The organism is Plantactinospora solaniradicis, assembly GCF_042658085.1.
GTDB lineage: Bacteria > Actinomycetota > Actinomycetes > Mycobacteriales > Micromonosporaceae > Plantactinospora > Plantactinospora solaniradicis.
In genome coordinates this window covers 1-55,702 of sequence record NZ_JBHSPR010000023.1, presented here as the reverse complement: position 1 = coordinate 55,702, position 55,702 = coordinate 1, and the positions used below count along the sequence as shown (strand labels likewise).

The window sequence follows — 55,702 nt, the reverse complement described above, 5'->3', positions numbered from 1 at the left end:
TGACCTCAACGTCGACTTCAGCGCCGACCGGAGCTATGGGTACGCGAAGTTCCCGTGGCAGGTCTTCGAGGCCAACGAGTTGCCGAACCTGCGCTCCAACTACAACCTCTACGGCGAGAAGGGCACCGGAACGCACGGCAACCGGCACATCGACTACGTCTACTTCTGGAAGCGGCTGCCGGAGTACCAGCTCATGTGGATGACCGGCTACGACGTCGTCGGCGGCACCAAGTCCGATCACAACGGTGTCGTCGCGATGTTCTCCATTCAGAACTGACGCGCCCGCCATCCGCTGGCTACGAGTCGTACTCCCGTTCCCGCTTGGCGCGGGTCAGCAGAACTCGTTGCCGGCGGGATCGAGCAACACGGCCCAGCATTGGCCGTCGGAGGTGCGGTGGTCGTCGTGGATCGTCGCGCCCAGCGTCACGAGCCGGTCGACCTCCGCGTCCCGCTCGCCGTCGCCGGGTTGGTCAGAGTCCGCGCCGCCGTCACCGGCCTGGTCGGCGATCTGACCACCGTGGCCAACACGCTGTGGCTGGGCCGGATGCCACGGGACGTTGTCTAATTGCCCATCCCTACAGGACCTTCAGGATTTCCTTCGCGAGAGGGCCGGACGAGGCGGGGTTCTGACCCGTGTAAAGGTTCCGATCGCTGACGAGGTAGGGTTCGAAAACAGGGCCACGGGAGTAGTCGGTAGGAAGATTGCGTACTTCGTCTTCCATGAGCCACTTTGCCTTATCCCGCAACTGCACGGCCTCTTCCTCGTCGTTTGTGAACCCGGTGGTCCGGTATCCGACGAACGGGGAGTTTCCGTTGACGTCCCGGGTGGCGAGAAGAGCGGCGGGTGCGTGGCATACGACGGCAAGGGGCTTACCGGACGCGAGTGCGTCTTTAAGGAGCTTTCCGGAGTCGCGGTCATATGCCAGGTCTTCCATGGGGCCGTGTCCACCGGGATAGTAGACGACGTCGTAATCATCGACGCTGACGTCCCTCAGGACGAGGGGACGGCGCAGTTCTTCGGCCTTTTCAATGACGGCTTCATGTTTGAGTGAAATGTCTTCGCCGCCCGTCATGCTTGGGCGCAGACTCATGGTGTCGACGGTGGGAATGACGCCGCCAGGAGTGGCGATGCTGACCTGGTGACCCGCCCCGGTAAACACGGTGTAGGGCGCCACGAATTCTTCAGCCCAATAACCGGTGGGGTGACGGCGACCGTCCTTCAGTGTCCAGTACTGCGCTCCGGACACCACGAACAAGACTTTCGCCACTATTTTGCCTCCTTTGAGCTGGCTCGGCGGGAGCGGCCAAGGACGCAGGCAGGACGCGTCGAAGACTCTGCTTGCACGCCAGCTTGTCGAAGTCAACGTTACCGACCAACCCGCACCGAGGCAGGGTGATCCGACGGATCTCATGATTGGTTGCTCTCAAGCTCTCGTTCGCCCGCTCCAAAAGGTGGCCGAGTGGATTGCTCTGGGATCACGACACGCGGGCTTGCCTCGGCACCTCGACGAGTTACGGCGACCAACGACCGGCCGAGGCGAATCGCCCGGACAATCACCGTCCCGAAAAGCGGGCGCGGACGTTCACCGAGCCTGCAGAGTTGGTAGGGCCAGCCCGCGTCCGCAAAAGTCCGGCTGGCTTCTCTACAGGAGATTCGGGACTGACCAGATCGCGATGGCAGTCGAGGCGGGTTCGCCGTCAGCGAATGGTGGCGATGAGGCGGCGTAAGGCTGCGTTGGCGGGCGGGCCCCAAGTGGGTTTGCCGCCGGGGCCGGCGTCGTTGCCGATGAAAATGCAGCCGAGGGCGCGCCACAACGCCCAGCCGCGAGCGCGTCGCAGGGTCGCGGTGTCCAGGGTTGGCCGGTAGGCCGCGTGGAAGCGGTCGATGGCGCCATCCGGTAGCAGGATCCACGCGGCGGCGAGGTCACATGCCGGGTCACCGGCGCAGAGGGCCCCGAAGTCGATCACGCCGCAGAAGGACCCGTCGGCGGTGAGGACGTTGGCCGGGTGCAGGTCAGCATGGATCCAGAGTGCCGGACCAGTCCACTCAGGCGCGGTGACCGCGTCGTGCCAGACGGCGTGGACGGCGTCCAGGTCACGGATCAGGCCTCGCTCGGCAGCGGAGGCGAGTCCCTTCGCGACCCCCTCGGCTCGGTCGGCCAACGGGCCACCGCGGTCCCGGCCGGCGGGCGCGCCGTCGGGGGCAGGTTGGTGAAGAGCCGTCAGGAAAGCGGCCAAGGACTCGGTCGCGTCCGCTGCTCGCGTGACCGGGGCGCGATCGGCGGGCGTCCCCGGAACCCAGGTCGTAATGAGCCATGGCCGGGGAAACCGTTCGGAAGGCTCGCCGAATCGCTGCGGGACGGGGACCGGCAGCGGAAGGTGCGGGGCCAGCGCGGGAACCCAGGTTCGCTCTTTGCGCAGTAGCGCGTCCGAGTCCCGGGTCGCCCAGGGCAGCCGGACGGCGAGTTCGTCGCCGAGTCGCCACAGTTGGTTGTCCCAGCCAAGCGCGCCCAGACGTACCGGAAGATCGGCGAGGTCCGGGTGCTGGTCACGAACCAGGTCCCGGACCAGCTCCGCGGTGACCTCGATCTCAGCGTGGGGCATGTGGACGAACTGTAGTGCAGCGTCCGTAGGCGGAGGCTCACCAGCACAAGCGCCCTCGCACAGCGTCACGGTCGGCATCAAGGAAGCGCGTTCAGCCGACCCGACGCCGACGAGATCGTCGCCCGACTCGTCTCCGGAGTCACGGACGCCATCGTCGACGTCTTGGGCGAACACGTCCGCGCCGGCCTCACGGAAGAACTCGTACGCGCCCCGGCCGGACGCACAGGAATGGTCGGAGCTGTTGTCACGTCACAGCGGGTCAACCACGTGGCGACGCCGGCTACGAGCAGCCAATAGGACTCGATCGGGGCACTCTACTGCCGCCGATCGGGCGCTGCCGAGCCTGAGCGGACAAAACCGGTTGGCGCGCTGTGGCCGATGAAGGAGTCCGCTGTGACCCTTACAGATGGTCGAGTAACCTGCTCCCAATGACAGACCCGACCAATGTCCACCCGGTTCGTGCCGTCCAGGTTGGTGACCGGAGCGCCGATATCGACGAGTTGCTGGCGCCACTGGTCGAGGTGCTCTGGCGCAACGGGTTCGAGACGTTCACCAGCTGCCAGGACGCCGGTGAGAGCAACGCCGACTGGGCCAACCTGTTGCCTCACATGGCCGCGTACACACAGGCCCGGAAGGGATGGGCCTTCATTGACTTCCCCATCCAGGACGGCCTCCGGTTCCTCACTACCATCGCGCAGGCCGGCCCACGTGACGCGTTCTATGTGCGGATGACCCACTGGGCTGCTCCGCAGGCCTGGGACGTCCAGGTCAAACCGATGGACCTGGCGATGTTCGACGAGACGATACCGTCGAGCTTCGCGCTACGGCTACTGCAGGTCTGCTTCCCTGCCTCGGACCTGCCTGAGATCCACCGACGGCTCGACCGCTTCGAAGCCGGTGATTTCGTTCCACCCGCACCCACCGACTGGACAACGGTTGGCCGACCTCGGCAGTGACTGCTCTCCGGAGGGAGGCACGCGCCTTTTCGGGAATCTGGGCCCGCTGCCAGCCGAGGAGACTGCCGAGCGCGGCGATATCGAAGAACCGGAGCGGTGCCCGCGCCAGACGAGTGACCATGCGCCTGTGGCGGCGACACCGCAACGCCCCCATGAAGCGGGCGCGGGAGATCCTCACGGACATGGGCTTCCGGGTGCCGGTGCGAATCTCCACGGCGGACATCTCTCCGACCTTGCTCGACCTGCCGAAGCTGTCGCCCGAACAGATCGAGCGTTTCGTCTGGGAGGCGGGCAATGGCTGACGTGCCGCAGTTGCAACTCTTCGAGATCGTCGAGCTGACACCCGGGTCGCTGAGCGGCACGGTGCGCTGCGTCGCCGGGACGGTACGGCTGGGGGACCGGGTCGAGCTGCTTCCCGCCGCGGGCCGGCCCGTCGCAGAGGGTCTGACGATCTCCGCCATCGAGTACGCCGGTGGCATCCCGATGGAATTCGTCGACCTGGGCCGGACCGCGCTGGTCACCGTCACCGGCCTGATCGACGAGGCAGCGCTCCGAGCCATGGTGGCCGGGAATGCCCCCGACCAAGTGGTGCCGGCGGATCTCCGGCTCATCGTGCCCTGACGCAGCACCTCAACCCTGGACAAGCTGGGTTACACCGTTCGTTTGAAAGACCGGAAATGGGCGCCGGGTTTGTCGTAGCCGGTAGTGGGGCCGCGCCAGCGTCTGCGGCGGTTGAAGCCGCGTCGATCGGCCGGCCTTGCATGCCGCACGCTGCGTCCTGAGATCAGCGCCTCGATCGAGCAGGCGCTGTACGACGCGGCAGCGGGCGGCCTGTTGCTCGGCTTGCCACGGGGAGTACCCCGTCCGGAACCGCCGAGAACCGTGCATCTGGTCGTGCGACCGAAGCCCTCGCTGGCCAATGAGTCCCGGCTGGCCGGTGCCAGTCGGTGCAGCCAGCGGACGACGACTATGCTTGTGCCCCGAGTCACCCCCTGATGCGTGAAGAAGCATTGATGGACGACAGGATCGCCCGGATACAGGCCAAACTTGCCGCCTTGCCCTCGACTGACGAGGCCGTTCTCGACCCCGTACTCAGCGAGCAGCAGATCTCGGGCTTCGAGGACCTGCACGGTATCCGACTGCCCGAGGAATTTAGACAGTTCGTTACCCTGATCGGCCATGGCGGATACGGCCCGACCTACGGGGTGCTCTCCATGGACAGGTGGATACCACCGCGCTTGGGAGTCCACGGAAAGCTCGCCGAGCCATTCCCCTTCGCGCCTGACTCGTACGTCTCGGCCTGGTCCGGCGGTGAGGGTGGGCCGACGCTTCCTTTCCCCGGTACGATCGCGGTTGTCTGGGGCGGATGCACCCAATACACCCTGCTTGTCGTCACCGGGCCCGGCCGCGGCCGTCTGGTCGAGGTCATCGCGGGCAGCGACGTCGTGCCTCACTTCCACGGCGATGCGGACTTCCTGGCCTGGTACGAGCGTTGGCTGGACTTCACCCTGGCCGGACATCGTGATCTGACCTGGTTCTCACACCAGATGGCCGGCGACGAGCCAGAACTCGTGGACACGCTTGTCAACGACGCATTCGAAACGCGACGCAACGCTGCCGCGTATACGTTCATCACCTATCCCGGGCCAAGCGCATCGCTCCTCGACGTCCTGGCGCAGGCGCTGTCGACGGAACCACACCCGATCGTACGGAAAACGATCTTGCGTGCTCTGCGAGCGCAGGGTGAGCAGGGCCGCGATCTCCTGCCCGCGGCGCTGGCAGATCAAGTACCCGACGTTCGATGCCTCGCGGCGAGCCTCATGACCACCAACACCCGGCAAGGCATACGGCTAAGCCCCAGGCTGCGACGTACTCTCGCCGACCACCTACGGGTGGAGAACGACCGGTCGGTGCGTGACACCATCCAACGGCTGTTTGACCGGTCGGATCGGTAGACGCAACGCGTCCCGCGAACGTTTCGGAGGAGTGGAGCAACACCGGCTCCGGCGAATCGGATGCTCCAGACCCGGTCAGGCCAGCCTCGGCTCGGCTTCCTCGCGCACAAGGCCGATGACAGCGCGTCGCGATTCCTTTCGAGCACGTCCGCGGTCAGTATTGGCATGGATGCGATAAGGGAGATGTACGCCCGTTGGGCCGTCGGGGACATGGGCGAGGATGACCAGTGGGGCGACGTCACGGCCGAGCCGCGCGGCCTGGACTACGCGGAGGTGTCGGCGGACGGCGTGCCGGCGATGTGGCTCGTCCCACACGGCGCCGACCTCGACCGGGCGATCGTCGCGCTGCACGGTGGCGGTTTCGTGGGCGGGTCGCTGTATACCCACCGCAAGATGTACGGGCACCTCGCGAAGGCAGCCGGCGTACGGGTGCTGCTCGCCACCTACCGGCTGGCTCCCGAGTTCCGCTACCCAGCGCAGATCGAGGACGCGGTCACGGCGTTCCGGTGGGCGGCAGCGCGCACCGCGGTGGTGGCGCTGGCCGGTGACTCCTCCGGCGGCGGCCTGGCCGTGCAGGTCGCCCTGCGCGAGCCTGGCGCGGCCGCGCTGCTGTTGCTGTCTCCGTGGATCGACATGGACCCGGCGCAGACCGTGACCTCGTACGAGGAGAACGCCGGCACCGACCTGTTCTTCACCCGGCCGATGGTGCAGGGTCTCATTCAGCAGTATCTGCCCGAGGGGACAAGCGGCTTGGCGCCGGATGTCAACGCCTTCCACGCCGACCTGTCGGCTCTGCCGCCGGTGTACGTGCAGTGCGGCAGCGACGAGAGCGGTCGGGGTGACAGCGAGCGCCTGGCGAAGCTGACCCACGCCCGGCTCGAGGTCTTCGACGGGCAGCTGCACACGTTCCAGATGGCCGCCGGGCGCTCACCGGTTGCCGACGAGGCGATCGGGAGGTTGGCCGCATGGGTGCGCCCGAAGTTGGGGCTCTGACCGAGGCGTTCGAGGCGGAACGCCGAGGGTTGCTCGCCCACGCGTACCGGATGCTCGGCGCCTATCACGAAGCCGAGGACGTCGTGCAGGACACATACGTGCGGGCGCTGCGCGGGTGGGAGACCTTCGAGTGGCGTTCGTCGCTGCGCACCTGGCTCTACCGGATCGCCACGAACGTCTGCCTGACGCTGATCGAGGGCCGTGGGCGGCGCGCGCTCTCCTCCGGTCTCGGACCGGACGACCTCGGTTTGGACCTCGAGCCGTTCCCGACGGACCCAGCCGACCTGGTGATCGCGCGCGAGAGCGTGCGGCTCGCCTTCGTGGCCGGGTTGCAGCACCTCACTCCCCAGCAGCGCGCTGTGCTGCTGTTGCGGGAGGTGCTGACGTTCTCCGCGGCCGAGACCGGGGAGACGCTGGGCATGTCGGTACCGGCCGTGAAGAGCACCCTGCAGCGGGCCAGGGCCCGGCTCGCCGAGGCGGCTCCGGCCCGCGACGACGTGCTGGACGTCGCCTCGCCCCGGGCCAGGGCGTTGCTCGCCGGATACATGGCCGCCTGGGAGGCGTCCGACGCCGACGCCTTTCGTGACGTGCTGCGCGCGGACGCGGCGATCGTGCCGGTCGGCTCCCCGACTTCGTACGCCGGTCGTGAGGCGTGCCTGGCCTTCGCGACCCCGGCGCTGGGCGCCCCGGGGGAATGGCGGATGGTCGCGACCGAAGCGAACGGTCAGCCAGCCGCAGTGGCGTGGTTCCGCGGCGAGCCCTTCGGCGTGGCGGTGCTGACTGTCGCCGAGGAAGGGATCGTCGCGATCACGCTCTTCGGGGATCCGAAGCTGGCGGAAACCTTCACACCGAAGCCTTGAGCTAGGAGACATCTGCGCGAATGAACTGCCTCCGGCAAGGCATGGCGCGATCGGCTGCTGACGAGGAAGCAGCATTTGGCGGCCGTTGGTCCGTCACCCCCGCGTAATTGCCGCCTCCTTGGTGCTCGTCGAGTGCGGGAGCCTACGTGGGTGGGGTCGGCTCGCCTGGTCGGGCCTGCTGGACGGCGTGGCGCAGTGCGCTGACGAAGGCCGTGGTCGCGGGCGGGTCCGGCGGGTCGCCATAGGTGGCCAGGTAGACGTGCCGCTGGAAGTCGCGAAGGACACTGGCCTCGATTCCGGGCGCGTGGTGGGTGCGCAGTGCCAGCCCCGGCATGGTGGTCACGCCCATGCCCGCGGCGACCAGTGCCTGCTGGACGATGATGTCGTCACTGATGTACGCGATGGGCGGGACGAAGCCCGCCTGGTCGCAGGCCTCGAGGAACTCGCGGCGGCAGTTCTCGCAGCCCGCGATCCAGGCGGAGTCGCGGTTGCCTGCCAGTGTCTGGCCGGGTTCGAGGCTGAGCAGGTACATCGGGTCGTCGAACAGATGCGTGGCGCGGATGTCGTCCGGGGTCGTGTCGTCGTAGCGGAAGACGACCGCGACGTCGACCTGCCCGGCCCGCAGCAGATCGAGCGCCACGCGCGGGTGGGCCTCGATCAGTTGCAGTTCGATGCCGGGGTGCTCGCGGCGCAGGGTGCCCGCGGCGTGCGGCACCAGCGCGGCGAGCGCCGACTGGAAGCCGGCGACCCGGACGCGGCCGGTGCGCAGGCCCACCATCGCGGACAGTTCCGCGGTGGCGGTATCGACCCGGCCGACGATCTCGGTGGCGCGGCGGGCCAGGTGCTCGCCCTCCGGGGTGAGCCGGATGCCCCGGCCGACCCGCTGGACGAGCCTGGCGCCGGTCTCGGCCTCCAGCCTGGCCAGATGATGGCTGACGGCGGGCTGGGAGTAGTTCAGGTGCTTGGCGGCCTTGGTGACCGAGCCATGCGCGGCGATCGCCGCGAGAACCCGTAACCGCAGGATATCCAGCATGCATAAAGGATACGCATGGGTTCGCCAAAGTATTGTCATTAGACGAATGAGTCGGCGCGCGGGACGCTGAGGGGGACAAACCCGCTCTGCGAAGGAGGACGCGGCCATGACCCGCTCACTGGCGACGCTCACCGATCTCGTCGCGGCCGTGCGCCTGGCGATCGACGTGCGGACCGGCTGGACGGACACCTCAGAACTGGTCGCCGATCAGCTCCGCGCGCACCTGCCCGGCCCCGAGATCCTGACGCCCGATCAGCGTCTCGGCCGGCCCGACCGGGTCGTGGGCCACCTGCTGCACGCCGAACCCGACGGGGCGTTCTCCATACTCGGCCTGGTCTGGCGACCCGGGCAGACCACCCGGATCCACGACCACATCACCTGGTGCGTCGTCGGCGTGCTGTCGGGCATCGAGCACGAGGAACTGTTCGACGGAGCGCTCAACCCCGTCAGCACGCGGGACAACCCTCCCGGCGAGGTCAGCGGCTTCGCGCCGCCCGGCGACATCCACCGCATCCGCAACGTCGGCGACGAGACCGCCATCAGCCTGCACATCTACGGCACCGACATCACCCGCGTCGGGTCCAGCGCCCGCCGCTACTACGATTGAGGGACTCGAACCATGAACCAGCACGCCATCGACGAGGTACTGAACCGCCCACTCAGCCAGGAACTGCTGGCCCGTGACCTGGCCAGGCTGGCCTTCATCGCGCTGGACGGCACCCCGCGGTCGATCCCGATCGGAATTGTCTGGAACGGCACGGAAATCGTCATGTGCACCGCGACGAACGCGCGGAAACTCCCGGCGTTGCGCCGCAATCCCGCGGTCGCGCTGACGATCGACACCGAGTCGCACCCGCCGAAGATCCTGCTCATCCGCGGCCAGGCGGAGCTGGATGTCGTCGAGGGCATCCCGGACGAGTACTTCCAGTGGAACGGCACTTACGAGATGACGCCCGAGCAACGGGCCGAGTGGGAGGCCGGCGTGCGGTCGCTCTACGACGGCATGGTCCGGGTCGTGGTGAAGCCGACCTGGGCCAAGCTGATCGACTTCGAGACCACTCTGCCCACCGCCATCGAGGAACTCATGCGGCAACAGAAGGAACGCCAGCACGCCTGAATGGTCAGACCGACCTGTTCAGGTCGAGGGGGAGATGTTGGCTACCTCATCGGCGGCGGTGAGCCCGCCGTGGTGCCCAGCTCGCTGCCGTGCCGCACCAAGCAGATGGGACGGCCGGGGCGCCCTCCGTGCGCCGAGGCCGGTCTGCCAGCCACGGGCTGCCGCGCAACCTGGTCGACGGCATGCTCGCTGCGACCGGCTGACTCGAGCAAAGGTCACGGGGAGATAACTCGGGGATACATAGCCGGTAAAGATCATTAGCATCAACGGCTGACCAGGCGACCTCGTCTGGAGTTAGGTGGAGGTTGGATGAACCTTCGGAGGAGGGTGGTCTCGCCTGTCGCGGCGGCGGGTGTTCTGGCCATCATCACGAGCCTCACCATGGGCGGCCTACCCTCGGTGGCACAGGCCGCTCCGGCGTCTGCGGCAGCTGGCGCCCCGATCACCCATGAGGAGAATCCAAGGGTTCCCGAAGGGGCGGCGTGGACGGAGTCGTACTTTCCGTCCTCCGACGGCAGTGGGGTCGAGCTGCACGCCGACGTGCTGCGCCCGGCACACCTGCCGGCGCGTGCGAAGACGCCGGTGATCCTGTCGGTGGGTCCGTATTTCTCACACGCGGGGGAGACTTCTCCCGGGGGGTGGGATCGGGTCGGGCCGTCGGGGCGCTTTCAGGACTTGATCGACGGCGCGCGGCTCATGGAGCGTGGATACACCTTCGTGATGGTCGACCTGCGCGGCTTCGGCGGCAGCACGGGGTGCCTGGACTTCCTCGGCCCGGGCGAGCAGGCCGATGTCAAGGCGGCCGTCGAGTGGGCGGCGCGCCAGCCGTGGTCGACTGGCAAGGTGGGCATGTACGGCAAGTCGTACGACGCCAACACCGGGCTGGCGGCCAACGTCCTCAAGCTCAAGTCTCTGCGGGCGATCGTCGCCCAGGAACCGACGTGGGACAGGTACAACTACCTGTTCAGCAACGGCGTGCCGCGTTCCAACGCGACCAGCAGCCCGCGGAGCTACTACTCGATCGCAACGATGCAGCCGCTGGGCGACGACAGCGACCGTTACAAGGCGAACGCGGAGTACGAGAAGAGCCACCCCGAGTGCGAAATCGACAACAGCACCAACACCCAGGATCCTGACCCGAAGTCGGCGTTCTGGCGTGCCCGTGACTTCGCCTCCCGCGCCGCCGGCTCCCGGACGCCGTTGTTCGTCACGTCGGGATTCATCGAGGACAACACCAAGCCCGAGGACATGCAGAAGTACCTGACCAACCACCACGGTCCGGAACGCGGTTGGCTCGGCCAGTGGGAACACGTCCGCGGCAACGAGACCGACGCCGACGGCCGGCTCAAGATGGGACGGGCGGGCTGGTTCGACGAGGTGATGCGCTTCTACGACCAGCACCTGCGGGGCATCAAACCGTCGGTGACCGACCCAGCGTTCTCTGTCGAGGACAGCCTCGGCAACTGGCGCGCCCAGCCGACCTGGCCGGTGATCAACGACTCCTACACGGTGCGGCTGTCGCCCGGGCGGTACGTCGACGACGGCGGCCAGGCGCAGCGGACCGCCGAGCCGATGACGGCGCCGCAGGCCGACGGCTGGGACATCGAGTACGCGCCGGACGCCGCCTCGCCGACGCCTGACCAGACGAGTGCGCTCAGCGCGGGCGCGCCTGGAAACAGCTACTGGACCTTCTCCACGCCCGCGTCGCAGCAGGTGCGGATCACGGGCACGCCGGAGGTCACGCTGAAGACCAGGGGACAGGGCAACGTCTGGGTACGGCTGTGGGACGTCGCTCCGGACGGCAGGTCGACGATGTTCAACGAGAACGTCGCAGCGCTGAACCACGACAGGCCGACCTCGTTCGCCCTGAAGGCGACGGACTGGACCTTCGAGCGAGGGCACCAGCTGGGAGTCCAGATCGGAACCATCACCTCACGGGGCTGGCGCGCTGTTCCCTCGGGTCAGACGATCACCGTCACCGACGCACGGCTCGCCTTGGAGGTGCAGGACCCGCGCTTTGACTCGCCCACCCAAGGTGACCGCTCGCCGTACCTGGACCGGTACCTGGCGGCGAACACCATCACGCTCGACACCGTTGGCGCTCCGACCTTCCCGCTGCGCGTTTCAAAGAAGGGATGACCAGCGCCGGCTGCCTGGCACCCGCCTGGCAGCCGGTTGCGTCCTCGGGCGCAGAGTGTACGACCAGGGTCGAGCCTGAGCACCGGAGGCCGCATCGGGCATCTTGCCCGGTGCGGCCTCCGTTGAGCCCGGCTCTTCGGCGCACCGGCCCCGGTCCTCGTCGCCGCCGATCCCGCGCCCGCCGGGCGGAGCCGTCGCTGTCCGAACTGGTCTTCTAACTGCTGGAGGCCGAGGGGTCCGAGTGCTGGCTGCTGAATGCCAAAGCATGTGAAGAACGTCCCGGACGCCCCGAAGAGCGGCAAGCTTGGACGCGGTGTGGTCGGCCAAGGTGGTGGAACGGTGGGCGGCAGCTGATCGAGGCGATGATCGGCGGTGAGTGGGACCCGAAGGTACTCGCGCAGATGAGCCGGGGCGTGATGCGCGGCAAGGTGGCGATGTCGCAGGAGACGCTGCGCGGACAGTTCGAGGACCATCGCGTGTTCCTCGCCCCGGCAATGCTGACCGTACCGGCTAGTTGACCGCGGCTGTCGTAGAGGTCACCACGCATCGAGCAGTTGATCGCGCCATCAGGACACTAGGAGATCTTGACGAACGCCGAGGAGATGTCGTCATCGACGAACCGCAGTGAGCTTCCGGAGCAGACGTACGCGAGCGTCCCCGAGCCGAGGTCGAGTTCGACGCCGTTGTTCAACCTGCCCCCCAGGTAGAGCTTGTTGGTGCCGCTCGCCTTCGGGCTGCTGTTGTACTCGATACCGTCCCGATGCCAGGTCTTGTAGCTGCCCTTGCCCCGGACGACGTTGGTCCACGTCCGGCCCCCGACGGTGGCCCGATACGGGTCGCTCTTGTTGTAGTCGACTGTCTGGGTGCCGTCCGCGCTGTAGGTCAGGATCATGCCCGCGCCGCCGGTGAAGACGGTCTCGTGCCCGTTGATGCGGTTGACCCTCTGGTCCATCGTGGCCCGCCAACGGCCGAGCACACAGGGGTCGACGAGCCCGGCCGACCCCGCTGGCGGCGAACCGGAGGGCGAGCCCGGACTGGTTGGGGAACCGGCCTCCGGGCTTCCGGACGGGCTGGTGGTCTGACCCACTCGTGCGTCGACAGGAGTTCCGGGCTCGTCGGTGAGCGACGCGGCAAGCCCGGCCGCCGCGGCCAGCAGGGTCACCGCGAGGCCGGACAGCAACGCCATTCGGCGAGGACGCCGAACCCGCGGCGTGGACCCGGTCGGAGTCGGCGCCGCCGCCCTGTCCGGTTCGCCGTCATTCGGTTGCGCCACCGGGACCCGCAGACATCCCTCGGCGACCACCAGTTCGGGCTGCTCCACCAGGGTCGGCGCGATGCCCAAGGCCCGGTGCAGCGCCGTCGTCACCATCGGCATCCGGCTGGACCCGCCGGCCAGGTACAGCGCGGCGATCTCCCGGTCCGCGAGACCGGCGTCGGCGAGGACCTGCCGGGTCGTCTCGACGGTGCGCGTGACGATCGGCGCGGCCAGTTCCTCGAGTTCCTCCCGACCCAGCGGCACCTCGGCGTCGAGCAGCGGCACGTGCAACAGGCTGGTGGTGGTGCGGCTGAGCATCTCCTTGCCAGACCGGACGTTGTCCCAGAGCTGCCGGCTGCCCCGCCGGTCGCCGGTGCTCTGCGGGTGGGCCAGCCGGGCCCAGCGCGCCGCGTCGGGTCGCCCGACGGTCTCGGCGAGCCGGTTCACGATGGCCCAGTCGATGTCCAGCCCGCCGCAGTCGGACCGTCCGCCGGTGGCGACCGTTTCGAATCCGTCCCCGGTGCGGCGCAGCACGGACGCGTCGAAGGTGCCGGCGCCGAAGTCGTAGACCACGATGCACTGGCCGACGGCAAGTCCCCCGCCAGCGACCTTGAGAAAGGAATTGGCCGCAGCGACGGGCTCGGCGACGAGACGCACCGACGGGAACACCTGGTTCGCCGCCGCCAGCAGTACGGCTCGGCGCCGGCTGCCCCAGACGGCCGGGTAGCTGAGCGTGGTGACGGTGACCGGCGCCCCGGCGATCCGGACGGCTTCCTCCGCCACCCGGCGCAGCGGTGCGGCGATGAGCTCCACGATCGGGACGTCCCGATCGTCGAGCAGCACGGTCTGGTCGTCGATGCACCGCTTGGGAGACGGTTCGAACGCGGCTGGTCGGGACAATGCGGTGTGCAGGGCGTCCCGGCCGACGAGGAGCCGGCCGGTCGGGTCCAGGCAGACGGCGGAGGGGAGTAGCGGCGACCCGTCGAAGAGGATCGGCCGGGGTTCCTGGTCCGCCACCGCCAGCATGGCGACCGTGTGCGCGGTGCCGAAATCGATGCCGAGCCGTACCCTGAAACCACCCACGGCCGAACCGTACGCCTCGATATCCACACCGGCCAACACGCCAAAGCCGCAGCCGTCGTATATCCGATGGTCGCCCCGTTGATCCCCGGTGCGGGTTGTCTCCTCCTCCTCCGGGACTGAGCGGCGCCTCAGGTTCTCTCAGCGCTGTCAAAGGCGGGCCCGGGAGACTGCGGCCATGGTGATGCTGTCGTGAACGCCGAGATCTTGGGCCGGCCCACAGGTGTCGCCGGCGAATTGACCAGAGCCCCGTGTTCGCGGAGCGCCGTCAGCTGAGAGCCTGGCCAAAACGGTTCAACTCAACGGGGAGGGTCGATGACGAAGCATGCTGTCCGGGCGGCCCGGATGTTCGACGGCGAGCGGATCGTGGACGACGGGGTGCTGGTCCTGCTCGACGACGGACGCATCACCGACGTGCACCGGGGTTGGGTCGAGGCGCCGGAGGGCTGGCCGGTGCGCGATGAGCCGGACGGCACCCTGCTGCCCGGCCTGGTCGACGCGCACGTGCACCTGTGTGCCGATGCCGGTCCCGACGCGCTCGGCCGGCTTGCCGAGCGTTCCGAGACGGACCTCGACGCGGTCGTCGAGGCGTCGCTGAGCGCGCACCTGGCGGCCGGCGTCACGACCGTCCGGGACCTGGGCGACCGGCGCGGCGCCGTGCTCCGATGGCGGGGCCGGGAGGTGCGCGACGACCTGCCAACGGTGGTGGGGTCGGGCGCGCCGGTCACCAGCGTCGGCGGGCACTGCTGGTCGATGGGGGGCGAGGCGAGCGGCGTCGACGGGATCCGTGAGGCCGTGCGGCTGCGGGCGGCGGCCGGCGCCGACCTGGTGAAGGTCATGGCCAGCGGCGGGGTGTTCACCCCCGGCACCGACACCACCCGGCCGCAGTTCACGGACCAGGAGCTGACCGCCGCGGTGACCCGGGCACACGATCTGGGCCTGCCGGTCACCGCGCACGCGCACGCGCTCAGCGCGGTCGAGCAGGCGCTGCGCGTCGGTGTCGACGGCATCGAGCACTGCACGTGCGTGACCGCGACCGGCGCCCACGTCCCCGACGAACTCGCCAATCGCCTGGCCGCGTCCGGGGTGGCGGTCTGTGCCACGCTCGGCACCGACTCGGCCGTGGTCACGCCGCCGGAGGTGGTGGCGATGGCGGCGCGGGCCGGGCTCAGCGAGGCCTCGCTGCGCGACGGCGCCGCCACCCTGCACCGGGCCGGGGTCCGCCTGGTGGCCGGGTCGGACGCGGGCCTCGGCCCCGCGAAGCCGCACGGGATCCTGCCAGAGGCGCTCGTCGAATACGTCGCGTGCGGCATCCCCGCCACCGCCGCCCTCGCCGCGGCAACCTCGGTCGGCGCCGAGGTGTGTGGCCTGGGGCGGCGCAAGGGCCGCATCCGCCCCGGATTCGACGCCGACCTGCTGGTCGTGAACGGCGACCCGACGAGCGACATCACGGTACTGCGCCGCCCACTCGCCGTGTACCGCGCCGGCGACCCGGCGAGCGGATGATCGATTCCATGGGGTCGATGCGCACCCCATAGCGACGCGATCCCGGGACCGAGCCGTGCCCGGGGTCGACGAGCCGGAAGGCGGGCCTACGGTGGCGTTCGCGCTGCCGGCAGGCCTACCGTCCGGTGAAGCGCGGGTCGCGCTTCTCCAGGAACGCGGTGCGTGCCTCGAGCGCATCCGAGCTCGTCGAGAGCTCCCGGGTGAGACCCTGCTCGTAGCGGTAGCCCTCCCGGTCGGTCAGGCCTTCGACAACGTTGAACGCGGCCTTGTTCTTCGCCACGGCGAGAGGGCTCTTCCGCGCGATCTCCCCGGCCAGTTCCAAGGCGGTCGGCAGCAGGTCGTCCCTGGGTACGACCGCCTCGACCAGGCCGTGTCGGTACATGTCCGGTGCGTACATCCTGCGTCCGGTGAAGAAGAGCAGCCGCGAGGCGGAGCGCGGCAGGTGCCGGGTCAGGAACTTCGCCCCGCCGGCCATGGCGAGATCGACCTCGGGCATCTGTATGTAGGCGTTGTCCGAGCAGACGAGGATGTCGCAACTCGCCGCGAGCGCGAAGCCGGCTCCGATGGCAGGTCCGTTGATCGCCGCGATGACCGGCTTCGCGCAGTCGGTCAGGACGAAGAAGCTCTCCCGCACGATGCGGTTGTGGCGCAGGTACTCTCCGGGCACGTCGGCGAGTTTGGCCCGCTCGCCCAGGTCCGCACCGGCCGAGAAGACCTTGCCCGCTCCGGTCAGGATGACGGCCCGGACGTCGTCGCGATCGCTCAATGAGTCGATGATCCAGATGAGTTCTTCCCGCGTGCGCCGGTCCTGCGCGTTGACCGGAGGACGGTCGAGCGTGACGACCGCGACTCCGTGGTCGACCTCCAGCGTGAAGTGTTCTATGTCCATCTCTTTCCAGTCCTCAAGGTTCCGCGGGTTGCCCCGGTGTTCCGGCGGCCGCATACCTACGGGTGGGCCGACCGCACCGGGTCGGCAGAGGCGCCCCGGCACAGGATGAGCACGGTGATCAGGCCCTCCTGCACGACGACGTCGCCGTGGTTGACGAGTTGTACGCGCCGCTGCACCACCCCCCGGTCGCCCGCCTTGGTCAGCCGCTTGGATTCGATCGACATCTCCAGATGGATCGTGTCTCCGATGTAGAGCGGTGCCTTGAAGGTCCAGCCGTCGATGCCGAGCATCGCGCCCATCGAGGCCCGGAAGAGCCCGAGATTGTCGATCATCCCGGTGGCGATGGAAATGCCGAGCAGGCCGTGCGCGACCCGCCGACCGAACATTCCCCGGGCGGCGAACTCCTGATCCATGTGGATCGGGTTGAAGTCGCCGGACAGCCCGGCGAAGCCCACCACGTCCGCTTCGGTGACCGTGCGCGCATGGCTGACGAATCGCTGCCCTACCTCAAGGTCCTCGAAGTAAAGGCTTCCGGTCACGATGATCCTCCATTGCCTGTCTCGGTTCTCCTGCCCGCGGAGGTGACGCGTGGTAGGACCCGGACGGCCTCGCCGGCTCGGGTCGCCCCAGGCTAGGGGGCGGCGCTCGCAATATCAAGTATCAGGATTGCCTCCACTTGCCGCCGAAGACGAGCCGATGCGCGGAGGAGCGACGCAGCGATTATCACCAGATTTTACGCGTCTTATCGGCTTTTATCGCTGCTAGAGCAGCCGGAAACAGCTGGCAGCAGACCCGTTGACCGGCCAATCTGGGCGCGCTAGCATCCGACGATCTCGGATCAAAAATCACGTCCCTCGGTAACGGGACGGCGCGTCGGCGAAGCGCGCGGCCGAGCAACGGAACAACTTGGAGGTTGTGCCTCGATGACCGGACCACTCTCGGGCGTCACGGTGCTCGACCTGAGTCGCGTCATGGCCGGCCCCTGGGCCGGTCAGATCCTGGCGGATCTGGGAGCACGCGTCGTCAAGGTCGAGCGCCCGGGTATCGGCGACGAGACCCGGTCCTGGGGCCCTCCCTATCTGGCCACCGAGGACGACGGCCGGCCCGGGGCATCCGCGTACTTTCTCTCGGTCAACCGCGGCAAGCGGTCTGTCGAGATCGACTTGTCCACCGCGTCCGGCCAGGAGGACGTGCGGCGGCTCGCGCGGGAGTCCGACATCCTGCTGGAGAACTTCCGGCCCGGCACGCTCGCCCGGTTCGGGCTCGGCTATCCGGAACTGAGTCGGGAGAATCCCCGACTCATCTACTGCTCGATCACCGGGTTCGGTCAGTCCGGCCCGCGGCGCAGCAACGTGGCGTACGACTTCATGATCCAGGCGATGAGCGGGCTCATGAGTGTCACCGGCCCGCCCGACGACAGCCCAGGTGGCGGACCGCAGAAGGTCGGTGTGCCGGTCGTCGACATCATGACCGGGATGTACGCCGCGGTCGGCGTCCTCGCCGCGCTCGAACGGCAGCGCCGGACCGGGCACGGCGACTACATCGACCTCGCCATGCTCGACGTCGCGACCGGGATGCTCGCCAACCAGGCGATGAACTACCTGGTCGGCGAGCGTGAACCGAAGCGTCACGGCAACAAGCACCCCAACATCCAGCCACAGGACGTGTACCGCTGCGCGGACGGCCACCTCGTCCTCGCGGTCGGAAACGACGAGCAGTTCCGCCGGCTCTGCGACGCGCTCGGCATGGCGGAGCTCGCCGGGGCGGACTCGTTTCGGACGAACGCCGACCGGGTCAGGAACCTCCCCGAGCTCGACGAGATCCTCGCTCGGGAGTTCGCCACCAAGCCGCTCGCGCACTGGCTGGAGGAACTCGCCCGGCGCGACGTGCCGTGCGGGCCGATCAACACCATCCCAATGGCGTTCGAGGAGGCACAGTTGCGGCATCGCGGAATGATCCGGACGCTGCGCCGGGACAACGGCGCGGACGTCCCCCAGGTGGTGAGCCCGCTGCGATTCGAGCAGGCCCCGCTCACCTTCAGGGTTCCGCCGCCGGAGCTGGGTGAGCACACCGAGGAAGTTCTGGGTGAACTGCGATGACTCTGGATCCCCGGCTCCCCACCCCGCCGCGACGTGCCGTACCGGCCGGCTCCTGCGACACCCACGCGCACGTCTACGCCGAGCCCTATCCCGTCGACAACGCCAGCTACGTGATCCCGCGCGCGCATCCCGACGTCTACCGCGGCATGCTCGCCACCACCGGCATGACGTACGGGGTCGTCGTGCAGCCCGACGCGTACCGCGACACCCGGCTCCTCGAACAGGTCCTCGCCGAGGGTGTCGGGCGGCTGGCCGGGGTGGCGGTCGTCGACGAGCGGGTCACCCCGGAGCACCTGGAGCGCCTGCACACGCTCGGCGTACGCGGGCTGCGGTTCAACCTCCAGACCGACCGCCGGACCGGGCAGCGGTACGCCGGCAGCGCGGGTGCGGACGCGCTGCGCCAGCTCGCACCGCGGCTGGGTGAGCTCGGTTGGCACGCGCAACTCTGGGGCCCGTTGGACGAGTGCCTGCGGCTCGCGGCGGACACCGAGCGGCACGCAGTCCCGGTCGTGCTCGACCACATGGGCTGGCCGGACGTCGCGGCGGGGACCGGCGGCGCCGGCTTCCAGCGGCTGCTCCGCACGCTGGACCAGGGCAACCTCTGGGTCAAGCTCTCGGTCTGCCGCTTCGGCGCACCCGAGGGCGGCTACCCGGGCATCCGCCCGTTCCATGACGCGCTGGTCGGCGCCCGGCCCGACCGGCTGCTCTGGGGCTCGGACTGGCCGTACGTCGGCATGGGTGACGCCGCGCCGGACGTCGGTGAGCTTCTCGACCTGTTCCAGGACTGGGTGGCCGACGACAAGACCGTCGCGCAGATCCTCGTCGCCAACCCCGCACGGCTCTACGGACTACCCGAATGCTGACCGTCGACGGCGTCACCGCGGGATACCACTCGGTTCCGGTCCTCCGTGACGTCTCCCTGCGGGCCGAGACCGGCCAGGTCGTCGCGGTGCTGGGGGCCAACGGGGCGGGCAAGACGAGCCTGTTGCGGGTGATCTCCGGGCTGCTGCCGCTGCAGGCGGGGACGATCAGTCTGGACGGCGAGCCGATCCACCAGATGCCCGCGCACCGGATCGCCCGGCGCGGCCTGGTCCAGGTGGTGGAGGCGCGTGGCGTACTGCCCGGTCTCACGGTCGAGGAGAACATCCTGCTCGGCCTGCTCGGCCGGGGGCGCCTGCGACCGGCCGTGCGCCAGGAGGCCATCGCGCGGGCCACGACCTACTTCCCGTGGATCGGCGAGCGGCTGCGCGCGTACGGCGCCGAGCTGTCCGGTGGGCAGCAGCAGATGGTCGCCCTTTCCCGGGCCCTGGCGCTCGACCCGCCCACCCTGCTGCTCGACGAGCCGTCCCTCGGCATCGCACCAGCCCTCGTCGACGAGATCTACGAACGGATCGCGCTGGCCGCGAACGACGCCCGCACCGTGATCATCGTCGAACAGCACGTCCACAAGGTGCTGGCGGTGGCCGACCGCGCGTACGTCCTGCGGCGCGGTGCCGTGGTCCTGCACGGCGACGTCGCCGAGCTGCGCAAGGGCAACCGACTTGAGGAAGCGTACCTGTCATGACGAGCACCGACGGGCGAGAGCGCCGGACGATCCTGAGCGTGACCGGCGGAACCGTGTCCTATCTCGGCGTCAAGGCGCTGGCCGGCGTCGACCTGGCCGCGCACGCCGGCGAGATCGTCGGGGTGATCGGGCCGAACGGCGCGGGCAAGTCCACCCTGGTCAACCTGATCGCCGGGGTAGCGCGGGGCGGCGGAGACGTCGTCCTCAACGGCCACAACCTGCGCGGGCGTGACCCGCAGACCCGGACCCGGGCCGGGATCGTCCGGACGTTCCAGACCCCGGAACTGTTCGGCACCCTCACCGCGGCCCAGAACGTCGACCTCGCGGCCCGGTCCTTCCTGCTGTATCGCGCGGGGCGCGACGAGCCCCGGTCCGGGCGGCGGGCACGCTGGCGCCGCTCCGCCGGCCTGGCCCGGGAGGCGCTGGCCACCGTCGGCCTGGAGCACCGTGCCGGCGCCCGGGCGGAGTCGATGTCCGGCGGAGAGAAGAAGCTGGTCGAACTCGCCCGGGCCCTGGTCCAGCAACCGGTCGTCCTCATTCTCGACGAGCCCGTCGCCGGCCTACCGGTGGCGGCCAGGCAGCGGACCATCGCCACCCTTCGCGACCTGATCCACGGATCCGACGCGACCTGCATCTTGATCGAGCACGACATGGACGTGATCCGCCGGGCCTGCGACCGGATCTACGTCCTCAGCCGGGGCGCCGTCATCAAGGAAGGCACCTGGGAGCAGACCAGCCAGGACGAGGCGGTCAGGCGCGCCTACCTGGGTTCGAGTCCACACCAGGAAGCCGACGACGCCGACACCATCACCACCACCAATTCAGTCGAGAGGCGGGCTATACCGAAATGAAGAACCGACTGCGGCTCGTGCCGCTGTCGCTCGCGCTCGCGGGGCTGCTGGTCAGCAGCGCGGCGTGCGGCGCCGGCGGCGACAGCGGCTCCGACGGGGACAAGACCCTGATGTTCGCCGTCTCGACCCCGGAGACCGGCCCCGGCGTCGCCTACCGAGGGATCTCGGACGGCACGATCGCCTACCTGAAGTGGATGAACGAGACCAACGGGCTCGGCGGCTACAAGTTCGAGTTCGTCCAGGTCGACAACCAGAGTTCCGTGGCCGGTGGAGCGTCGACCACCCAGCGACTGCTGGCGCAGAAGCCGTTCCTGCTGGATGTCATCACCACGCCGGCGTTCAGCGGCGCGGCGGGCATCATCAAGAGCACCGGTACCAAGACCACCGTGCTCGCGCAGGCCAGCGGCGACACCATCAAGGCCGCCAACCTGCCGCACGTCTTCGGCATGTACACCGACTACACCGTCGAGTCGCTCTACCTGATCGACTACGCGGTCAAGACCCTGGGCCTGAAGAACCTCGCCCTGCTGCACGACACCCTCGGCAACGAGGCGGAGAAGCAGGCCGTGCCGTACGCCCAGACGGTCGGCGGGTCGATGCCGCTCAACATCACCATTCCGGCCGACGCGACCAACATGACCTCGTACGTGCAGCGGGTCGCCGAGTCCGGGGTCCAGGCCGTGGTGCTGCTGTCGAACGTCACGTTGGCCGCCAACTTCGTCAAGAGCGCCCGCAGCCAGGGCCTGAACATCCCGGTGCTGGCGTTCTCGCCGGTGCTCGACCAGTCCTTCGTCAGCATCGCCGGTGACGACGCCGCCGCCGCCAACTTCTACGTGTGCAGCGCGCTGCCGCCGCTGACGGCCGACACCCCGGCGGTGCAGGAGTTCAAGGAGCAGGCCCCGAAGTACGGCAGCGACCTGCTGCGGGTACCGGGTGAGGTGGGCTGGAACGCGGGGGCGGTGATCGCCGCGGCGGTTCGGGCGGTGGCCGAGTCCGGCAAGCCGATGACCAACGAGAACTTCGAGCAGGCGCTGTACGGCCTGACCGGGAAGCAGATCGGCTTCACCACGGTCTCGATCCGCCCCGGCGAGCAGAACGCCCTGGTGGGCAAGGATGGTTTCGGAATGTACGTCGTGAAGAACGGCGACTTCGTTCCGGCGAACGCGTAGCAGGATCCGGAGCGACTGTCGAATGGACGCCGAGCAGTGATCAACGTATTTCTCAGTGGCCTTACCACGGGGGCCATCTACGCCGTCCTCGTGTTGGGAGTTGTACTGGTCCACCGATTCGCGCACGCGGTCAACTTCGCCCATGGCGCGGTGGCCACGCTCGCCGCGTACTGCGCGTACCAGGCGCTGTCCTCGGACGTTCCGTACTGGGTCGCCGCGCTGCTCGCGATCGTGGTCGGCACGGCGGTCAACTCGATCATCGGCTGGATCCTGACCCGGTTCTTCCTCGGCGCCGACGAGATCGTCCAGACGATGGCGAGCATGGGACCCATGCTCGCCATCGTCGGGCTGGTGGGAGTGCTGTGGGGGCAGCAGGCCAAGAGCCTCGAACTCCCCGGCATTCCGACCACGGCGGTGCGCTTCGGCGACTATCTCGTCTCCGCCGTCGGCCTGGTCGTGCTGGGCCTGATCGCGGTGATCATCCTGGCGCTGATCGTCGTGGTCCGCTGGACCCGGTACGGGGTCCTGCTGCGGGCGCTCTCGGACAGCCGCGCCGTCGCCGCCATGTACGGCCTGCGGGTGGTGGCGCTGGAGCGGGCCATCTGGGCCATCGGCGGGGCGCTCGCCACCGCGGCCGGCCTGCTGATCGTGCCGCAGGTGTCGCTGCTGCCGCAGACGCTGACCGACCTGCTGATCATCGGTCTCGCGGCGGCGACGCTCGGCGGAATGGCGAGCCTCGCCGGCCTCATCGCCGGCGGCTTCATCTTCGGGGTGACGGTCGCCTTCACCCAGTACTTCTTCCAGTTGCAGATGAACTCCATCCTGGCGCTGCTGGTCGCCGTGCTGGTCTTCGCGTTCCGTCCCGAGGGCCTGTTCGGAAGGGCGAGCCGGCGTCCGGTGGAGTTCTTCCCCCAGATGATCGAGTCGGCGGCCGGCGGCGTACGGCGCGCGCCACGGCGGACCGGACCGGGCCGACCCTCGGCGCGGCTGGCCGGGGTTGTCGCCGCCGGCGCCCGTTCGGTGGACGGCCAGTCGTGGTTCGCCGCACTGCGCCGGCACTCCCTGCTCGGCACGGTAGCGGTGCTCGCAGTACTCGTGCTGCTCGCCCCCTACCTGCTCTCGACCCAGCTCATCTTCACGCTGACCACCGTGGCGCTGATGGCGATCGCCATCGCCGGGCAGAACGTGCTGTCGGGCCTGTCCGGCATGCTCTTTCTGGCCCAGGGCGGCCTGATGGCCGTCGGGTCCTACGCGTCGGCGATCATGTCGGTGCGGTACGGGCTGTCCATGGTCGAGGCCATTCCGCTGGGCGTGCTGGCCGGCCTCCTGGTCGCGGTCGCGCTGCGCGCCGCCGTGTTCCGGATCGGAGGCTTCTACCTCGGCATGGTCACGCTGCTCTTCTCCCTGGCCGTGCCGGAGGTGGTGCTCGCCTTCGACAGCGTCACCGGAGGCTCGGCCGGGCTGTTCACCTCGGGTTTCGTCCTCGGCGGCAGCGGCATCGTCGGCGTCGAGGCGACCTTCTGGATCTGTTCCGGCCTGGCGATCGTCGCACTCACCCTGGTCACCCTGTTCAAGAGGTCGCATGTCGGGCTGACGATCCGGGCGATCCGCGACTCGCGGCGGGGCGCCGAGTCCATCGGAGTCGGTCCGCAGCGGCCGCGGCTGGTCGCGGTCGCCGTCGCCGGGGCGTGCGCGGGCCTGGCCGGCGCGGTCTCCGCGTTCCAGGTCGGCGTCGTGACGCCGGAGGCCTTCGGGGTACTGACCAGCATCCACGTCCTGTTGGCCGCAGCGATCGGCGGCACCGAGTCGACGTTCGTCGGCCCGCTGCTCGGCGCGCTGTTCATCGTCGGGCTCCCGTACGCGCTCGGTGGGTCGGGTTCGGTCAGCCAGATCGCCTTCGGCGTGGTGCTGATCGCGGCCCTTGCCCTGAAGGTGGCCATCGCCAAGCGGGCGCGGGCCGGCTCGGCCGCCGACGACACGGCCGGCGAGGACGGTGTCGCCGCGCCGGAGGGCGTTCCCCGACCGACCCGGGGCCGGCCCGACGCGGGCATCCTGTTGGGCTCCTGACATGTACGTCAAGTCGGCCGAGCTCGACCTCGCCCATTGCTACAAGCTGCTGACCGGTGTGGTGATACCTCGCCCCATCGCCTGGATCACCTCGGTGTCCGACGACGGAGTGGTGAACCTCGCGCCATTCAGCCAGTTCACCATCTTGTCGTACTCGCCACCGATCATCGGCGTCAGCATCGGGCACAAGGGACGGACGCCGAAGGACACTCTCCGCAATATCCTCGCGCGCCGGACGTTCGTGGTGAACATCCCCTCGTACGCGATGATGGAGCAGGTTCACGCCTCCTCGGCCGAATTGGGCGCCGATGTCAGCGAGGCCGAGGCGCTGTCCGTTTCGATGCGGCCGACGGGGATCGACGGAGTGCCGGGAGTCGCCCAGGCCCAGGTGCGGCTGGAATGCCGGCTGTACCGAACCGAGACCTATGGGAACGATCAGTCAGTCCTCGTTTCTGGCGTGGTCGACGCGTTCGACATAGCGGATGACGCCGTCGACAACTTCAGGGTGGACGCACGTACAATCGACCCGCTGGCCCGGCTTGGCGGGCCGAACTACGCCCGCATGGCGGAGTATTCCACCCTCGCCCCGGTAGGTGCCACCCCCGCGGAGGTCATCGATTCACGACGTGAATGACACGTCGCCGAGCCACGGCGCCGTGGGCCAGAGGGTTTCACCTGCAAAGGATTCTCGCGTAGACATGGATAACGACGTGCCGAGTCCGCTGCCCGCCCGGAGCAACCTCAAGGATGAGGTGGCGCGGCACCTGCGCGACCTCATCCTGTCCGGCGTGCTGCGGCCGGGCGAGCGGCTGGACCAGGACGGAATCGCCGCCGAGCTGCGCACCAGCCGGCTTCCGGTGCGCGAGGCGTTGATCACGCTTCAGGTCGAGGGACTCGTCGAGAACATCGCCCGGCGGGGCTCGTTCGTGGCGCGGCTGGAGCCGCAGGACATCAGCGACCACTACGAGATGTACGGGCTGCTCAGCGGCCTCGCCGCCGGTCGGGCGGCCGAGTCGCCGGACAGCAGGCGGCTGGTCGACCAGCTCGCCGGGATCTGTGACGAGATGCGGGCGGCGACGGACCCCCGCGAGCGCGACCGGCTGAACTTCGCGTTCCATCAGGCCATCAACAAGGCGGGCAGCTCGGGTCGGCTGCGGGCGGTGCTGCGCATGTTGTCGAACAGCATGCCCACCTATTTCTTCGCGCACGCTTCCGGCTCCCCGGACCCGGACCGGGCCCGGGAATGGGAGGCCGCGGCTCTCGACGAGCACGACCTCATCGTCGCGGCGCTGCGTACCCGGGACAGCCGCGCCGCCTCGGAGGCGACGGCCAACCACTTCCGCCGAACCGGCCGGCAGGCCGTCGAACGGCTGTGGGCGGCCGGGCTCTGGCCCGACACCGACGAGACTCCCTGACGGGTTGGCCGACCCGCCGGGGAGGTCACCTCGGTCGGCGGCCTTCCGCGCGACGGCGGACCCGTTCGACGCGGGCCGTCGACCCACCCGCGCGACTCATTGATCCGGCTCCCGGCCACGGACGGAGGTTCGATGCCACCGCATTCCGACGAGGTGAACACCGACGACCTGCGTCTGTTGCTCACCCTGGCCCGTACCGGGCGGATGGTCGCGGCGGCGGCGGTGCTCGGCATCGACCACACGACGGTCCGGCGGCGGCTGCGCCGGCTGGAGTCGTCGCTCGGCGCGACGCTGGTGGAACACGGGTCGGACGGCTGGGTGCTCACCGACATCGGCCGGGTCGTCGTGGAACGGTCCGCGCCGCTGGAGCACGTGGTGCAGCGGGTACGGGACGCGGTGGCGGGTGAGGAGGGCGCGGTCCACGGCACGGTCCGGATCGCCGCCCCGGACGGCTTCGGGGTCTCCTTCGTGACCGCGGCGGTCTCCGACGTCGTCGTCCACCATCCGGGGATCACGGTCGAGCTGGTCACCTCGACCCGTCCGCTGAGCCCGCGGGCGCCCGGCTACGACATGTCGGTGAACGTGGGCGTACCAAGGCCGGGCTGGGTCGACACCGAACTGCTCACCCAGTACGCACTCGGCCTCTACGCGAGCCGCGACTACCTGGCCCGGTCGCCCCGGATCACCGGGACCGAAGACCTGGCCGAACACCGGCTCATCTTCTACGTCGACTCGCACCTGACCGTGGCCGAACTGGATCTGGCCCGCAGCTTCGCCGGGATGCGCGTCGGCCTCTCCTGCACGAACGTGGCTGCGCAGGTCGAGGCGACCAGGCGGGGCGCCGGGATCGGCCTGCTGCCGTGCTTCCTGGCGGAGGTCGAGCCGGACCTCGAACGCGTCCTGCCGGAACAGGTGCGCGTCCTGCTCGACTTCTCGCTGAACGTACGCCGGGACAGCCTCGCGGTGGAGGCGGTGCGGCTGGTGCGGGCGGCACTGCACCGCGAGATCGCCAAGCGGCGACACGAACTGGTGCCGCCGCCCCGGCCCGGTGGCGTCGGGCGGGTTGCCGGGTAGTCGCACGGGCCGGGTCCGGTGTGCAGATTCGCAGATCTGCTGTGCATCACTGGCCCTTGACCGCACGAGCCTGCCGGGAAAGGCTCGTCGGGACCGGCAGGCGGACCCCAGCGGCGTACTCGTCGGCCAGGCCGGCGCTGAGGCGGACGCCGCGCGCCGATCGGTAGACCATCGAACGAAGGGCTGAGACTCGTATGCCGGAACCCCTCGACCGTCAGGACGTCCCGGTCGGCGCAGGCCTGCCCGCCGACATGCTGGCCGCAATCCTTCCGGACGACCGGCCGGGTTTGGCCGTCACCCGGATCCCGGTGCCGGTTCCCCGCGCCGACGAGGCCCTGGTACGCGTCACCGCCTGCGGCGTCTGCCACACCGACCTGCACGTGATCAAGGGTGAGGTGGCCTTCCCCCGCCCCGCGGTGCTGGGTCATGAGATCAGTGGCACGGTGGTGGCGTTCGGCGAGGGCACCACCGACCGGCGCGGCCTCGACGTGGGGGACCGAGTCGTCGGCGCGTTCATCATGCCCTGCACCCGATGCGCGGCCTGCCAGCGCGGCCGCGACGACATGTGCGAGGCGTTCTTCGCGCAAAACCGGCTCAGGGGCACGCTCTACGACGGCGAGAGCCGGCTGGCCATGCCCGACGGTTCGTTCCTGGCCATGTATTCGATGGGCGGACTGGCCGAGTACAGCGTCGTCCCGCTCGCCGCGCTCGCCGCGCTGCCGGACGGGCTGGACCCGGTATCCGCGGCGACACTGGGCTGCGCCGCCTTCACCGCGTACGGCGCCGTGCACCGTGCCGGGGAGTTGCGGCCCGGCCAGTCGGTCGCGGTGGTCGCGGTGGGCGGAGTCGGTTCCGGCGTGATCCAGGTGGCCCGCGCGGGCGGCGCCGAGATCGTCATCGCCGTCGACGTCGCACCGGAGAAGCTGGAGAACGCGAAGCGCCTCGGCGCGACCCACCTGGTCAACTCACGGGAGGTGGACGCCGTCGCGGCGGTCCGCGAGATCACCGGCGGTCGCGGCGTGGACATCGGGTTCGAGGCGCTCGGCCAGCCGGCGACGTTCCGCCAGGCCGTGGGCATGCTGGCCGACGGCGGGCGGATGGTCGCCATCGGCATCGCGGCGGGCGCCGCCAGCGCGGAGGTCGAGATCACCCCGCTGGTACGCCGCGGCTACACCATCACCGGTTCGTTCGGCGCGCGGACCCGGGCGGACCTGCCGGAGGTGGTACGCGGCGCCGCCGAGGGCCACTTCGACACCGTCAATCTGGTGACCCGCCAGTACTCGCTGGCCGAGGCCGACGAGGCGTACCAGGCGCTGGCGCGCGGCGAGATCACCGGTCGGGCCGTCGTCGTGATGGCCCCGTGAGCACTGGAAGAAGGGCTGAGGATCAGATGTCGGAACGCATCGTCCACTGGATCGGCGGGAAGGAACACGACCCGGGGGAGTCCCGACTCGGGCCGGTCTACGATCCGGCGCTCGGTACCCGGACCGCCTCGGTGCTGCTCGCCGACGCGGCCGAGGTCGATGCCGCGGTGGCCGCCGCCGCGGCCGCGTTCCCGGCGTGGCGGGACACGTCGATCGCCAAGCGGCAGGCGGTGTTGTTCACCTTCCGCGAACTGCTCAACGCGCGGCGGAACGAGCTGGCGGAGATCATCACCCGCGAGCACGGCAAGGTGCTCTCGGACGCGCTCGGCGAGATCGTCCGCGGTCAGGAAGTGCTCGAATTCGCGCTGGGCTTCCCCGAGGTGCTCAAGGGCGCGTACACGCAGAACGCCTCGACCGGAGTGGACGTGCACTCGATACGCCAGCCGATCGGGGTGGCCGCGATCGTCAGTCCGTTCAACTTCCCGGCGATGGTGCCGATGTGGTTCTTCCCGATCGCGCTGGCCGCAGGCAACTCCGTGGTGCTCAAGCCCAGCGAGAAGGACCCTTCCGCGGCCGTCTGGCTGGCCCGGCTGCTGGCCGAGGCCGGGTTGCCGGACGGGGTGTTCAACGTGCTGCACGGCGACCGGGCGGCCGTGGACGGGCTGCTCGCGCACCCCGACGTGGCGTCGGTGTCGTTCGTCGGCTCGACGCCGATCGCCCGGCACATCTACCAGACCGCGGCGGCGAACGGGAAGCGGGTGCAGGCGCTCGGCGGAGCCAAGAACCACATGCTGGTGCTCCCCGACGCCGACCTCGACCTCGCCGCCGACGCCGCAGTGAACGCGGGCTTCGGCTCGGCGGGCGAGCGGTGCATGGCGATCAGCGTCGTGGTGGCGGTCGAGCCGGTGGCCGACCCGCTGATCGCCAGGATCACCGAACGGATGCGCGGGCTGCGTACCGGGGACGGCCGGCGTGGCTGCGACATGGGCCCGCTGGTCACCCGCGAGCACCGGGACCGGGTCGCCGGGTATCTCGACGTCGCGGTCTCCGACGGCGCGACGGTGGTGGTGGACGGCCGGGACGTGGTCGCGGACGGCGCCCCGGAGGGCTTCTGGCTCGGCCCGACCCTGCTTGACAAGGTGCCGACCGCGTCGCGGGTCTACACCGACGAGATCTTCGGCCCGGTGCTGTCCGTGGTGCGGGTCGGCTCGTACGAGGAGGCCGTCGCACTGATCAACTCCGGGGCCTTCGGCAACGGCACCGCGATCTTCACCAACGACGGCGGGGCCGCCCGGCGCTTCCAACTCGAGGTCGAGGTGGGAATGGTCGGCATCAACGTCCCGATCCCGGTACCCGTGGCGTACCACTCCTTCGGCGGCTGGAAGGAGTCGCTGTTCGGCGACACCAAGGCGTACGGGGCGGATGGTTTCCGCTTCTTCACCCGGGAGAAGGCGGTCACCACGCGCTGGCTCGACCCGAGCCACGGGGGGATCAACCTCGGCTTCCCGCAGAACACGTGAGTTCCGCCTGACGACGGGGGAGCCCAACCTGGTTGTGGCGCGTGCCCGCCAGCCACGGTCGTTGCGGGCCGGCGGGCAGGCGCCTGCGATCTCAGTCCTCGTGGTACTCCATGCCTGGATGGCTGATCTGCTCCTCGCCCATCAGCCAGCGGAGGGTGTTCTTCAGCTTGGTCTGCTGGATGAACAGGTCGTGCTCGGGATAGACGCCGGGGGCGGTCTGCGGGCTCTTGAAGTAGAGCGACAGCCACTCCTGCACGCCCGTCAGGCCCGCTCGCTGGGCAAGGTCGGTGAACAGCACCAGGTCGAGTACCAGAGGCGCGGCCAGGATCGAGTCCCGGCACAGGAAGTTAACCTTGATCTGCATCGGATAGCCGAGCCAGCCGAAGATGTCGATGTTGTCCCAACCCTCCTTGTTGTCACCACGGGGCGGGTAGTAGTTGATGCGCACCTTGTGGTGAAAGTCGCCATAAAGTTCGGGATAGCGGCCGGGCTGCAGGATGTGCTCGAGCACGCCGAGCTTGGTCTTCTCCTTGGTACGGAAGCTGTCGGGGTCGTCGAGGACCTCGCCGTCGCGGTTCCCCAGGATGTTGGTCGAGTACCAGCCCGAAAGTCCCAGCACACGAGCCTTCAACATCGGCGCCAGCACGGTTTTTACCAGGGTCTGCCCGGTCTTGAAGTCCTTGCCGCTGATGGGCACGCCCGCTGTGTGGGCGAGCTCGGTCATCGCCGGGACGTCGGTGGTGAGGTTGGGCGCCCCGTTGACAAAGGCCACGCCCTCCTTCAGCGCCGCGTAGGCGTAGAGCATCGAGGGCGGGACGCTCTCGTCGTCGGCGTCCAGCGCGGCTTCGAACGCCGCCAGGCTCTGGTGGGCCGGGCTGGGATCGATGAAGGCCTCGGTGGAGGCACACAGGATCACCACTATCCGGTCGCAGGAGCGCGCCGCCTTGAAGTCGCGAATGTCGCTGCGCAGGGCCTCGGCAAGGTCCCGCTTGCCCGTGGTGGGCTTGACGTTGGCGCCCTCGAGCCGCCGCACGTAGTTCTGGTCGAAGGCGGCTGGCATGGGCTCGACCTCTTTGAGTGCCGCCGCGATCGGCTCGATATGGGCGTACCGGTCGAGCACGCCGCATTTGAGCGCGGCTTCGTAGGCGGTGTCCGAGATCGGGTCCCAGGCACCGAAGACCAGTTGGTCGAGGTCGGCCAGCGGCACGAAATCGCGAATGAGCGGCGCCCGGCCCTCGGTCCGGTTGCCGAGGCGGATGGTACCCATCTGAGCGAGCGATCCGACGGGCTTGGCGAGGCCTTGCCTGATCAGCTCGACGCCGGCGATGACGGTCGACGCCACGGCGCCGAGTCCCACGAAGAGGACGCCCAACCGGCCCGTGGCCGGTGTGATGTGCTGCGGTGCTGTCTCCACGAAACTCTTACCTCCAGGATGATGCCGCACTGGGGCGTCGGCGCCAGCGCGTGCGGGAGTGAACGGGTGCTTGATTGCCGTGGTGTTGGTGTCGACATCGGTCGGCCCGGCCACCCCGTGCCAAGCGGACTTGCGCCGCGGTGGGCGTGCGTTTGATTGATGTCGGCCGATCCGGGGTCGAGCCGGGCCCTCTAGCGCTGCCTGCGGCCCCGACCTTGCTGTGACTCTCCGAGCATCGAGCGGATCTCGCCGCCGAGCGCCGCGAGCCTCTGCAGGGTGTAGGCGGCGGCGTCGAAGGCGGTGCAGCCGTGGTAGATCCGGCCGCGGTCGTCGAACAGTTGGCCGACGAACTCGTCCTCCCCGACCTCGGCCGCGGTCCAACGGTCCCAGAGCACGCGCTGCATGGCCTGCCTCGCGTCGGTGGCCGGATCCCGGAAGACGATTTCGCAGCCCTGGTCGCGCAGGGCACCGATCAGGTGCTCCGCCGCCTTGGCCTGCATGCCCTCGGCGAGTCGCCCATCCTCGTACCTGATGCCCGGGAAGTCGATCGGCGCCGAGGTGAGGTCGTCGGGGCGCAGGAACCGGAATATGAACGTGCGGCGTACCGTTTCCTGAACGTGCGCGGTAAGCATCGCGCGGCGGCCCTGTCCGGGGCGGCGGCTCTCCCAGACCCGCAGTTCCTCGGCCCGCCCAGGATCCCACCCCGCCATGCCGCCGACGGTGACATCCGGCTCGGGGAAGTCCGCGTAGCGCAGCCGCCACATGCTGACCGTCTTCGGCTCAACATTGAACATCACCGCGATGTCGGCCACGCCGAGCATCTCCTTCACCATGTGGCGCTCCGCTCCCAGGTTCGTAGACTCCTATCTACAAAGTGGCGGACCGGACAGGGTTTGTCAACCATGGTCTACAAACTGGTCCGGATGCGTCGTGCGGCGCTGATGCCCTACGTCGCGCCACCGCGCCGACGGAGTGACGGAGTCGACCGCCAGTCACCGATCGTGACACTGTTCCACCTCTGCGGCCTCAGTCTCGGGGATGACAGTCCCGGGCCCGATGTGCCTACCTCGGCTCCTGGGCCATTCTTCGGGCCATGATCGAGGTACGTGACCTGACGAAACGCTATGGGGATACGGTCGCCGTCGACGGGCTTTCCTTCGGGGTGAAGCCGGGCCAGGTGACGGGTTTCCTCGGCCCGAACGGGGCAGGCAAGTCGACCACGATGCGCGCCCTGCTCGGACTGACCCGACCGACCCGGGGCGCGGCACTGATCGGCGGCCGGCCCTATCGGGAACTGGCCGAGCCGTTGCGGCAGGTCGGAGCCCTGCTCGAAGCAAGGGCGGTCCATCCGGGGCGGACGTCGTACCACCACCTGCTGGGGCTGGCCCGCAGCAACCGGATTCCGGAGAGCCGGGTCCGGGAGGTGCTCGAAACGGTCGGCCTGGACGGCGTGCGTCGGCGGCGGGCCGGCGCCCTCTCCCTCGGTATGGCCCAGCGGCTCGGCGTCGCTGCGGCGCTGCTCGGCGACCCGCCGGTACTGCTGCTGGACGAGCCGGTGAACGGGCTCGACCCGGAGGGCATCCGCTGGATCCGCGACCTGATGAAGCGGTTGGCGGCGAAGGGCCGGACGATCCTGGTGTCCAGCCACCTCATGAGCGAGATGGCACTGACCGCCGACCACCTGATCGTGGTCGGCAAGGGTCGACTGCTGGCAGACACCTCGGTCGAGGCGTTCATCGCCACCAATTCCCGTTCCTACATCCGGATCCGTACGCCGGAGCCGGAGCGGCTTCGGGACGTACTGGCCGGGGCGGGTGTCCGGGCCGACAGCGGTCCCGATGCAACGTTGGAGGTGACCGGTGCACCGGTCGAGACCGTGGGCGCGCTGGTCGCGCGGAGCCGGGTGACGGTCCACGAGGTGAGCGTGCAGTCGGCGTCGCTGGAGGAAGCGTTCATGCGGCTCACCGGAGGGGCGGAATGAGCATGGCAACCACTGGATCGGCCGTTGGATCGGCTTCCGCACCGGCCCTCGGATCGGCGATCGCGTTCGAATGGACCAAGGCCCGTACCCTGCGGTCGTCGCTCGGCTCCCTGGCGCTGTGCTTCGCGGCGAGTGTCGGCATCGCTCTGCTGTTCGGGATGGTGCTGCGCGGCGCGTACGACGGGATGAGCCCGGAGGGGAAGGCGTCATTCGACCCGGTCGGGTCGGGATTCAACGGTCTCCGGCTCAGCATGATCGCCCTGGTCGTCTTCGGCGTATTGCTGACCAGCGGTGAGTACGCCACCGGAACGATCAGCTCCTCACTGGCGGCGGTGCCCCGGCGTGGCGTGTTCTACGCCGCGAAGGTGATCACCGGGACGTCGATCGCGTTGGTCGTTGCCGCCGTCGTCACCCTCGGCACGTTCTTCACCGCGCAGGCAGCCATCGGCGGTGCGCACAACGCGGCCGTCACCGACGACGGCGTGCCCCGGGCGATCATCGGTGCCGTCCTCTACCTGACGTTAGCGTGCGCGTTCTCGATGGGGCTGGCGACCATGCTGCGCAGCTCAGCCCTGACGCTGGGTATCCTGGTGCCGATCTTCTTCATGGGGTCGGAGATCCTGAACAACCTGCCGAAGGTGCGTACCGTGGCCCAGTTCCTGCCCGACGCGGCCGGCAGCATCATCCTGCGCCGGGAGCCGCCGGACGACAGCGTCCTCGGCCCGTGGACCGGGATCGGAGTGCTGCTGCTCTGGACGCTCGCGGCCGTACTGGGCGGCTATCTCAGCATGCGGCGTCGGGACTTGTGAACCCGGTCAACCGGCCGGGTCACCAACGACTGGTCGCACTGGACTGCCTCGGCGCGGCCGGTTACGTCGGCGTGCTCCTGCTGCTGCGGCACACCCAGGGGTCCGCCCCGGTGCCGGCGGAGCTGCCCGGCTGGGCGGCGGACGCGTTGACCGCCGCGATCGGACTGCCACTCGCCGTACGACGGCTGTGGCCGTTGCCGGTGCTGACCGTGGTCCTGAGCGGGTCGGTGCTGGCGCTGCCGCTCGGGGTGCTGACGGACCCGTTCCTCGCCACGGCGGTGGCGCTATACACCGTCGGGGTCACCGTAGCGGGGCGGCGGTGGGTGCCGGCCGCCGTCCTGACGGCGCTCGGGATCGCTGGAACGGTACCGCCGCGCCCGGCCAGCGGCGCGCACGCCTACTGGTGGCAGGATGGGCCGGGCCTGATCATCATCGGTTGGCTGCTCGTCGGCGGCTCGTGGCTGCTAGGCAGCGCTGTCCGGCAGCAGCGGGCCACCGCGGCGCGGGCGGCCGAGCAGCTGGCCTGGTCGGCGGTGACCACGGAACGGTTGCGGATCGCCCGCGAGCTGCACGACATCGTCGCGCACAGCGTCGGCATCATCGCGGTCAAGGCCGCGGTCGCCAACCACGTCGTACGGACCCGACCCGGTGAGGTGGCCGATGCGCTGCGGGTCATTGAGGAGACCAGTCGGAACGCCCTCGCCGAGATGCGGCAGATGCTCGGGGTGCTGCGCTCGGAGGCGTACGACGACGGGCCGACGGAGCAACGACCGGCGGATGGGCCGACGGAGGATGGGACGGCGCTGGACCTGGCACCGGCGCCGGGGCCCGAGGGACTGCCCGCGCTTGTCGAGCGGGCGGCGACCTCCGGCGTGCGGGTGGAGTTGACGGTCGACGGCGTGGATCAGGTGTCCGAGGCGATGGGGTTGACGATCTACCGGATCGTGCAGGAGTCGTTGACCAACGCCGCCAAGCACGCGGCGCCGACTCGGTGCCGGGTGGCGGTCGAGGCGATCGGGGTCGAGGTACGGATCCAGGTGACAGACGACGGGCGCGATGGCGGTGCGCGTGAGGCCGGTGGGCACACCGGTGCGGGACTCGCCGGTGTCGGGCACGGCCTGACCGGTATGCGGGAGCGGGTCCTCATGTACGGCGGGCACTTCGCCGCCGGACCACGGCCGGAGGGTGGTTATCGGGTCACCGCCCGGATCCCCTTCCGTCGACTCGGCGATCGGTCCAGGGACGGCCATGAGTGAGCGCAGCGGGGAAATCAGCCAGCCCAGTTTCAAGGCTCATGCCGCCGACGAGCGAAACGACGAGACGGCATGAACGACGCCGTCCGGGTGCTGGTTGCCGACGATCAGGCACTGCTGAGGGGCAGCTTCCGGGTTCTGATCGAGGACGAGCCGGGCTTCGTGGTGGTCGGCGACGCGGACACCGGCCACCGGGCGGTGGAGCTTGCCCGGCTGACCGCTCCCGACGTCGTACTGATGGACGTTCGGATGCCCGAGCTGGACGGGATCGAAGCCACCCGGAGGATCTGCGGCTCGCCGGAGACGGCGAAGGTCCGGGTGTTGATGCTCACCATGTTCGATCTCGACTCGTACGTCTACGCCGCGTTGCGGGCCGGGGCGAGCGGCTTTCTGCTCAAGGACACCCCGCCGAGTGATCTGTTGTCAGCCATCCGGGTGGTCGCCGCCGGTGATGGTCTGCTGGCTCCGTCGGTCACCCGGCGGCTGATCGCGGAGTTCGCCCGCAGCCACGAGCCGGTCCGCCCGTTCGGTGGGAGGATGGCGGACGTCACCGGACGGGAACGCGAGGTCTTCATCCTCGTCGCCCGGGGACTATCCAACGCCGAGATCGCGCAGCGGCTACGGGTCAGCCTCGCCACCGTCAAGACCCACGTCAGCCACCTGCTGACCAAACTCGACGCCCGCGACCGTACCCAACTGGTGATCGCCGCGTACGAGTCGGGACTGGTCTCCCGACGGACCGGGCCGACAAGTTGATCCCACGCCACCGTGCTGTCGGGAACAGTGGTGGTACGCCACCGTCTTGATGAACGGGTACACGTTCACCGGGTGTCCTTCGCGAAGAAAGCGGTGGCCCGCTCGAGGATGTCCACGTCCTCGCGCAGTTGGTGGTTCTCTCGGCGCAGCCGCGCGAGTTCACCGTGCGCGAGTTCGACCCGGCCGCATCGGTGCAACAGGTGACCGAGGAAATGTACTCCGGTCCGTGCGGTCGGCCGTCTCGTTCACTCGTCCCGGCCCGAACGCGGTCATGAGCGCGCGACGGACCGTTCGGGAGGGCCGGTCTTGTTGCTCGGTCGTCGGTCGGCGTGCTGCGTGCCGGCCCCGAGCGGTGCGACCCGCGGTCGCGCTCGGTGGACGGTTAATACCGGATCGGGTCCGGGCGGCGGCGACCCTCGTACCAGTGGACCAGGGCGACGCACAGGACGAGCAGGCCGACCGGGGGCAGCGCGAGCCGGAGCCACTGCCCCGCGTCGAGCGGGAGCGGCGGGCTGACGTGGTAGGCGGCCATCCGGTAGCCGAGGAAGCTGTGCTCGACCACGAGGTAGAGGACGACGACAGGCAACGCGACCGCCACGATACGACGGCGGACCGGCCCGGCCAGCCGGGCCAGCACGATCAGCAGCAGCGCCAGGGCGGCCAGATAGAGCACCGCCACGGACGGGTTGATGTGCGGGTACTGTGGGCCGAACATCGACCGTACGGCGGATTCCGAGTAGGACCCTTCACGGCCGGGTAGCGGAACGATCTTGACCTGGAGCAGGTTGGCGATGCCGGTGCCGATGACGAGCAGACCGGCCAGCAGCAACGCGCCGGTTCGCCGCCGGCCGAGCAGCTTCGATACCGGCCGATGCCGGACCGACATGGCGAAGCCGACCGAGGCGAGGAAGCCGAGGGCGAGCGGTCGCAGCCCGTACAGCAGGTCGGTGGGAAACATCCGGTAGCGATCGATCAGCACGACGGCCTCGGCCACGGTGACCAGCGAGGCGATCGCGGCGGCGCCGGTCCGCCAGCCGAGGAGGGCGGCGATCACCACCGGCAGCCAGACGAGATCGCGGAGCACGTCCGGCGCCGACCAGGGCTCGAATTCGGCCCCGGGCACGATGCTGGTCACGAGCGTCTGCATGCCGAAGTTGTACGCGACGGTCCGCAGCCCGAGGCTGGCGAGCAGGACGGCGGCGATGGTGGCGGTCACTGCCGCCGCGGTGCGCCACCGGTCGTCCGTAGCGGCGGCACGCAGTGCCCGGAGCCGTACGCCGACCGCCGCCGTCAGCAGGTCGGCCACTTCGGCCATGGTCGGTCGGCGCTGGCCCGGCTCGGCCCGGTCCAGTAGGACGCCGAGCATCTCCTCGTGGTACAGCCGGCGGTGCCGGGCCGGGAACGCGGTGAGCAGCAACCGGTAGCGACGTTCCAGTGGTCCGCTCACGACGTGCCGCCGAGGCGGAGTCGCCGCAGCCCCCGGTCGGCGGCTTCGGCGGTCTGCCGCAATCGCTCGCTCTCGGCGGCCAGTTCCTGGGCGCCCAATCCGGTGAGCCGGTAGTAGCGCCGCAGCCGGGACCGGACGATCTCCTCGCGGTCGAGCTCGATCAGACCCGCCTGGCGCAGCCGGTCGAGGACGGCGTAGAGCGAGCCGGTGCCGAGCCGGAGTCGCCCGCCGGAGACCTGTTCGACCTCGCCGATTAGGCCGTAGCCGTGTTGCGGCCCGCTGGCGAGGACGGTGAGCACCAGCAGCGCCGGTTGGCTCAGCGGAGCGGACGTCATGCTCCCAGGATATATGCCGGAGTCCGGTACATCAACGAGCCGAGTTGTCGGCGCGGTCGACCGGCACCGCCAACCGCCCGGTCGGCACATACAGCCGGTAGCCGGCGACCTGCACCGCGCCGGCCAACACCGCCGGGCCGTCGGGCAGCCCGCGCAGGTACCCGACGAACGCGGTCGCCTCCGGCTTGCCCGCCGGGAAGACGTACGCGGGTCGCGCCGCAGCCTCGATCCGGCGCCGCGCCCCCGGGTCCTTGTCGGTGCCGCGTCGCAGTTCAGCGGTGACGCTCGCGCAGCCGATCCGGCGCTCGGTGGCGAACATCAGCCGCTGACAGGTCCAGTAGTCGGTGTACAGCCGGTCGATACCGCGTCGGTCCAGTTCGGCGATCAGTTCCCGCTCGTCGGCGGCGGCTCGCCGGTGTCCATCCACCGTGGACAGGACGGCCAGACTGGCGGTCCCGGCCGTGGCCACCAGGACCGCGATCGCCGCCCGAGCCGGCCAGGCCGACCAGGCCCGCCCGGTCCGCCGGGCGGTCGACCAGATCGGCCAGAGTACGACGGGCAGCGAGATCACCAGGCAGCACAGGTACCTGACGCTCTCGGTCGGGGTCGTGCCGGCCGGCGAACTGGCCGTGTAGAGCCCGATCGTCAGCAGCCCCGGCACGGCGAGCCCGAGCCGTCCCGCCGCGTGCACGGCGCCGTCACGTAGATCCTGACGCAGTCTCCGACCGGCCAGCAGAACCACGCCGATCAGCGACCCCACGACGACCGGCCCGCAGAGTTGGGCGAGCGGTGTGCAGGAGCCGGGCCCGCACAGTCCCATCCGCATCGGCACGCCGACCATCAAGCCACCGTGCAGCCGGGCCAGCGTGTTCGGCGGCTGCCCCGGGGCGTCCTGCCCGAAGACCATCCGTAGATAGGCGAGGGTCGAGTTGTCCGCCAGCGGACTGGTCAGGTCGTGCAGCAGTTGCGGCGCCACACCGACCAGGAATCCGGCGCCGGCCAGTAGACCGGCCCTGCCGAGCAGTTCGCGCCGGCAACCGGCCAGCAACACCGCGACCGCGCCGAGCAGGTACGGCGCGGCGAGCCAGTCGGTCCAGGCCACCAGCCCGGCGACCAGTCCCCAACCGGCGAACCCCACCAGTCGGCTGCCCCTCGGACCCGGTGGCCGCAGTTCGTCCGTGCCCGCCTGCCCGCCCGACGGCGGTTGGTCCTGCCTCGACGGCCCGCCCGGGCGCGACTTGTCCCGGCTCGACGGCCCGCCGAGCCGTAGCGCGCCCCAGAACAGGGCGGCGCAGCCTGGCACGATCCAGGCGAAACCGTTGGCGATGAGCTGGTCCTTGAGAACCCGGTCCGATCCCAGCACCAGCGCGGCGGTGACGCAGACGGCGAACCAGGGTGTGTAGAGCCGCGCCGTGAGCCGGTACAGCAGTACCGCGAAGACCGCGAAGGCCACCGTGGTCGAGAGCCGCAGTGCCGGCACGGACGGGCCCGCTAGCCACACCGCCACCGCCGCAAACCAGGCCTCGAGCGCTCCCATGTAGTGCTGCCCGTAGAGGAAGACCGGCGCCGCGTCGCCCCTGGCGATGTCGGTCGCCATCAGGCCGATCAGCGCCTCGTCGCTGTTGGTCCGTGGCACCACCAGCGCGGTGAGCCAGGCCCGCCAGGCCAGCCCGGTGGCGATGAGCAGTCCGGCGATGCCGGCCGGCCGCAGCAGTGGTCTTCCCCGTAGATGCACGACGACAAGATATATACCTTCCACCGATATATTCAAGGCTCGCTGATATTCGCCACGACACCGTGAGCCTCTTGGTCAGGGAACCGTCCCGGCAGTTCCTCGCCGCCGTTAAGGCTGCGGTCGCCCGCGTCTCAGGACAGGAAGAGGCGGACGGGCCCGCAGGACGGTGACGCCACTGGTCAGGCCAGCAGAACGGTGACGCCGGCGGCACGCAGTTCGCCGACCACCTGATCGTTCGCGTCTTCGTCGGTGACCAGCGTGTGCACCGCGTCGACATCGCAGATCCGGGCGAAGGAGTGCCGCCCCAGTTTCTCCGAACCGGCGACCGCGACGACGCGGCGGGCGCGCCGGACCATCAGCGCGTTCACGCCCGCCTCCGCCTCGTCGTGGCAGGAGGTGCCGCCATCGGGGGAGAAGGCGTCCACGCCGAGGATAAGTACGTCGAGCCAGAGCTCCTGTAGGACCATTGTGGTCAGCGGCCCGGTCAGTTCGTACGACTGGGGCAGGGCCACCCCGCCGAGAATGACAGTCCGGACGTGCTGGCGCAGCACCATCTCGGTGGCGATGTTCAGGGCGTTCGTCACCACCGTGAACGCGGGACGCTGGGTCGCCTGGGCGAGGTCGACCCGGGCCGCGAGTCGTCGGGCGGTGGCCGAGGTGGTGCTGCCGCCGTTGAACGCCACCACGTCGCCGAGCGCGACGAGTTCGCTGGCCAGGGTGGCGATCCGTTCCTTCGCGCCGTTGTCGCCACGGCCTCGGTACCGCACCGGCAGGTCGTAGGCGACCGAGGTGGCGACGATGCCTCCGTGGGTACGGGTCACCAGTTGTTGCTCCGCCAGGATGGTGAAGTCCCGACGGACGGTCGCCTCGGAGACCTTCAGTGAGCGCGTGGCCTCGGCGACCGTGAGCCGGCCCCGGGCGGCGAGGATGTCGAGCAGAACCTGCAGTCGCTGTGCCCGGTCGGGGGCGTCCCCCTGCCCGGTCGCGGCTCCGGCCGGACTCACCTGACGGCTCCGGGCGCGGCGCTGTCCGGGCGAAGCTGCGACACGGGGAAGCTGGCCACCGACACGACGCCGACGATAGAGAGTCGGCGGGCGAGCCGCCATGCTGGATCGTCCCACCCGGACGTCCGGATGCCGGATGGCGTCGCGGACGGCGTGGTTCCGGCGCGGGGCCGGACGCCGCTGAGGGCCTGCTCGCGGAACTCGGTCACGGCAGCAGCCGCGAGCGGACCTCTTCCGGTCGCCGTTGCCGTCGCCGTCGATCTGCGGACCGGCATCTGTCGAGGCTGACCGATCATGAGCGAATCATCGATCATCTTGACACGTTCGATCAACGACCGCCATTCTGAAGATCCGTCAGCGCGATTGGCTCGGATCGATGGAGACGAGGGACGTGATGAGTGCGGAAAGCTGTCTGGCGGTCGAGACGGTGACCGGGCCGGACGACGGCCTCGTTCCGGGCGCTGCCGGGTGGGCTCGGACCGGACCGGCCGTGCAACCTCGTCGAACAGGCTTCGTGCCCGGCACACAGCTGTTCGTGCTGCCTGGAAGTCCACGTGATCCCATCACATTCCTGCGAAGGAGCTGATCCACGTGAGCCCCAACGACTCCGTCGAACCAACCGGAAACCAGCCGTCCCGTCGTGACCTGCTCCGCACCGGCGCCCTCGGCGTCGCCGCCGGGTTGGGCGGGGTTGCCCTGTCCGGTGGTGCGGCCGAAGCCGCGCAGCCCGCGGAGCCCCAGCGGATCAAAGGCCGTGAGAAGCCCATGGTCAACGTCCCGTTCGAGGGTTTCGACAGGGTACGCGTCGGTCTCATCGGCCTCGGTAACCGCGGCTCCGACCAGGCACTGCGCTGGGGTGCGGTCTCCACCGTCACCGCGGTCTGCGACATCCGCCCGGAGCAGGTGGCCCAGACCATTCGCCAGCTCAGGGAGCAGGGCCTCCAGGACCGTGAGCCGGTCGGTTACTCCGGCGGTGAGGAGGACTACCTCAACCTGGTCCGCCGGGACGACGTCGACCTGATCTACATCGCGACCCCGTGGGAGTGGCACCACCCGCAGGCCAAGGCGGCGATGGAACACGGCAAACACGTCGCCGTGGAGCTGCCGATCGCGCCGCGGCTCGACGACATCTGGGACCTGGTCCGCACCTCCGAACGCACCGGCAAGCACTGCATGCTGATGGAGAACGTCAACTACTTCCGGCCGGAAATGCAGATGTTCAATCTGGCCCGGGCCGGGCACCTCGGCGAGTTGCAGCACGGATCCGGTGGCTACGTGCACGACCTGCGCTGGCCGTACCTCTTCGGCGGTGCCTACCACCCCGAGCACTGGCGGCGACGCTGGCAGACCCGGATGAACGCCGCCCACTACCCGATGCACGGGCTCGGACCGGTCGCCGCCTGCCTCGACATCAACCGCGGCGACCGGTTCGAGGAACTGATCGCGGTCGCGTCACAGCCGAAGGCACTGGCCCTGTTCCGCGAGGAGGATCCCCGGGTCGGGCCGGACCATTCCGCCTGGGACGACGACCCCTACATCTCGGGCGACCGGAAGACCGTCTTCGTCCAGACCGCGAGGGGACGGTTCATCCGGGTCGAGCACGACGTGAACTCGCCGCACCCGTACACCCGGGAGACCACCCTGACCGGTACCCGGGGCTCGATAGAACTGGACAACGCGCGCGTCTACCTCGAATCGCTCGGGCACACCGACCACAGTTGGCGGACCGGCAGTGCCTTCAGCAGCATCCTGGCCCAGCACGACCACTGGCTCTGGCCCGCCCTGCAACGTCTCGCCGACCAGTACGGCGGGCACGGCGGTGGGGACTTCGTCGCCATCTTCCGGCTGATCCAGCTGATGCGGCTCGGCATGACCCCGGACATCGACGTCTACGACTCGGCGGCCTGGTGCTCGGTGATCCCGTTGAGTCACGAGTCGCTCAAGGGTCGGGGTTTCCGGCCGGTCAAGGTACCGGACTTCACCCGGGGCCATTGGCGCGAGGCGCGGCCCACCTTCGACCGGTCCCGGCCGGACGATCCGTGGCTGGAGGATGTCTGAGCTGGCGGCGGCGCCCCGCAACCGGCGACGCGACGGAGGCCCGTCACCTTATTCTGTCAGCGCAGAGACAAGAATCTGGTCGGCCTCCTCGGCCAGCGTCGTGAAGTCGGCCGTCACCGCCTCGGCACGCATGGCCCGCGCCCGCAGCAACGCCTTGGCGCCGCGCCCGGCGGCCAGCTCGGCGCGTGCCAACCCGAGGCCGGCCCGGATCCGCAGCAACGGATAACTCAGCCGCTCGCACAGCGCGTACGCCTCGCCGAAGCACCGCTCCGCCTCGGTCAGAGAGTTGGCCTTGAGCAGCGCGTCCCCGAGCGTGAACAGCAGCTCTGCCTGGGCCCGCTGGTCCCGGGTCGACCGGGTGAGCGCCAGCGCACGGCGGGCGGTGTCCACCGCGGCGGGACACGGAGGTCCGGCGGCTGCGCCGGATCCTGGGCACGGAGTCGGGCGAGCCGGTGATCGTCGCGATCTCCGGCATGGCGGGTGTTGGCAAGACCGCCTTGGCCGTGGCGGTCGCCCGGGCGGTCGTCGCGGACTACCCGAACGGCATGCACTTCGTCCACCTGCCCGAGCGGGACGCGCTGCACCGCAGGTCGCTGCCGGATCCGCGGCTGCGCGAGATCCTCGCCGACCGGCGGGCGCTGCTGGTGCTCGACAATGTCGCCGACGAGGAGCAGGTACGCGCGGCGCTGCCGCCACGCTTCCGGGGTGCCGTCCTGGTGACCGGCCGGCGGATGCTCACCGGGCTGGACTGCCACGCCCGCGTCGACCTCGACGTGCTGCCGTCCGCGGCGGCGGTGGCGGTGCTGGCCCGGGTGGCCGGTCGCGCCCGGGTGAAGGCGGAGCCGAAGGCCGCGGCGGAAATCGCGCTCCACTGCGGTGGTCTGCCGCTCGCGCTGCGGGCGGCGGGCGGCTGGCTGGCGGCCCGTCGTCACTGGCCCCTGGCGGCCTGCGCGGCCCGGCTCCGGGACGAACATGGCCGACTCGACTGGCTGGCGGCCGGCGGGCTGGACGTGCGCACCGCTCTGGCCTCGAGTTTCACCGGTCTCGGCGACGCCGAGCGCCAGGCGATGACCCGGCTGGCGGCGGCGGGCCGCGCCGAGTTCACCCCGGGCCTGCTCGCCGGGCTGGTGGGCCTGCCGGTGGCGGCCGCGGAACGGTTGGCCGACCGGTTGCTCGACGCCAGGTTGCTCGACGCCGCCGGGGGACGAACCCCCGGCGGCGTCATCTATCGGCTGCACGAACTGGTCCGGCTGGTCGCCCTGGAACGAGCGGCGGGGGACCGCTCCAGGCAACCCGCCGATCAGGTGATCGTGCCGCCGAGGTCCTGCCAGGTCCACTCGCCGTTGGCCCAGTAGTTCTGCCAGAGCGAGCTGTCCTTGCCCCGGGCGAAAGCCCGCAGCACGGTGCCGTGCATGACCGCGGAGGGCGCGCTGGTGATCGTGCCGCCGAGGTCCTGCCAGGTCCACGTCCCGTTGGCCCAGTAGTTCTGCCACAGCGCTCCGTCGGCGCCGCGGGCGAACGCGCGCAGGATATCGCCGTGCATCATCGCCGAGGGGGCGCTGGTGATGCCGCCGCCGAGGTCCTGCCAGGTCCCCGTGCCGTTGGCCCAGTAGTTCTGCCAGAGTGCGCCGTCGTTGGCCCGGGCGAATACCCGCAGCACCGAGCCGTGCATCACCGCGCTGGGCGGGCTGCTGATCCCGCCGCCCAGGTCCTGCCAGGTCCACTCGCCGTTGGCCCAGTACGCCTGCCAGAGTGCGCCGTCGTTGGCCCGGGCGAAGACCCGCAGCACCGAGCCGTGCATGGTCGCACTGGGCGCACTGGTGATGCCCCCGCCGATCCGCTGCCAGGTCCAGTGGCCGTCGACCAGGTAGTTCTGCCAGAGTGCGCCGTCGTTGCCGCGGACGAAGACCCGGAGCACGTTGCCGTGCACCACGGCGGCCGGTGCGCCGATGAAGCCGCCACCCAGGTCCTGCGTCTTCCACTCGGTGCCGTTCCAGTAGTACTGCCACAGCGCGCCGTCGGTGCCACGGGCGAAGACGCGCAGCAGGTTGTCGTACACCACGCCGCTGACTCCGGCCTCCGGTGCACCCCACATCGCCGCGGCGATCCGTACCCCGTCGGGTGCCTCGTCGCCGTAACGCGCCGGGTACGCGGATCGCTGGACCTCCTGGCAGATCGGGCCGATCGCCCCGTTCATCCAGGAGTTGTTCGGATACTTGCGCAGCATCGCGTTGAGGAACGCGTTGGTGGCGTACACCGGGTCCAGCAGCTGCGCCGGCGTACCCCAGCCCTGGCTCGGTCGCTGCTGGAAGAGGCCGAGGCTGTCGTCGTCGCCGTAGTCCAGGTTGGTGATTCCGGTCTCGACGATCGCCGTGGTGAGCGCGATCTCGGCGGCCCGCTGCGGCAGGTTGCGCTGCCGGACGACGTTGACGATCACCCGGGTGCACGCGGCTCGGGTCCCGTTGAAGGCGCCCGCGAGCTTTTGGGTCAGCACCCCGTTCATCCGCGCCGCGAACGCGGTGTCGGCCGCCGTCGGCGGACCGGCCGTGCAGTTGGGCACCACGGAGGCGTTCGCGGCCGGCGCCACCAGAACCGTGGCGGCCGCCGCCGCGACGCTGAGCAAAGTGAGCCACCTCGCCCGGAATCGTCTCATCAATGTTCCTTCCCAGATCGGTCGATGCTCCTGAAAGAGGCTGCGGGGCGCCGCTGTAGTCCCGCTGCAGCCCGGGTGCAGCGGGACTCCGGCGCGGACCCGGAATGTTGCGGGCGGCGGCCAGCCCGGCCGCCCGACTCGAAGGGGAAGCTATGGGGAAGAGGCCACTGCTGGCCGTGCTCGCCACGCTCACCTGCGTCCTGGGCGGCGTGGCGGTGACCGTGCAGCCCGCGCAGGCGGCGGGACCACGTCCGTTGTTCTAGCTTCCGTTCCATTGCGGACAGCAGTGGCGGCTGCAGACCTATCCGGGCCACGACGACTACGACATCGACATGTTCCGGGTCGGCGGCGAGACCGAGGGCCAGGACATCCTCGCCTCTTACGGGGGCACGATCGAGTTCGCCGGCTGGGACGACGGCGCGGGCAACTACGTCAAGATCAACCACGGCAGTGGTTGGCAGACCATGTACCTGCACATGATCGCGCCACCCGTGGTCAGTACCGGCCAGCGGGTGGTGCAGGGCCAGCTGCTCGGCCGGGTCGGCAGCACCGGCCGGTCCAGCGCACCGCACCTGCATCACGAGCAGCGCCGGGACGGTCAGAAGGTGGAATCCTGGTTCAACGGTGTGGCGTCCGGCATCACCAGCGATGACACCTCGCAGCCGGTGGTCCGGACCAGCAACAACTGTGCGGAGTCCCAGCCGGCGTCGCTCCAGCGGGGTCAGCGCCGTGATGCACGGCACCGTGCTACGCGCGTTCGCCCGCGGCAACGACGGGGCGCTGTGGCAGAACTACTGGGCCAACGGCACGTGGACCTGGCAGAGGATCGGCGGCGAGATCATCGGCGCACCGACCGCCGTGTACTACGACGGCCTGCTGCGGGTCTTCGCCCGGGGCAAGGACAACTCGCTGTGGCAGTACTACTGGAACGGCACCGACTGGAAGACGCAGGACCTGGGTGGCGGCATCACCAGCGCGCCGGGCGCCGTCGTACACGGGGAGGTACTGCGGGTGTTCGCCCGTGGCAACGACGGGGCGTTGTGGCAGAACTACCTCGTCGACGGCCACTGGACCTGGCAGGACCTGGGCGGTGGCATCACCAGCGCGCCCTCGGCGGTGCTGCACGGCTCGGTGCTGCGGGTCTTCGCCCGGGCCAACGACGGCGCGTTGTGGCAGAACTACTGGGCCAACGGCACGTGGACGTGGCAGGACCTGGGCGGCGCGATCACCAGTGCACCGGGCGCGGTGATGCACGGCTCGGTGCTGCGCGTCTTCGCCCGCGGCGCGGACGGAGCGCTGTGGCAGGACTACTGGGCCAACGGCACGTGGACGTGGCAGGACCTCGGCGGCGGCATCAGCTGAGAGCGGTCCGGTAACCGGCGGGGAGGGCGGCGCCAGGTCCTCCCCGCCTACCTGGGGGGAAGGGGCGGCTTACCAGTCGTGGCCGCGACGCAGCCACAGGGCCGGCTGCCGAGTCCCGTGGGTCCGAGCCCGGTTCCGTTCGGCGATGTGCGAGCTTCAGGTAGGTCTCGGCCAACTGGCGAAGGCGTGTCCTGTCGAAGCTGTGCCCGTGGCCGGGATGGACGACGGACACGTCGAGGTCGGCGAGGAACTCCATGCTTCGCCAGTAGGCAGCCACGTCGGAGTTCGGGAGGTTGTCGATCAAGGCACCGTCGTAGACGACGTCGCCGGAATACAGGGTCCCGGTGCGCTCCTCCAGCAGGGCGATGCTTCCCGGCGTGTGGCCGGGTAGGTGCAGCACAGTCAGTACTCGCCCGCCCAGGTCGATTCGGTCGCCGTCGTCGAGCCTGCGGCTCAGGGTCATGGGTTCGACGCGGTAGGTAGCCGGGTCGTAGCCGGGACCGGGCAAGACGTCGATCATGAGCTCCGGGACGGGTTCTCCCGCTGCATCGATCCCCAGTTTGTCGTAGAGTTCCGCGCCGTACAGGCTCGCCGGTACACCCGCCGCCAAGAGCCCCGCCTCGGCGGGGTGGGCGGCCCGGTCACCGAACTCACGTGCCCCACCGACATGATCCAGGTGCGCGTGGGTGAGCAGGACCATCGGATCGCGCTCGAACATGGCCGGAATCGCTTCCCGCAAGGCGACGACACCGAGCCCGGCGTCGACCACGATGTCACGATCGTTGCCGCGCAACCACCAGAAGTTCGCCGACAACAGTTCGTTGACGTGCGGTTCCGAGATCCGGATGACGTCGCTACCCACCTCGGCCTGCGTATACCAGTCGACCATGTTCGCAAGTGTGCCAGCGCGTCGGTGCCGTTCGGCGCCGGTATGCGAATCCTCGCTCACACCGGACTGACCCTCGAACCTGACGATGGCGGGGAACGCGGCCCCCTGTGACCGGCGTTGTAGGGTGCCCGCATGAGTGGGGAGATACGGGCCGATCCGGTCGAGCTGGCGCGCGTCGCACAGTCCTGTCTGGACAGCTCGCAGGACCTCGCGACGGCGCTGCGCACCGCCCGGGCCGACACGATGCTGTCCACGTCCGACTTCGGCAACGTGGCGAACGCGGGCCGGCAGAGCGAGGCCTACCACGGCGTGGAGGGCAGCGCGGGCACAGCGGTGGAGCGGCTGGTCACCGTGCTCGAGGTGGACAACGAGAGCCTGCTCCGGGTGGCCTTCGCCTACCAGCAGGCAGATGAGGAAGCCGAGCGCAAGCTGCGGCAGAAGCACCGCAATATTCCGATCTGACAACGGGGAGGTCGCCGATGGGAATTCCACCGGAAGACCAGGAGCACTTCCCGCCGATCACGGCGGCCGAATCGACCTGGCAGCTGCACGCGAACCCGGGGCGAATCCACAGCGCTGCGGCAGCGTGGCGACGGTTCGGCAAGTCTGCCACGTCACTGGGCGACGACATCGACGCAGACGCCAGGAAACTGGTGGGCTCCCAGTGGTCGGGCTCGGCCCGCGACAGCTACGTGAACCACCGGACCAAGCTGATTTCCAGCGTCGATGCGCTACAGGACAACGCGGGCAGGCTCGCCGGGCACCTCGAGGGCATAGCCGACCTGCTCCAGCGTTACCAGGGCTTGCTTGACGCCGAATACGACAAAGTCAAGTTCCGCGACGTGGGCGGCACGTTCTATCCCCGCAGCGCGGAGGAGCAGAAGCTGATCGGTGCCGCCGTCGCCGAGGCCGCAACCCTGCGCAAGGAGCTGGAGCAGGCGCTCGCCCAGAAGATCAGCGGTTTCGACAGATCGGGCTGGGACACCATCGCCGCCGATTGGGGCGCGGTCGTCGCGGGCACCAGCGACCCGTTCACGCTACCAGCGGAGGCGACGGACGGCGTTTCGGTGATCATGGTAGACGGCCGGGCGGTCGTGAACACCGGCACCGGAAACGACAACGTCAAGGTCAGGGTCGACCCGAAGACCGGCGACGTCATCGTCACTGTCAACGGCGCGGACTACTACTACCCGCCGGGCACCCCGGTCACCATCCGCGGCGGCGAAGGCAACGACACCATCGAGACCCCGAAGGGCTCCAACATCCACGTGACACTGCTCGGCGGAGCGGGAGACGACACCATCCGGGGCGGTGACGGCGCCGAGAAGATCTTCGGTGGACGCGGAACCGACGACCTCTACGGCGGCCGGGGCGACGACTACATCTCCGGTGGCTCCGGCATCGACTACATCGACGGCCAGGACGGAAACGACGTGCTGTCCGGCGGTTCCGGCCAGGACACCCTGTACGGCCTGGGCGGTGACGACCAGATGTCCGGCGGCGAGGACGACGACTACCTCGAAGGCGCGAAGGGAAACGACTCGCTGCACGGCGGCGCCGGCAAGGACGTGCTGTCCGGAGGCCACGGCGACGACAGACTGGCCGGAGGCACCGGCGACGACGTCTACTACGGCGGGCACGGCAAGGACCACATCACCGCGGGCGGCGGCAGCGACACCGCCTACCGACAGGACGAGGACACCGTTGACGGCGTGGCCTCGGATGTCAGGGTCGAGATCAGCGACAAGGCGCAGTTCATCAAGATCGAGGGCTCCGACGAGTTCAAGGAACGGGTGCTGGCCGATCTCGACATGTACCGCGCCTCACCCACCGGCCAGCAGATGCTGGACAACCTCCAGGACAAGCGCGACCCGAACTTCCTGTTCGGCGAGAACACGCTGACCATCAAGGAGCTCGACGAGGAGAACGGCTACGCCACCAAGGGCCACAAGGTCGCCAACTCGGACTCCGTCGTCCAGTACAACCCTGCCTTCACCTTCGATGCCGAGGGCGGCCGACCCTCGGTGGTGCTCTACCACGAACTCGGGCACGTGTACGACTACTGGAACGACACCTTCGAAGAGGACAAGATCGTCGGCGGGCCTGACGACGGCATCAAGAAGGGCGAGCGGCAGGCGACGGGGCTTGCCTTCGACCACGACGACGACTCCTCGACGCCGGACCGGCTCGACCCCGATCACCCGATCCAGTACACCGAGAACGGGCTGCGCCGGGAGATGGGCATGCGCGAACGCGACACCTACCGCACCTACCAGGGAGACAGCTGGTGACGAGAATGCGCCGTGTCGCCGGCCTGCTGCTCGTCACGGCGGCGCTGGCCGCCTGCTCGGGCGACCCGGACCTGGATCTGACGGTGCGGACCGCCGTCGCGGGCGGCGACGTCGCGGTCGAGTACACACTGGCCAACCGGTCCGATGCGCCGATGGTGGTCTACGACGGAGGGTGGACCGATCCGCAACAGCCCGGCTGGTCGCGAGGGCCGGTGGAGGTCAGCGTCCGCGACGACGGGGTGATCGAGCTTTCCCAACGCATCATCCACCCCTGTCAGACCCCGGACACCAGCGACTGCGGCGGCGCACGTGAGCCCACCGTGCGCATTCGCGGCTCCGTGCTCGAACCGGGTGCCAGCAGGTCGGACAGTTTCCGGGTGCCGCTCGAGGTGGAGCCCGATCACCCGGCGTCCGCCCAGCGGACGCCGATCTCGATGGGCGGGCGGACGGTGGTCTTCTGCATCGGGTTCACCGAGGTGACCGACGACAACCCACCCGCGGCCGATGGGCTCTACCCGCCAGCAAGCCCGCAGACCATCCTCTGCGGCGAGCCGTTCCGGCTGCCGTGAGACTGCGGTAGCCGCTGCTCGGAAAGGCGCCGAAGGTTCGATCAGGTACATCGAATAGACAACCAGAGCACTTTCCGTAAGGCTTTCCCTCGACTCACCTGGCGTCGCCACGGCGCTCCGGCCGACCGGCACCGACCCGACAGGCCGTCAGGCGTTGGAGCGCCAGGCGGTGAGTACGCGGTCGATGTCGGTCCGGATCCGCTCCCGTGCGTCGGCGCGCGAGACGCCGGCCATCAGCAGTTGGTCGTACTCGGTGTCCTCGTGCCGGATCGACGCGATCACCGCGCGGGTCATCGCGTCCTGGTCCACGGCGCGGCCGGCCGCGGAGCGCCCGACCCGGCCACTGCCCCGCAGCCCGGTGTGTCCGGCGATCGCCTCGGCTCGGGACGCCGGACAGCCTGGGAAGATTCGAAGGATCTCGGCGGTCATCCGGGCCATCAACGCCACGTCCTGATCGGCCCGGCGTTCCCGGTCCCGCTCGCGGCGGCGTAGCCGCGCGGCCTCGTCACCCAGGCACTGCCGTTCGGCGCTGTCCAGCCCGGCCGGTTCCACCAACAATCCCAGCCGGTCGTACCGTTTCCGGGCCCGGTTGAAGCGCAACACCACGGCGGACAGGGTGCTGGCCTTTTTCGCTCGTCGGGTCATCGCCGCGTCACCGGCGGGCAGGAAGACCAGATGATCCAGGTCTGTGCAGGTCAGGCAGAGGGTCTGCGCGGCCTCGGAGACGAGTAGTTCCCCCGTCTCCCCGCACTCGGCGCAGGTCCACGCGGTGACCGCCGAGTGCACCACCAGGTCGGGCGGCGTGCTCTGCCGCTGTACCAGCCGCGCCCGGGCGGTTTCGGAGAGCGTGCCCGAGGCCCAGTGCGTCCGGTATGACCGCTCGATGCCGGGATCGCCGTCGGCGGTGAAGCGCAGCGGTCGGCGGTCGCGGGTCGCGGCGAGGTAGTCGACCTCGTCCGGCCGCAGTCCTTCGTCCCGGGCCCAACGACCGAGGATCTCCAGCGCCTCCAGCAGCCGCGACGGCGGCACCGCCGCGCTCCGCTCCAACTCCGGAACACGGCCCTGGCGCCACCGGTCCACCACGTTGCCCGGAAGCCAACCGAGCGCGCTGAGCAGAACGAGCGGCGAAACATATCGATGGCGGGCCAACGCGGACTGCGCGGCGGTGACGACACGCCGCTCCAGCTTCGAGCCGGTCGGCCGCACCTGAGGCGGGGTCGGGGGAGTAGACATGATTTCGCGAGGATAGCGAGGTGTACTGCCGACGGACCTGAACGACCTGCGGCTGGCCGAGGAGAATCCGACCTTGGGCTGCCGGGGATCCAGGGGGTGATCAGGAGACAGCGATTCAGCCGCTCCCGGCCCGGCACCTACTGATTGGTGATAGCGACGTTGTCGAAGGCGGCGGCCGCGTTGTAGACGCGAACGCCCGACTTGCCGGACGTGTAGGTGGCGTCGGTGACCGAGATCCTGGGAGAGGTCAGGTCACCGACGTACACCCTGATCGACGAGCCGCCGGCCACCACGCGCAGGTGGTACTGCTGGCCGGCGACGACCGGCAGCGGCGCCGAGCCGAGCAGCGTCCAGTTGCTGTTGGCCCGGCCGAGGATCACGCGGCCGGCCGGGGTGATGCCGGCGTAGTAGCCGCGGTAGGCGTCGGTTCCGGTCCCCACGTTGGAGGCCCGGAACACCAGCCCGGCGTCGCCGGTGCCCGACGTGATCGTGACGTCGAGGTCATAGGTCGCGTTCACGTGGTTGTCGTCGAGCAGTGACTTGCCGCCGTAGGAGGCGGTCGTCCGGTACTGGCCGCCGCCGACCGACCAGGCCCCGCCGTACGTCTTCCAGGCGAGCGCGTTGCCGTCGGCGAAGTTGTCCTTCACGAGCATCTTCACCCGCTGGATCGTGCCGTCGGCGTTGAAGTTCATCCGGTCGTACGCGAGTTGTCGCGCGTTGCCGTCGGTCTCCGACAGTGGCCGGCGGTGGTAGAAGATGTACCAGGTGTCGGTGCCCGGGATGTTCAGCACCGAATTGTGCCCGGCGCCGCGCGCCACCGCGGGGTCCTGCGCCAGGACCTTGTCGAGGCGGGCGAAGGGGCCGGTGGGTGAGTCGGCCATCGCGTACGCCACGGAGTAGTCGGGGCCGGTCCAGCCGCCCTCCGACCACATCAGGTAGTACTTGCCGTTCCGCTTGAACATCTGCGAGCCCTCGACGTACCCGCTCGGAGTGATCTCCTTGTACGTCGTGCCGTCGGCGAACGTACCCAGGCTCGTCATGTCGACGTTCAGCTTGGCGACGTTGGCGTGCCCCCATCCGCCGTAGTAGATGTACGCCTGCCCGTCGTCGTCGATGAAGACGTCCTGGTCGATCGGCTGGGCGCCGTTGACGAACTGCGCGATCAACGGCCGCCCGATCGCGTCGGTGTAGGGCCCCTCCGGCCGGTTGGCCACCGCCACTCCGATACCGCCGAGCTCGCTGTTGCTCTGGATGTCGTTGGCCGCGAAGTACAGGTAGTACCTGCCGTTACGGGCGATCGGGGCGGGCGCCCAGACGGCGTACCGCGCCCAGCTCACGTTCGCGGTGGTGAGGACGTTCGGGTGCTTGGTCCAGGTGATCAGGTCGGTCGAGGAGAAGGCGTCGAGGTGGGTCTGTTCCGCGTACGGGCGGGAAGCGGTCGGGAACACGTAGAAGCGGTTGTTGTAGACCGCCACGTCGGGGTCGGCGTACCACCCGGCCACGATCGGGTTGCCGGCCTCGGCGGTGGTGTACTCCGGCAGCGCGGCCGACGCCGGAGCGGCCGCCACGGTGGCGGCGAGCACCCCCGCGACGGCAACGACCGTACTGAGGGTGCTTCCAAGTATCGGCATTTAACAATGTTTTCTGTTCTTGCTGCGTGTCGTCAAGTGTCAGGTCGCGTTACAAGACCCATTGCCGGTGCGATGGTCACGCCGGGGTAGGCCAGTCGAAGCGGCACGAGTAGGCATCGTCGCTCGGCGATCGCTGTGCCAGGCAGCACCTTTGAAACCGCTACCCGACACCGCCCCAGAGGACAACGTCCGTGTCCTTCGAGACCGACACCAGATGATCCTGCGGTCAGGCGCGCGGTGCCCCGTCCGCAGAAGCGTTGTGACGCCGAGCCGCAGGGGGCGGCGTCGCGGGAACGGTGCCGTCAGTGCGAGTCATGGCCGACGCGGCGGCAGCCTTGGACTTGCGTTTGTGGAGCGTGAGAGTCATGACCAGCACGACCAGCGCGCCGACGATCAGCCCGAGGATCGCGCTGGCCACCGTGTTGACGAGCCAGCCGACGAGCCCACCGAGAACACCCGTGGCGTCGTGAGCGGCTTCCTCCACGTGGTGTACGGCCTCGTACAGAAAGTGCAGGCCCAGCTCGTCCGCGCCTACCAGCAGGATGTGTCCGCCCACCCACAGCATCGCGGCGGTGCCGACCACCGTCAGCACGGTGAGAACCACCGGCATCGCTCTCACCAGACCGCGGCCGAACCTGGCGGCGGCGCCGGAGAGCTGCGACAGGCGCAGCCCGGCATCGTCCATCCGCACGATCAGGGCCACGACGCCGTACACCAGCACGGTTATGACGACGGCGACGAGAGCCAGGATCGCCAGGCGGGACCAGAACGCCTCGTCGATCACCTCGTTGAGGGCGATGACCATGATCTCCGCCGAGAGGATCAGGTCGGTCCGTACAGCCCCGGAGACCAGCGTCTTCTCGTCCTGCAGCTTTTCCTCGCCCGCGCCGTGGGCATCGTGATGGGCGATCCTGGCCCACACCTTCTCCGCGCCCTCGTAACACAAATAGGCGCCGCCGAGCATGAGGATCGGAGTGAGCAGCCAGGGCACGAACTGGCTGAGCAGTAACACCGCCGGCAGGATGATGAAGAACTTGTTGCGTAGCGACCCTAGGGCAATACGCTTGACAATCGGCAACTCGCGGTCGGACGCCAGGCTCCGCACGTACTGCGGCGTGACGGCGGCATCGTCGACGACGACCCCCGCAGCCTTGACGCCGGCCTTCGCGGCGGCCGCCCCGATGTCATCGACCGACGCGGCAGCGGCGCGAGCCAGCACGGCCACGTCGTCCAGCAGGGCTACGAGTCCACCGGCCAAGGGATGGTCCTTTCAGGGTTGAGCAGAGTCCGTGGTGGCCATTCTCGCTCAGGTCCCTGCCTGCGGCACGTTACCAGCCCCGTCCAGCACGAGCGGCGGCCGGATGCGGCCACGACGGCGACTGCTGACCGCACTCATCGTCCGACTCAGCCAGCACGACCGATGCGCGGGTTGAGAACCGACCGGCCCGACGAGTGATCATCGCCGGACGCGTCTACGTACCCGCCGCCGACAACTCCGAGCAAGACTCCTCGCCGCATCCGCACATGCTGCGGGCGGCGCATCGCGCTTGGGATCTCAGTGGGTGACCAGTTCCAGATTACGTTGGCCCCCGCTCCTGGCGCGATGCTTGGAGACTGACCTGCCGGTCGTTCCGATGGAACCTGCCGCATTCCTTCCGGGTGGCGCCTCATCGGCCGGCGTCTTCTTGCTGGTCGCAACGGTGCAGGCGGACGTCGATTTCGGGTCGGGTCCACTTTGCGTACGCCGCCCTAACGTGGCGTCGCCGGCCGGTTCGGCCAGCTGCCAGCACATAGGAAACGTGCCTATTGGGAGACCCGGGGAGCGGCATGCCGTGCCCCGGTGCCGATGGCGATAGCGACTGTCCCAGGTCTGACCTCCAACCCCGTACGTGACAGCTGAGATCTACCCCGAACGCTCCATTGGGCCATCCCGAACCCCCGCCGGCCACCAATAGAAGGAGCATGATGCCCCCATCCATGCGCAATACCGGGTCGAAGGAAACACGTCGGACCCTACGTAGAGCTGTGGCGATCGCGCTAGCGGCGCTCATCGTCAGCATTCTCGTGGCACCCGCACCGGCCAACGCAGATGGCAACCCGAACCCGGCGAGGATCACCGCGGCCTCCTGGTGGCTGATGGAGGAACTCCTCAAGCTCCAGTCGGGTTCGCAGAACGGTGGAATTTACGCCAACAAGCCGGGCTACCACAACACCCGCGCGGCCAACGCCGCCGACAACTATTCCGTCCGGGACGCCGAGGACAGGGGAGGTCCGTCAGACAAGGCCGCCGCTTACGATTGGACCTTCCCCGAGGCTCAGAGCCTCGCACTGCGCTCCCTACCCGTCGACCCGAACGCGGATCAGCAGCTTCCGGTCAACGTGCAGGTCGACGCCTCGAACTTCACCAACATCGCCCGGTTCTCCAGCCGCCTCCTGGCGTCGGGGCAGAATCCGAACGATCCACGCCTGGACGGATGGCGGGAGTTCTTCGGTCAAGCCGACAGCGACAATTCCGTCGAGGGATGGGACTTCCGGTACAACCGCGCGGCCACCTCCGACTCCTCCCACCTGTGGCACATCCATCTGAGCGAGGACCGCGACAAGGTCGAGAGCTTCGAGAACAAGGAAGCGCTGCTCAGCGTCCTCCGGGGAGAGACCGTTGACGAGTGGCGCAACGGCGACCCTGGTGGACCCGCCGCGGTGTTCGTGAATGGCGAGTACCACGTTTTCGGTATCAGTCCGAGTGGCAATCTTAGCCAGAACACCTGGAGG

54 protein-coding genes and 2 pseudogenes (1 of these 56 cut by a window edge) are annotated in these 55,702 nt (G+C 69.4%); 36 read left to right on the top strand and 20 right to left on the bottom strand.

The genetic code is table 11. The annotated features are described in order from the left end of the window. On the top strand, positions 1-277 hold the 3' portion of the coding sequence (locus tag ACFP2T_RS27610) for an endonuclease/exonuclease/phosphatase family protein (RefSeq protein WP_377426511.1). It extends 599 nt beyond the left edge of the window; 277 of the gene's 876 nt are visible here — the last part of the coding sequence; its start codon lies off the left edge, out of view; it ends in the stop codon at positions 275-277. Positions 278-331: 54 nt separating this feature from the next. On the opposite strand, the gene ACFP2T_RS27605 is transcribed toward ACFP2T_RS27610, so the two are convergent. Beyond that, a complete protein-coding gene (locus tag ACFP2T_RS27605) occupies positions 332-427 on the bottom strand; it encodes a VOC family protein (protein ID WP_377426509.1) in 96 nt (31 codons plus the stop codon). On the opposite strand from ACFP2T_RS27605, the gene ACFP2T_RS27600 reads away from it, so the two are divergent. Then, on the top strand, positions 395-565 hold the full coding sequence (locus ACFP2T_RS27600) for a hypothetical protein (RefSeq protein WP_377426533.1): 171 nt from the start codon (positions 395-397) through the stop codon (positions 563-565). The two genes, ACFP2T_RS27605 and ACFP2T_RS27600, sit on opposite strands and share 33 nt — an antisense overlap. Positions 566-575: 10 nt before the next feature. Here ACFP2T_RS27600 and ACFP2T_RS27595 read toward each other — a convergent pair whose 3' ends face one another. Beyond that, positions 576-1,268 (bottom strand): type 1 glutamine amidotransferase domain-containing protein, encoded by a 693-nt coding sequence (locus tag ACFP2T_RS27595; RefSeq protein WP_377426507.1) that lies wholly within the window; start codon positions 1,266-1,268, stop codon positions 576-578. A 430-nt stretch (positions 1,269-1,698) separates the two neighbouring features. Beyond that, positions 1,699-2,604, bottom strand: coding sequence for an aminoglycoside phosphotransferase family protein (locus ACFP2T_RS27590; protein WP_377426504.1), 906 nt, complete (start codon positions 2,602-2,604; stop codon positions 1,699-1,701). Between the two features lie 428 nt (positions 2,605-3,032). On the opposite strand from ACFP2T_RS27590, the gene ACFP2T_RS27585 reads away from it, so the two are divergent. From ACFP2T_RS27585 to ACFP2T_RS27560, 6 genes are all read left to right on the top strand, one after another. Then, positions 3,033-3,560: a hypothetical protein gene (locus ACFP2T_RS27585; RefSeq protein ID WP_377426501.1), complete on the top strand. Its 528-nt coding sequence runs from the start codon at positions 3,033-3,035 to the stop codon at positions 3,558-3,560. Between the two features lie 119 nt (positions 3,561-3,679). Then, positions 3,680-3,862 carry a hypothetical protein gene (locus ACFP2T_RS27580; protein WP_377426499.1) on the top strand — a complete coding sequence of 61 codons (183 nt, stop codon included), beginning with the start codon at positions 3,680-3,682 and terminating at the stop codon, positions 3,860-3,862. After that, a complete protein-coding gene (locus ACFP2T_RS27575) occupies positions 3,855-4,181 on the top strand; it encodes a hypothetical protein (protein WP_377426497.1) in 327 nt (108 codons plus the stop codon). Before ACFP2T_RS27580 ends, ACFP2T_RS27575 begins: the two co-directional genes overlap by 8 nt. 392 nt (positions 4,182-4,573) lie before the next feature. After that, positions 4,574-5,515 (top strand): SMI1/KNR4 family protein, encoded by a 942-nt coding sequence (locus ACFP2T_RS27570; protein ID WP_377426495.1) that lies wholly within the window; start codon positions 4,574-4,576, stop codon positions 5,513-5,515. Positions 5,516-5,680: 165 nt separating this feature from the next. Next, entirely contained in the window at positions 5,681-6,508 is an 828-nt protein-coding gene (locus ACFP2T_RS27565; protein WP_377426493.1) for an alpha/beta hydrolase fold domain-containing protein, read from the top strand. Then, on the top strand, positions 6,481-7,368 hold the full coding sequence (locus ACFP2T_RS27560) for an RNA polymerase subunit sigma-70 (RefSeq protein ID WP_377426491.1): 888 nt from the start codon (positions 6,481-6,483) through the stop codon (positions 7,366-7,368). The genes ACFP2T_RS27565 and ACFP2T_RS27560 overlap by 28 nt, the downstream gene beginning before the upstream one ends. A gap of 142 nt (positions 7,369-7,510) precedes the next feature. On the opposite strand, the gene ACFP2T_RS27555 is transcribed toward ACFP2T_RS27560, so the two are convergent. After that, complete coding sequence (locus ACFP2T_RS27555; protein ID WP_377426489.1) at positions 7,511-8,401, bottom strand: LysR family transcriptional regulator; 891 nt, start codon at positions 8,399-8,401, stop codon at positions 7,511-7,513. A 106-nt stretch (positions 8,402-8,507) separates the two neighbouring features. On the opposite strand from ACFP2T_RS27555, the gene ACFP2T_RS27550 reads away from it, so the two are divergent. The 4 genes from ACFP2T_RS27550 (at position 8,508) to ACFP2T_RS27535 (ending at position 12,175) form a co-directional block, all read left to right on the top strand. Beyond that, complete coding sequence (locus tag ACFP2T_RS27550) at positions 8,508-9,008, top strand: cysteine dioxygenase family protein (RefSeq protein ID WP_377426487.1); 501 nt, start codon at positions 8,508-8,510, stop codon at positions 9,006-9,008. A 12-nt stretch (positions 9,009-9,020) separates the two neighbouring features. After that, on the top strand, positions 9,021-9,518 hold the full coding sequence (locus ACFP2T_RS27545) for a pyridoxamine 5'-phosphate oxidase family protein (protein ID WP_377426485.1): 498 nt from the start codon (positions 9,021-9,023) through the stop codon (positions 9,516-9,518). Between the two features lie 309 nt (positions 9,519-9,827). Then, complete coding sequence (locus ACFP2T_RS27540) at positions 9,828-11,657, top strand: CocE/NonD family hydrolase (RefSeq protein ID WP_377426483.1); 1,830 nt, start codon at positions 9,828-9,830, stop codon at positions 11,655-11,657. 362 nt (positions 11,658-12,019) lie between these two features. Continuing rightward, positions 12,020-12,175: a hypothetical protein gene (locus tag ACFP2T_RS27535; protein WP_377426480.1), complete on the top strand. Its 156-nt coding sequence runs from the start codon at positions 12,020-12,022 to the stop codon at positions 12,173-12,175. A gap of 56 nt (positions 12,176-12,231) precedes the next feature. Here the strand turns inward: ACFP2T_RS27535 and ACFP2T_RS27530 are convergent, their stop codons facing one another. After that, positions 12,232-13,995 (bottom strand): Hsp70 family protein, encoded by a 1,764-nt coding sequence (locus tag ACFP2T_RS27530; protein WP_377426477.1) that lies wholly within the window; start codon positions 13,993-13,995, stop codon positions 12,232-12,234. 312 nt (positions 13,996-14,307) lie between these two features. On the opposite strand from ACFP2T_RS27530, the gene ACFP2T_RS27525 reads away from it, so the two are divergent. After that, a complete protein-coding gene (locus ACFP2T_RS27525; RefSeq protein WP_377426474.1) occupies positions 14,308-15,498 on the top strand; it encodes an amidohydrolase family protein in 1,191 nt (396 codons plus the stop codon). A gap of 115 nt (positions 15,499-15,613) precedes the next feature. Here ACFP2T_RS27525 and ACFP2T_RS27520 read toward each other — a convergent pair whose 3' ends face one another. Both ACFP2T_RS27520 and ACFP2T_RS27515 read right to left on the bottom strand, forming a co-directional pair. Further along, a complete protein-coding gene (locus tag ACFP2T_RS27520; RefSeq protein ID WP_377426471.1) occupies positions 15,614-16,387 on the bottom strand; it encodes an enoyl-CoA hydratase/isomerase family protein in 774 nt (257 codons plus the stop codon). A 56-nt stretch (positions 16,388-16,443) separates the two neighbouring features. After that, a complete protein-coding gene (locus ACFP2T_RS27515) occupies positions 16,444-16,926 on the bottom strand; it encodes a MaoC/PaaZ C-terminal domain-containing protein (protein ID WP_377426469.1) in 483 nt (160 codons plus the stop codon). Positions 16,927-17,310: 384 nt separating this feature from the next. Here ACFP2T_RS27515 and ACFP2T_RS27510 point away from each other — a divergent pair, with 384 nt between their 5' ends. From ACFP2T_RS27510 to ACFP2T_RS27460, 11 genes are all read left to right on the top strand, one after another. Then, the gene (locus ACFP2T_RS27510; protein WP_377426467.1) at positions 17,311-18,486 is read left to right on the top strand and encodes a CaiB/BaiF CoA transferase family protein; all 1,176 of its coding nucleotides are present in this window, start codon (positions 17,311-17,313) and stop codon (positions 18,484-18,486) included. After that, a complete protein-coding gene (locus tag ACFP2T_RS27505) occupies positions 18,483-19,349 on the top strand; it encodes an amidohydrolase family protein (protein ID WP_377426466.1) in 867 nt (288 codons plus the stop codon). Before ACFP2T_RS27510 ends, ACFP2T_RS27505 begins: the two co-directional genes overlap by 4 nt. Further along, positions 19,343-20,050, top strand: a complete 708-nt coding sequence (locus tag ACFP2T_RS27500; RefSeq protein WP_377426464.1) for an ABC transporter ATP-binding protein — start codon at positions 19,343-19,345, stop codon at positions 20,048-20,050. The genes ACFP2T_RS27505 and ACFP2T_RS27500 overlap by 7 nt, the downstream gene beginning before the upstream one ends. Continuing rightward, positions 20,047-20,901 carry an ABC transporter ATP-binding protein gene (locus ACFP2T_RS27495; RefSeq protein ID WP_377426462.1) on the top strand — a complete coding sequence of 285 codons (855 nt, stop codon included), beginning with the start codon at positions 20,047-20,049 and terminating at the stop codon, positions 20,899-20,901. The genes ACFP2T_RS27500 and ACFP2T_RS27495 overlap by 4 nt, the downstream gene beginning before the upstream one ends. Beyond that, positions 20,898-22,070, top strand: coding sequence for an ABC transporter substrate-binding protein (locus ACFP2T_RS27490; RefSeq protein ID WP_377426460.1), 1,173 nt, complete (start codon positions 20,898-20,900; stop codon positions 22,068-22,070). The genes ACFP2T_RS27495 and ACFP2T_RS27490 overlap by 4 nt, the downstream gene beginning before the upstream one ends. A gap of 36 nt (positions 22,071-22,106) precedes the next feature. Next, positions 22,107-24,137 (top strand): ABC transporter permease, encoded by a 2,031-nt coding sequence (locus ACFP2T_RS27485; protein WP_377426458.1) that lies wholly within the window; start codon positions 22,107-22,109, stop codon positions 24,135-24,137. Between the two features lies 1 nt (position 24,138). After that, the gene (locus ACFP2T_RS27480; RefSeq protein WP_377426455.1) at positions 24,139-24,771 is read left to right on the top strand and encodes a flavin reductase family protein; all 633 of its coding nucleotides are present in this window, start codon (positions 24,139-24,141) and stop codon (positions 24,769-24,771) included. A 64-nt stretch (positions 24,772-24,835) separates the two neighbouring features. Then, complete coding sequence (locus ACFP2T_RS27475) at positions 24,836-25,552, top strand: GntR family transcriptional regulator (RefSeq protein WP_377426453.1); 717 nt, start codon at positions 24,836-24,838, stop codon at positions 25,550-25,552. Between the two features lie 132 nt (positions 25,553-25,684). After that, complete coding sequence (locus tag ACFP2T_RS27470; protein WP_377426452.1) at positions 25,685-26,626, top strand: LysR substrate-binding domain-containing protein; 942 nt, start codon at positions 25,685-25,687, stop codon at positions 26,624-26,626. 194 nt (positions 26,627-26,820) lie between these two features. After that, positions 26,821-27,990, top strand: coding sequence for a zinc-binding dehydrogenase (locus ACFP2T_RS27465; protein WP_377426449.1), 1,170 nt, complete (start codon positions 26,821-26,823; stop codon positions 27,988-27,990). Positions 27,991-28,016: 26 nt separating this feature from the next. Then, entirely contained in the window at positions 28,017-29,510 is a 1,494-nt protein-coding gene (locus tag ACFP2T_RS27460; RefSeq protein ID WP_377426448.1) for a CoA-acylating methylmalonate-semialdehyde dehydrogenase, read from the top strand. Positions 29,511-29,601: 91 nt separating this feature from the next. Here ACFP2T_RS27460 and ACFP2T_RS27455 read toward each other — a convergent pair whose 3' ends face one another. Both ACFP2T_RS27455 and ACFP2T_RS27450 read right to left on the bottom strand, forming a co-directional pair. Then, a complete protein-coding gene (locus tag ACFP2T_RS27455) occupies positions 29,602-30,924 on the bottom strand; it encodes an inositol-3-phosphate synthase (RefSeq protein WP_377426446.1) in 1,323 nt (440 codons plus the stop codon). Between the two features lie 191 nt (positions 30,925-31,115). Then, positions 31,116-31,757 (bottom strand): hypothetical protein, encoded by a 642-nt coding sequence (locus ACFP2T_RS27450; protein ID WP_377426444.1) that lies wholly within the window; start codon positions 31,755-31,757, stop codon positions 31,116-31,118. Positions 31,758-32,017: 260 nt separating this feature from the next. Here ACFP2T_RS27450 and ACFP2T_RS27445 point away from each other — a divergent pair, with 260 nt between their 5' ends. From ACFP2T_RS27445 to ACFP2T_RS27430, 4 genes are all read left to right on the top strand, one after another. Further along, entirely contained in the window at positions 32,018-32,905 is an 888-nt protein-coding gene (locus ACFP2T_RS27445) for an ABC transporter ATP-binding protein (RefSeq protein WP_377426441.1), read from the top strand. Positions 32,906-32,907: 2 nt separating this feature from the next. After that, positions 32,908-33,714, top strand: a complete 807-nt coding sequence (locus tag ACFP2T_RS27440) for an ABC transporter permease (RefSeq protein ID WP_377426438.1) — start codon at positions 32,908-32,910, stop codon at positions 33,712-33,714. Then, entirely contained in the window at positions 33,711-34,970 is a 1,260-nt protein-coding gene (locus ACFP2T_RS27435; protein WP_377426436.1) for a sensor histidine kinase, read from the top strand. Before ACFP2T_RS27440 ends, ACFP2T_RS27435 begins: the two co-directional genes overlap by 4 nt. A gap of 69 nt (positions 34,971-35,039) precedes the next feature. Beyond that, a complete protein-coding gene (locus tag ACFP2T_RS27430; protein WP_377426434.1) occupies positions 35,040-35,723 on the top strand; it encodes a response regulator in 684 nt (227 codons plus the stop codon). Positions 35,724-35,788: 65 nt separating this feature from the next. Here the strand turns inward: ACFP2T_RS27430 and ACFP2T_RS27425 are convergent, their stop codons facing one another. The 5 genes from ACFP2T_RS27425 to ACFP2T_RS27405 form a co-directional block, all read right to left on the bottom strand. After that, entirely contained in the window at positions 35,789-35,920 is a 132-nt protein-coding gene (locus ACFP2T_RS27425) for a hypothetical protein (RefSeq protein WP_377426431.1), read from the bottom strand. Positions 35,921-36,105: 185 nt separating this feature from the next. Next, on the bottom strand, positions 36,106-37,170 hold the full coding sequence (locus ACFP2T_RS27420; protein WP_377426429.1) for a hypothetical protein: 1,065 nt from the start codon (positions 37,168-37,170) through the stop codon (positions 36,106-36,108). Beyond that, positions 37,167-37,505 carry a PadR family transcriptional regulator gene (locus tag ACFP2T_RS27415; RefSeq protein ID WP_377426427.1) on the bottom strand — a complete coding sequence of 113 codons (339 nt, stop codon included), beginning with the start codon at positions 37,503-37,505 and terminating at the stop codon, positions 37,167-37,169. The genes ACFP2T_RS27420 and ACFP2T_RS27415 overlap by 4 nt, the downstream gene beginning before the upstream one ends. A gap of 31 nt (positions 37,506-37,536) precedes the next feature. Then, positions 37,537-39,240: a hypothetical protein gene (locus tag ACFP2T_RS27410; RefSeq protein ID WP_377426424.1), complete on the bottom strand. Its 1,704-nt coding sequence runs from the start codon at positions 39,238-39,240 to the stop codon at positions 37,537-37,539. 179 nt (positions 39,241-39,419) lie between these two features. Then, the gene (locus ACFP2T_RS27405) at positions 39,420-40,244 is read right to left on the bottom strand and encodes a DeoR/GlpR family DNA-binding transcription regulator (protein WP_377426422.1); all 825 of its coding nucleotides are present in this window, start codon (positions 40,242-40,244) and stop codon (positions 39,420-39,422) included. Between the two features lie 591 nt (positions 40,245-40,835). On the opposite strand from ACFP2T_RS27405, the gene ACFP2T_RS27400 reads away from it, so the two are divergent. Next, a complete protein-coding gene (locus tag ACFP2T_RS27400) occupies positions 40,836-42,302 on the top strand; it encodes a Gfo/Idh/MocA family protein (RefSeq protein WP_377426421.1) in 1,467 nt (488 codons plus the stop codon). Between the two features lie 48 nt (positions 42,303-42,350). Here the strand turns inward: ACFP2T_RS27400 and ACFP2T_RS27395 are convergent, their stop codons facing one another. Next, positions 42,351-42,692, bottom strand: coding sequence for a hypothetical protein (locus ACFP2T_RS27395; protein ID WP_377426419.1), 342 nt, complete (start codon positions 42,690-42,692; stop codon positions 42,351-42,353). Between the two features lie 62 nt (positions 42,693-42,754). On the opposite strand from ACFP2T_RS27395, the gene ACFP2T_RS27390 reads away from it, so the two are divergent. Further along, positions 42,755-43,657: an NB-ARC domain-containing protein gene (locus ACFP2T_RS27390; RefSeq protein ID WP_377426417.1), complete on the top strand. Its 903-nt coding sequence runs from the start codon at positions 42,755-42,757 to the stop codon at positions 43,655-43,657. Here ACFP2T_RS27390 and ACFP2T_RS27385 read toward each other — a convergent pair. Then, positions 43,603-44,955: a PLL family lectin gene (locus ACFP2T_RS27385; protein ID WP_377426414.1), complete on the bottom strand. Its 1,353-nt coding sequence runs from the start codon at positions 44,953-44,955 to the stop codon at positions 43,603-43,605. The two genes, ACFP2T_RS27390 and ACFP2T_RS27385, sit on opposite strands and share 55 nt — an antisense overlap. 332 nt (positions 44,956-45,287) lie before the next feature. Between ACFP2T_RS27385 and ACFP2T_RS27380 the strand changes: the two are divergent. Together ACFP2T_RS27380 and ACFP2T_RS27375 are read left to right on the top strand one after the other, a co-directional pair. After that, positions 45,288-45,554, top strand: a pseudogene (locus ACFP2T_RS27380) (M23 family metallopeptidase); the annotation flags it as partial. Between the two features lie 49 nt (positions 45,555-45,603). Next, complete coding sequence (locus ACFP2T_RS27375) at positions 45,604-46,317, top strand: DUF8189 domain-containing protein (RefSeq protein ID WP_465264273.1); 714 nt, start codon at positions 45,604-45,606, stop codon at positions 46,315-46,317. On the opposite strand, the gene ACFP2T_RS27370 is transcribed toward ACFP2T_RS27375, so the two are convergent. Continuing rightward, entirely contained in the window at positions 46,310-47,206 is an 897-nt protein-coding gene (locus ACFP2T_RS27370) for an MBL fold metallo-hydrolase (protein WP_377426409.1), read from the bottom strand. The genes ACFP2T_RS27375 and ACFP2T_RS27370 overlap by 8 nt on opposite strands. Positions 47,207-47,338: 132 nt before the next feature. Here ACFP2T_RS27370 and ACFP2T_RS27365 point away from each other — a divergent pair, with 132 nt between their 5' ends. The 3 genes from ACFP2T_RS27365 to ACFP2T_RS27355 are packed head-to-tail and all read left to right on the top strand — an operon-like array spanning position 47,339 to position 50,066. Next, positions 47,339-47,668 (top strand): hypothetical protein, encoded by a 330-nt coding sequence (locus ACFP2T_RS27365; RefSeq protein ID WP_377426406.1) that lies wholly within the window; start codon positions 47,339-47,341, stop codon positions 47,666-47,668. Positions 47,669-47,685: 17 nt separating this feature from the next. Beyond that, the gene (locus ACFP2T_RS27360) at positions 47,686-49,497 is read left to right on the top strand and encodes a M91 family zinc metallopeptidase (protein WP_377426404.1); all 1,812 of its coding nucleotides are present in this window, start codon (positions 47,686-47,688) and stop codon (positions 49,495-49,497) included. Continuing rightward, entirely contained in the window at positions 49,494-50,066 is a 573-nt protein-coding gene (locus ACFP2T_RS27355; protein WP_377426402.1) for a hypothetical protein, read from the top strand. Before ACFP2T_RS27360 ends, ACFP2T_RS27355 begins: the two co-directional genes overlap by 4 nt. 147 nt (positions 50,067-50,213) lie before the next feature. Here the strand turns inward: ACFP2T_RS27355 and ACFP2T_RS27350 are convergent, their stop codons facing one another. The 3 genes from ACFP2T_RS27350 to ACFP2T_RS27340 all read right to left on the bottom strand — a co-directional run bounded on the left by ACFP2T_RS27350 (position 50,214) and on the right by ACFP2T_RS27340 (position 54,188). Beyond that, a complete protein-coding gene (locus ACFP2T_RS27350) occupies positions 50,214-51,299 on the bottom strand; it encodes a DUF2293 domain-containing protein (protein WP_377426400.1) in 1,086 nt (361 codons plus the stop codon). 137 nt (positions 51,300-51,436) lie between these two features. After that, positions 51,437-52,930: a family 43 glycosylhydrolase gene (locus ACFP2T_RS27345; protein WP_377426398.1), complete on the bottom strand. Its 1,494-nt coding sequence runs from the start codon at positions 52,928-52,930 to the stop codon at positions 51,437-51,439. A gap of 226 nt (positions 52,931-53,156) precedes the next feature. Further along, on the bottom strand, positions 53,157-54,188 hold the full coding sequence (locus ACFP2T_RS27340) for a DUF808 domain-containing protein (RefSeq protein ID WP_377426395.1): 1,032 nt from the start codon (positions 54,186-54,188) through the stop codon (positions 53,157-53,159). Positions 54,189-54,907: 719 nt separating this feature from the next. On the opposite strand from ACFP2T_RS27340, the pseudogene ACFP2T_RS27335 reads away from it, so the two are divergent. Continuing rightward, positions 54,908-55,603, top strand: a pseudogene (locus tag ACFP2T_RS27335) (hypothetical protein); the annotation flags it as partial. Between the last annotated feature and the right edge of the window lie 99 nt (positions 55,604-55,702).

Bases quoted from the DNA above. Each gene is read 5' to 3' on its own strand.
- ACFP2T_RS27590 (WP_377426504.1), bottom strand. From the start codon at position 2,604: ATGCCCCACGCTGAGATCGAGGTCACCGCGGAGCTGGTCCGGGACCTG.
- ACFP2T_RS27585 (WP_377426501.1), top strand. From the start codon at position 3,033: ATGACAGACCCGACCAATGTCCACCCGGTTCGTGCCGTCCAGGTTGGT.
- ACFP2T_RS27580 (WP_377426499.1), top strand. From the start codon at position 3,680: ATGCGCCTGTGGCGGCGACACCGCAACGCCCCCATGAAGCGGGCGCGG.
- ACFP2T_RS27575 (WP_377426497.1), top strand. From the start codon at position 3,855: ATGGCTGACGTGCCGCAGTTGCAACTCTTCGAGATCGTCGAGCTGACA.
- ACFP2T_RS27570 (WP_377426495.1), top strand. From the start codon at position 4,574: ATGGACGACAGGATCGCCCGGATACAGGCCAAACTTGCCGCCTTGCCC.
- ACFP2T_RS27565 (WP_377426493.1), top strand. From the start codon at position 5,681: ATGGATGCGATAAGGGAGATGTACGCCCGTTGGGCCGTCGGGGACATG.
- ACFP2T_RS27560 (WP_377426491.1), top strand. From the start codon at position 6,481: ATGGGTGCGCCCGAAGTTGGGGCTCTGACCGAGGCGTTCGAGGCGGAA.
- ACFP2T_RS27555 (WP_377426489.1), bottom strand. From the start codon at position 8,401: ATGCTGGATATCCTGCGGTTACGGGTTCTCGCGGCGATCGCCGCGCAT.
- ACFP2T_RS27550 (WP_377426487.1), top strand. From the start codon at position 8,508: ATGACCCGCTCACTGGCGACGCTCACCGATCTCGTCGCGGCCGTGCGC.
- ACFP2T_RS27545 (WP_377426485.1), top strand. From the start codon at position 9,021: ATGAACCAGCACGCCATCGACGAGGTACTGAACCGCCCACTCAGCCAG.
- ACFP2T_RS27540 (WP_377426483.1), top strand. From the start codon at position 9,828: ATGAACCTTCGGAGGAGGGTGGTCTCGCCTGTCGCGGCGGCGGGTGTT.
- ACFP2T_RS27535 (WP_377426480.1), top strand. From the start codon at position 12,020: ATGATCGGCGGTGAGTGGGACCCGAAGGTACTCGCGCAGATGAGCCGG.
- ACFP2T_RS27525 (WP_377426474.1), top strand. From the start codon at position 14,308: ATGACGAAGCATGCTGTCCGGGCGGCCCGGATGTTCGACGGCGAGCGG.
- ACFP2T_RS27520 (WP_377426471.1), bottom strand. From the start codon at position 16,387: ATGGACATAGAACACTTCACGCTGGAGGTCGACCACGGAGTCGCGGTC.
- ACFP2T_RS27510 (WP_377426467.1), top strand. From the start codon at position 17,311: ATGACCGGACCACTCTCGGGCGTCACGGTGCTCGACCTGAGTCGCGTC.
- ACFP2T_RS27505 (WP_377426466.1), top strand. From the start codon at position 18,483: ATGACTCTGGATCCCCGGCTCCCCACCCCGCCGCGACGTGCCGTACCG.
- ACFP2T_RS27500 (WP_377426464.1), top strand. From the start codon at position 19,343: ATGCTGACCGTCGACGGCGTCACCGCGGGATACCACTCGGTTCCGGTC.
- ACFP2T_RS27495 (WP_377426462.1), top strand. From the start codon at position 20,047: ATGACGAGCACCGACGGGCGAGAGCGCCGGACGATCCTGAGCGTGACC.
- ACFP2T_RS27490 (WP_377426460.1), top strand. From the start codon at position 20,898: ATGAAGAACCGACTGCGGCTCGTGCCGCTGTCGCTCGCGCTCGCGGGG.
- ACFP2T_RS27480 (WP_377426455.1), top strand. From the start codon at position 24,139: ATGTACGTCAAGTCGGCCGAGCTCGACCTCGCCCATTGCTACAAGCTG.
- ACFP2T_RS27475 (WP_377426453.1), top strand. From the start codon at position 24,836: ATGGATAACGACGTGCCGAGTCCGCTGCCCGCCCGGAGCAACCTCAAG.
- ACFP2T_RS27470 (WP_377426452.1), top strand. From the start codon at position 25,685: ATGCCACCGCATTCCGACGAGGTGAACACCGACGACCTGCGTCTGTTG.
- ACFP2T_RS27465 (WP_377426449.1), top strand. From the start codon at position 26,821: ATGCCGGAACCCCTCGACCGTCAGGACGTCCCGGTCGGCGCAGGCCTG.
- ACFP2T_RS27460 (WP_377426448.1), top strand. From the start codon at position 28,017: ATGTCGGAACGCATCGTCCACTGGATCGGCGGGAAGGAACACGACCCG.
- ACFP2T_RS27450 (WP_377426444.1), bottom strand. From the start codon at position 31,757: ATGGTGAAGGAGATGCTCGGCGTGGCCGACATCGCGGTGATGTTCAAT.
- ACFP2T_RS27445 (WP_377426441.1), top strand. From the start codon at position 32,018: ATGATCGAGGTACGTGACCTGACGAAACGCTATGGGGATACGGTCGCC.
- ACFP2T_RS27440 (WP_377426438.1), top strand. From the start codon at position 32,908: ATGGCAACCACTGGATCGGCCGTTGGATCGGCTTCCGCACCGGCCCTC.
- ACFP2T_RS27430 (WP_377426434.1), top strand. From the start codon at position 35,040: ATGAACGACGCCGTCCGGGTGCTGGTTGCCGACGATCAGGCACTGCTG.
- ACFP2T_RS27415 (WP_377426427.1), bottom strand. From the start codon at position 37,505: ATGACGTCCGCTCCGCTGAGCCAACCGGCGCTGCTGGTGCTCACCGTC.
- ACFP2T_RS27385 (WP_377426414.1), bottom strand. From the start codon at position 44,955: ATGAGACGATTCCGGGCGAGGTGGCTCACTTTGCTCAGCGTCGCGGCG.
- ACFP2T_RS27375 (WP_465264273.1), top strand. From the start codon at position 45,604: ATGACACCTCGCAGCCGGTGGTCCGGACCAGCAACAACTGTGCGGAGT.
- ACFP2T_RS27370 (WP_377426409.1), bottom strand. From the start codon at position 47,206: ATGGTCGACTGGTATACGCAGGCCGAGGTGGGTAGCGACGTCATCCGG.
- ACFP2T_RS27365 (WP_377426406.1), top strand. From the start codon at position 47,339: ATGAGTGGGGAGATACGGGCCGATCCGGTCGAGCTGGCGCGCGTCGCA.
- ACFP2T_RS27360 (WP_377426404.1), top strand. From the start codon at position 47,686: ATGGGAATTCCACCGGAAGACCAGGAGCACTTCCCGCCGATCACGGCG.
- ACFP2T_RS27350 (WP_377426400.1), bottom strand. From the start codon at position 51,299: ATGTCTACTCCCCCGACCCCGCCTCAGGTGCGGCCGACCGGCTCGAAG.
- ACFP2T_RS27345 (WP_377426398.1), bottom strand. From the start codon at position 52,930: ATGCCGATACTTGGAAGCACCCTCAGTACGGTCGTTGCCGTCGCGGGG.